The sequence below is a fragment of the Pseudomonas sp. SLFW genome (genome assembly GCF_009905615.1).
GTDB lineage: Bacteria > Pseudomonadota > Gammaproteobacteria > Pseudomonadales > Pseudomonadaceae > Aquipseudomonas > Aquipseudomonas bambusae.
Map to the genome: position 1 here is coordinate 453671 of NZ_JAAAKW010000002.1, position 57436 is coordinate 511106.

Genomic DNA, 57436 nt, shown 5'->3' on the forward strand with positions numbered 1-57436 from the left:
CACCCGACAAAATCGAGCTCATCGATCAGCTTTCTCTAGCCGGTTTCAGCCGCATCGAGGCCGGCTCTTTTGTTTCGCCCAAGGCCATTCCCGCGCTGCGTGATGGCGACGAGGTGTTTCGTGGAATCTTGCGCCACCCGGGCGTGATTTACGTGGCGCTGATCCCCAACCTCAAGGGGGCGCAGCGTGCGATAGACGCAGGTGCCAACGAGCTGAATCTGGTGATGTCCGCCAGCCAGACCCACAACCTGGCGAACATGCGCATGCGCTGCGAGCAGTCGCTCAGTGCGTTTGGCGACGTCGTTTCCTTCGCCGCTGGCCATCCCGTGAGTCTCAACGGCTCTATCGCCACGACGTTCGGTTGTCCATTCGAGGGCAAGATCGACGAAGACCGCGTGCTGCAGATCGTCGATGCCTACCTGGAACTGGGCATGCAGGGCATTTCGCTGGCGGACACAACAGGCATGGCCAACCCGCGTCAGGTGCATCGGCTGGTACAGCGCGTGCTGACCCGCATACCCGCGTCGGCACTGACGCTGCACTTCCATAACACCCGTGGGTTGGGGCTCAGCAATGTCCTCGCGGCCTACGAGGCAGGCGCTCGCCGTTTTGATGCGTCGTTGGGTGGCTTGGGCGGTTGCCCGTTCGCGCCTGGCGCATCAGGAAATATCTGCACTGAAGACCTTGTGAACATGTGCGAAGAAATGGGGATCGAGACCGGTGTCGACCTGCCGCATCTCCTGAAACTCTCGCGCGGCCTGCCTGCGCTGCTCGGGCATGAAATGCCGGGGCAAGTTGCCAAGGCAGGGCGCAACTGTGATTTGCATCCCGCGCCTGAACATCTGCCGGGCTGATTTATCGCGAGACATCTGTAGCCAAACGCTTTACCGAATACGAACGAATACGCCTCGCCGCGTATTCGTCCAGACAACAAAAACAATAGGGCTCCCTTTGGGAAGTCCAACTGGAGTGACCGCAATGACTATCTCCGTTCTAAACCCCCATAGCAGCGTCGTGGACGTTGTGAACGCCGAAAAAGCGTTGATCCGCAAAGTCGCGTGGCGGCTGATGCCGTTGATCATGGTCTGCTACCTGTTCGCATTCTTTGACCGCATCAACATCAGCTTCGCCAAGTTTCAGCTGCAAACCGACCTGAGCCTGAGCGACACCGCGTACGGCCTCGGCGCGAGCCTGTTCGTCATCGGTTACGTGCTGTTCGAAGTGCCGAGCAACATCATGCTCTACAAGGTGGGCGCCCGCCGCTGGATTGCCCGGATCATGATTTCCTGGGGCATCGCGACGGCGCTGATGGTGTTCGTCAACGCTGAATGGCAGTTCTACGTGCTGCGCTTCATCATCGGCGCCATGGAAGCCGGTTTCGCACCCGGCGTACTGTTTTATCTGACGCTGTGGTTCCCACAGACCTACCGTGGACGTATCACATCGATCCTGTTTCTCGCCTCGGCCTTCGCCGGTCTGCTCGGTGCGCCGATTTCCGGCCTGGTGCTGGGCCACATGGACGGCGTCATGCAAATGCGCGGCTGGCACTGGCTGTTCCTGCTGGGCGGCCTGCCTTGCATTGCACTTGGTATCGCTGTGCTCAAGATCCTCAAGGACCGTGTTTCAGACGCCCATTGGCTGACCGACGCCGAAAAAAACTATCTTTCCAGCCGCATCGCCCAGCATGAGCCTAATAAACATGGCTCGCTGCTGACCGCCCTGAAAATGCCCGGCTTCCTGATGCTTGGCCTGATCTACTTTCTGATTCAGGTTGCGTCCTACGGCCTCAACTTCTGGGCGCCTCAGCTGATTCGCAGCGCAGGTGTCGAAAGCCCGGTCGTGATCGGCCTACTCACCGCCATCCCTTACATCTGCGGCGCCATCAGCATGGTTGTGATCGGTCGCCTGTCAGACGCCAGCGGCGAGCGTCGCAAATTTGTCTGCGGTCTGGTCGTGCTGGGTGCCATCGGCTTCTTCAGCGCGGGGATTTTCGCTCAGCACACCAGCATGCTGATCCTCTCCCTGGCCATGCTCGGTGGCGGCATCGTTGCTTCCATCCCGGCATTCTGGACCCTGCCGCCGAAGCTGCTGGCCGGTGCAGGCGCAGGCGCGGCAGGCGGCATCGCGCTGATCAACACCCTTGGCCAGTTCGGCGGCATCGTCAGCCCGATCATGGTCGGCAGCATCAAGGACATGACAGGCAGCACCACGCCAGCGCTGTACGTGATTGGCGTCACCAGCGTGATTGCGGCAGGTTTGTTGTTGTGGGCGTTGCCCGAGAAGTTGCGGACGTTGGATAAGAATCACGACTGACGCCTGAAAGCTGCGCCTGACTTCAGGCGCAGCTTTTTGTGCAGGTATAAGGCCGCATCGTCTGGTTCGAGCGTTATCCCTGAGTCGCGTTGTTCAACACGGCTTTATGCAACTCGATGTTCTGCTCAGCGGTGCCCTCATAGGACGAAATCCCGACCTCCTCGGCCAACTTCTTCCGATTTTCCATGCTGCTGTCGAGCTTCAATGCCTTGAGCAAGTCCACGATGGACGACTGGGGATTCAGCCCTGGGTTGCCCTCCTTCAACTTCGTAATTTCGGCGCTGAGCTGATCAGGCGTAGGCTGGCTGCTCGCTCCAGGAGAAGACGACGCGCTCCCCGCCGTGGGCGCAGTCGGCGCATCTGGCGATGCCTGCGTGCTGGCGTTAGCCGTCCCAAACCCGAGTTTTTCAAGAATGCTGCTGATAATGCTCATGGTAAGTCCCTTTTTTCAGTGATCGAACTGTTCGAGAAACGGCCGACAGGCAATTGCCCGTCCGTACAGAATCGCCATCTCCGTCGTCGCGGCGACTGACATGTCTTCACAAAAGCCTGTGCGCACCAACACACGCGCCAAACACGCACCTGCGCTATGCGAATTCAGGCTATGGAGCGAATACATTCCCCGAGACGGTCAAAACGGCTTCCATTGCTGGAAATGGGATCGTCACTGCCATGTGCGTGGGTGCAGTCCATAAAACGTGTGGCAGATCAGTCAGGTTGCAGCGTAGCCGCTAATTACTGGAGTGGCGGGGGGAGGGTTCGGTTCCAGAGCGTTCTGGGTTGAGGTTGATATCGGACGAGTGGCGAAGGCGCGCCCCGTCCTCGATGCTCGTCGGGAGGGACGGGAGATAACGCGTAAGTACGCGTCTAGACTGGTGGTTATTTCGTTGGAGAGAGTGGGTCGTTGTAAGCGGCTCACTTCGGCATGTATTTAGACTGCCAACTTCGTGGAATCGCTGCCGATGCGATGCCGACCCCCAAAGTGATAACGCCGCTAATGACCATGGCCTTGAAAGAAAGTGTGTGCGCCATTGTGCCGCCTGCAATTGCACCAACAAGCATGCCGCTCCAAGGTACAAGCTGAACACGCCATCCGATCCGCTGTTGCCCTAAGATCGCGCGGCCCAGACCTCGTCCAAACCGTGATAATGCCCCGGTGACGTAGGTTAGCCCTATGGGCAAACCATTCACTTCCTCGACGACCGCGTTAATCATCCCCATGGCAAGTACCGCCAAAATAGGCGCTATCGTGTTTTCTCCGAGAAATCCGCCAACGCAGAGCAGCAGCCCAATGCAAAGAAGTAGGGGCCACGACCGGCGGCCACTGTAGGTTGCAGCTATCACCCCTAAGGCATTTCCTACGACGAACGTTGCTACGAGCAGGGCGATGTGGAGGGCCAAGACAAAGTTGCTCGTGCTTAGCGACGCCGCAAGGCGTGTAGTATTGCCGCTCATGAATGAGACAAAGTCGCCAGTGACCATAAAACTGATCGAGTCCGTCATACCGGCGATGAACGAAAGACTGGCAACGAAACAGAGACCTATCCGTCCACGAAACCGGAACATTTGCCTGGCTTTGGCACCAGAATATTTAGGCTCTGGAAGCACTACGACCTCGACGATGTACAGACCCGAGACAATCTGTCTCGCATTTGATGGGCAGGCAGGGGGCAGCATCCCGTTCTAATTCTCACGGCACGATGCCAAGACGCGTTCCCGCCTGTCCTCCTGTTCATAGAGTGTCAGAAGTTTCTGCGAATTTCGCTACTGCATCAATCAATGACCGTCAAGCAGCGCCCTGAATCTGAAGAATGGAGGTTTGCGCCTTTTGGGTCAGCCTCAACTCTTGTTCTGTCTGGTCCCGGCCACTGGTCAAATCCAAGAGCACTCCTTGCCAATATCCACGCGTTCCAACATAGCCGCATACGGCGACTCGATGTTCTGCACGTTTAGGGGGATCTGAAGATTTTAGATATTTGCTGCAGGCTGTAGCGAAGACGTCGAGACAAGGCAGGCGTCAAGGCGCTCGATGACAGGTCAATTTGCCATAGAAGTATAGGAAGAATGAGCGCGACTAGAGCAATCCCTGTAGTCCGCGAAAACTCCAGTCCTATTTCTTCCAAGCCACAGGCAACTCACTACAGGAAGCAACCATGCTGCTCCTTAGGCCGGATGATCTGACTTGGTACATGAGTTGTTACGCACGGGACAAAAACAAAAGGCCCACATTTCTGCGAGCCTTTGTTTTGTATGGTGCCGGCACCAGGAGTCGAACCCGGGACCTACTGATTACAAGTCAGTTGCTCTACCAACTGAGCTATACCGGCGTTGTGGGCGCTGATTATAGGGATTTGATCGGGCGAGTAAAGCCCTAATTCAAGTTTTTTTGCGAGGCTTATGACCTGTCGCAATTACCGTTATTCACAAGCGGTCCATCGAGCTCGTTGCAAAAGGCCGTTTTGTGGAACTCTTCTCATTCGTTCGCAAGCTACTGTTTTTTCGAAAATTTAACACATGATCAAAAAATGACCAATCGTGTAAATCGTTTGAGAATCAGGTTTTCTGTGTGTTCGTGGGATTTTCGTCAACAGAGTTATCCACAGGGCATCGTGCCTGCAGTGGGTCATTTCCGTTCCGCGAGGATGAGCAGGTTTCGAGGTGTGATGTGTGATGGGCAAAACGTACCGATCCGCACTTCGTAACTGCGTTGTTGCAGGTAGAGGGCGCGGTCGAGGGTGAGCCAGAGTTCGAGAGGGCGGCGGAAGAGGTTTCGGAGCAGTTCGAGGTTGCGGACTTCGGCCAATCGTTGCCAGCCGGTAGCTTCAAGGGCGGGCCAGTCTCGGTTGCCAGGCTCGGGCAGCTGTTTGAACACGGCGAGGTCGCGGCAGTAGTCGTTGAAGGGTTTGTCGAGCCAGGCGCTGGGGAGCGAGGGCGTTGGCAGGTAGTCGTCGATGCCGCGCAGTTGGCGTTGCAGCAGGTCGAATGCCAGCCTGCGGGCCATGGAGGTGTCGCGGTGGCGACGAACGCGGGCGCCTGCGGTGACGGTTTCGCTGAGCGGCAGGCCGAGGTCGTCGAGTGCCAAGTTGAGTGTTGACGCCTGACCTTCGTTTGACAGGGCTTGGTAGTGCTCGCTGGCGATGCGGTTGTAGCAGCAGGGGGCGATGGCTATCTGTTGGCACTCGGCGTCGCTGGCCAGTTGCATGAGGCGCACGTGGAGGTCGCCGCAGGCATGCAGGGCGACGGGGGTGTGGTGGGCTGCGAGTTGGTCGGCCGCCGTTTTGGCCATGACGTCTTGATGCAGATGCGCCGCCTGAATGCCGAGCTTATGGCTGAGTTGCCGGCCTGCTTCAACCAGCGTGGCATCGTATTCGAGGCAGGTTAGGGCTTGGCCATCGTGGGCGAGTCGTCTGCCGAGGTGGCCTTTGCCGGAGCACCAGTCGAGCCAGTGCGTAGGCGCCTCCCGAAAGCTCAGACTGCTGGTGAAGGCTTCGATCTGTTGCCATTTGCGACCGGGCACGTCGACGTTCATGCGTGAGGAGATGGCGTTGAGGGCGTGGGTCGGCAGGGCGTCGATTTCGCTAAGCGCTTTGGATTCTCTGGCGAGCTGCGCGAAGGGCTCTGGCGCGTCAAGGTTTTCTGGATGGTTGTGGGCCGCTTCGGCCTCTTCCAGCGAGCGCTGGCGCAGCCATGTGGATAACGCCGGGTGTTCGGCTTCCCATGGCAAATGGCGATGGGTGAAGGGTTTCGGCCGCCACAGGTGTTGATGCGCGAGCAGGAAGGCGTCGAGCGCGAGGAAGCGGGATTTCAGGTCGGTGGCGGACAAAGGCATGGTCGGAAAGCGCGGTGCTGGGCATGGGAAAAGCTTACGGGGTATTTGGGGAACGAGGTAGCTGAGGGTTGGCACTCACTCCCGTGGGAGCGAATTCATTCGCGAATCGTTGGTACATCCGATAGGGATGTACCGGATGCACCCTCGCATCGCGAATAAATTCGCTCCTACAGTTTTGGGCGGTGTGAACCAGAAACGTTGTCGAACCTCGCTTACCGTCCTTGGCTCGCATCCACCCGCAGATGACGCTCCAGCAGTTTAAAGCCCTGTACCAGAACGAACGACATCACCAGATAGATCACGCCCGCGATGAAGAGTGTCTGCTCTGGCATGTAGGTCCGTGCATTGATCGTGCGAGCCATCCCTGTGATGTCGAGCAGGGTCACCGTGCTGGCGAGGGCGCTGGCTTTGAGCATCAGAATGACTTCGTTGCTGTAAGCGGGCAGGCCGATGCGGGCGGCGCGAGGCAGGATGATATAGACCAGCGCCTTGCCCTTGGACATGCCCAGTGCGCGAGCAGCCTCGATTTCGCCGGGTGGCACGGCCTGGATCGCGCCGCGCAGGATCTCGGCAATGTATGCAGTGGTGTGCAGCGTCATGGTCAGCGCCGCGCAGAAAAACGGTTCACGCAGGTACGGCCACAGCACGCTTTGCGTCACGGCTTCGAACTGGGCGAGGCCGTAATAGACGAGAAACAGTTGGACGAGTAGCGGCGTGCCGCGAAAGAAGAAGATGTAGGCGTAGGGCACGGCGCGGACATACGCGTTTCGCGAGGCCCGAGCGATGCCCATCGGAATCGCCAGGATCAGCCCCGCCACAACGGCGATGGCGACCAATTCCAGTGTAAGCGTTGCCCCTTGCAGCAATTTGGGCAGCCACTTGAGGACGAATTCCCAACTCATGACGCGCTCCTCACAAAACCCACCGATGCGCGGCGTTCCAGCCATGCAAGGCCGATCATCGACATCGCTGTCATGCCCAGGTACATAAGCGCCGCGACCATATAGAAGGTGAACGGCTGTTTGGTAGTCGTGACGGCGATCTGCGCGTGTCGCATGACTTCTTCAAGCCCGATCACCGATACCAGCGCCGTATCCTTCATCAGGATCATGAAAAGGTTGCCCAAGCCTGGCAGTGCGATGCGCCACATCTGCGGCATGACCAGTTTGATGAAGATGCGCGACCGGGACATGCCCAACGCCAGCCCTGCTTCGCGATGCCCTTTCGGGATCGACAGCATGGCGCCGCGAAACACCTCAGTTGCGTATGCGCCGAAGCACAGGCCCAGAGCGATGACGCCTGCCGCGAAGGCGCTGAGCGACAGGTTGGGGATGCCGAACACATGCCCGATGGCGCGCATCGAACTCACGGTGCCGAAATAGATCAGCAGCACCCACAGCAGTTCGGGAATGCCGCGCACCAGCGTCGAATACATCCCGCCGATCCATTGCAGAATACGGTTGGGCGAGGTTTTGGCGAGGGCGCCGAGCAGTCCCAGGATGAGGCCCAGGCACAGGGCGGACAGCGCGAGTTGAATCGTCATCAGCATGCCAGCCGCCAGGGCCGGGCCGAATCCTTGGAGATCGAAGTTCATGGCTTTGCTTGGTTAACGGATCGGCACCGCCGCAGGTCGAGTGCGGCGATGCTGGTCAGGCGGGTCAGAGGATGCTGAACGGGAAATACTTGTCGTTGATCTTTTTGTAGGTGCCGTCTTCGATGATTTCTTTCAGGGCGGTGTTCAGCTTGTCGCGCAGCGGATCATCCTTGCGCACGGCAATACCGATCTTGTCTTCGCCAAACATCGGCTCGCCCTTGAATTCGAAGTTCTTGCCTGCGTCGCTCTTCAGCCACTCATAGCTGGCGTATTTGTCGCCCAGCAGGGCATCCACGCGACCGGAAGTGAGGTCGAGAAAGGCGTTTTCCTGCGAGTCGTAGAGCTTGACGGTCACGTCGTTGCCCCAGTTGTCTTCCAGCCAGGTGCCAGCCAAGGTCGCGCGCTGGGCGCCGATGGTCTTGCCTTTCAGGGCTTCCTTGATCGCCGCGGGGTCGCCGGTCAGGTTGGTGGCTTTTGGCGCGATGAATTGCAGTTTGTTCGAGTAGTACGGGTTCGTGAAGTCCACGGCCTGCTTGCGCTCTTCCGTGATCGACATCGACGAGATGATGAAATCGAATTTCTGAGCGTTCAGCGCCGGGATGATGCCATCCCAGTCGGAAGTGACGACCTCGCAGGTGACTTTCATCTTGGCGCACAGGGCGTTGCCGATTTCGACGTCGAAGCCCACGACCTGGCCGCTGGCATCCTTGTTATTGAACGGGGGGTAGGCGCCCTCGATGCCCATTTTCAGGGTGTCGGCAGCAACGGCGCTGGAGGCGACGACCAGAAGGGCGGCCACCAGAATGTTTTTCAGGGTCTGCATCGATGTTGCTCCGTTAGCGATTGCTGGACATGAATTGTTTGCAGCGAGCCGATTGCGGGTCATCGAAGACCTGCTGCGGCGATCCTTGTTCTTCCACGCGCCCCTGGTGCAGGAAGACCACTTCACTGGACACCTGCCGGGCGAAATTCATTTCGTGAGTCACCATCAACATGGTTCGGCCTTCTTCGGCCAGGCCACGAATCACACTGAGCACTTCCTGCACCATCTCGGGGTCAAGCGCAGAGGTCGGCTCGTCGAACAGAATCACTTTGGGTTGCATGGCCAGCGTACGGGCGATGGCTGCTCTTTGCTGCTGACCGCCCGACAGTTGCGCCGGGTACACATGACGTTTATCCGCGATGCCCACTTTGGCGAGCAACGCTTCTGCCACTTCGATCGCCTCGGCCTTCGTTTGCCCCAAAACCCGGCGCGGCGCCTCGATGATGTTATCGAGTACGGTCATGTGCGGCCACAGATTGAAGTTCTGAAACACGAAGCCAATCTCGCTGCGCAGGCGATTGATCTGACGAGTGTCGGCAGCGATCAGTTCACCCTTGCGCGAAGCTTTGAGTTTGAGGGCTTCGCCCGCGACGAGGATTTCACCCTTGTGCGGGTTTTCGAGCAGGTTGATGCAGCGCAGCAGCGTCGACTTGCCAGAACCGGACGAGCCCAGAATTGAAATCACGTCGCCGTCCCGTGCAGTCAGCGAGATGCCTTTGAGCACCTCAAGCTGATCGTAGCGTTTATGCAAATCGCGAATTTCCAGGGCGGGCATTGCCTGGGCCATGTTGAAACCTCGTGTATTCGGTACCGATGGCGCACGGCAAACGAACTGGCCCTGCGCAAAAAGGGCGCGATGGTGCCAGCTTTAAACGCCGTGGGGAAGGGTATTTCGGCCAGATGGAGTATCGGGAGCGGGTAGGATTGCGCCAATTTGGTGCTTTATGTCGCCAAGTGTGTATTTTCGGTGCGACAAAACGTCTCTATCCTGTTGCGGTTGGTAACGTTTCCTACAGAAATGGCAAAACGCTATTCGTCTCAGATACTTATCAAACGCCTTTGCAACGGGCATATCCGCGCACGACGTCGCTTTTGAAATATCTTGGCGTAATTCTTGCGTAAAAAATAAATAACAGTGCTGTTGTGATCTTTTTACGAAGGGTCGCAAATCGCTCTGATCCGTATAAAAATTCTTAAAGGTTGCTTACATGAGCAGTACCCCAAATTCTTCAAACCTCGATCAGGGGCTCAAACCGCGTCACATCACCATGCTCTCCATTGCAGGTGTGATCGGTGCGGGTCTCTTCGTCGGTTCTGGTCACGCCATTGCCGAAGCGGGTCCAGCGGTTCTGCTAGCCTACGCGGCAGCCGGTACGCTGGTGGTTCTCGTGATGCGCATGTTGGCCGAAATGGCAGTGGCTTCGCCGGACACCGGTTCGTTTTCGACCTACGCAGACCGTGCGATCGGTCACTGGGCGGGTTTCACCATCGGCTGGCTGTACTGGTGGTTCTGGGTGTTGGTGATTCCGTTGGAAGCCAACGCTGCGGCGACCATCCTTCACGCGTGGTTCCCGAACATCGCGATCTGGGCTTTCACCCTGGTCATTACGCTGGTGCTGACGGCGACCAACCTGTTCAGCGTCAAGAACTACGGTGAATTCGAGTTCTGGTTCGCGCTGATCAAGGTCTTGGCGATCATCGGCTTCGTGATTCTGGGCATTGCGGCCATGTTCGGCCTGCTGCCAAGCAGCCAGGTCAGCGGCGTCAGCCATCTGTGGGACACCAACGGTTTCCTGCCGAACGGCATGGGTGCCGTGTTGGCTGCCATGCTGACCACCATGTTCTCGTTCATGGGCACCGAAATCGTCACCATCGCGGCGGCGGAATCGAAGAACCCGGGCCAGCAGATCACCAAGGCCACCAACTCGGTGATCTGGCGGATTTGCCTGTTCTACCTCGTGTCGATTTTCCTGGTCGTCGCATTGGTGCCGTGGAATGACAGCCGTCTGGCCGAAGTCGGTTCCTACCAGACCGTCCTCGACCTGATGGGCATCCCGAACGCCAAGCTGATCGTAGACCTGGTCGTTCTGGTTGCCGTAACCAGTTGCCTCAACTCGGCGCTGTACACCGCTTCGCGCATGCTCTTCTCCCTGGGCAAGCGCGGCGATGCGCCAGCCGTTTCGCAACGCACCAGCAAAGCCGGCACCCCGTACTGGGCCGTGCTGCTGTCGACCGCTGCCGCTTTCGCTGCCGTGTTCGCCAACTACGTCGCACCGGCTGCTGTGTTCGACTTCCTGCTCGCCAGCTCCGGCGCCATCGCGCTGCTGGTGTACCTGGTGATCGCCGTCTCGCAACTGCGCATGCGCCGTAAGCGCGAAGCAGAAGGCCAGGCCATCGACTTCCGCATGTGGCTGTTCCCGGGCCTGACCTGGGCGGTGATCGTGTTCATCGTCGCAGTCCTGACCATCATGCTGTTCCAGGAAGGCCACCGCATGGAAATCATCGCCACCGGCCTGCTGAGTATTTTGGTCGTCGCAGCGGGTTTGATCGTGTCGAGCCGCCGCAAGGCGAGCAAGGCCGGGAAAGTTGTGCTGAATTGATGAGTGATTGAGCTGGCGTTGCCAGTGAGAAGAAACGGCTGCTTTCAGGGATGGGGGCGGCCGTTTTTTTTGCCCAAGCACATTCAAGCATTCGAAAGGGCATATCTATCTATGCTTTTTAACGTACGCTTCAGGGCATTATTCAGGTGCTGTTTATCGAGCAGCGATGAAGCGGCTTGGCAAGTGTTAAGCTTTTTATCGGTCGAGGCTCATCCTCCCCAACACCGACTTCCCCCGCATCTGATGCAGCACGACCGCCGTCAGATGCAACGCCACCAACCCCGCCAAAATCGCGCACAAGACGTGATGCAACTCGTGCAGTTCCAGCAACGCGATCTTTGAGTGAATAAGCTGTGGCAGCGTTACAACCGCCATGAGCGTGACCGGGTGGCTCATCATCAGCACGCCGGTGATCAGCGCGCCCGAAACGGCTGCGTAGATCGCCATGTGTGCCAACAAGACCAAGCGTTCGTGCGCTGAGGTGCGCGTGTAAGGGTGATCAGCCTTGATAGCTAGCCACAGACGCCAGGCGAAGAACGGGATGAACAGACTGGTGATCTGCGGATTGAACGATTCGACCCATTGGCGGAACGGATCATTCGTGTCCAGCAGCGCGACGCCGAAGCCACTGAATGTTGCCCAGAGAATGACAGCGGCGGACAGCCAGTGCAGGAAAATTCGGGGCTTGGTGTAAGGAGTTGCTTCTACCGCTGTCAGCACAGAAGAACGGGAGTGAGGGTGTTTCAAAACGGCAGCCTTATTGAGAAGAAGTTGCATTCTCGTGGAGGCGCGACGCTACCGTCTTGATCGGTGTCATGCAAATAAAAGCGCGTGTGTCAGCGGCGACCCGCGTCTCGCGAGTTCTTCATGGTCAAGATGTCCGACGCCTGGTTGTAGGCATCCTGGAAGGTATCGCTGCCCAGCCATTCAACAGTCACGTCTTCTTCTTCATCATGAAAGATGCCGCGATAGACGATCAGCAACGCCATGAGGAAGTCAGTGGCCGGATCTTCCTCTTCCTCCGCAATCACCAATTCCAGCACCGGGTATTGCAGGAACACAACGCACATCGCCAGCAGGCTGATCGACTCGGCGGCTTTCATGGCCTGGAACAGGTCATCGTAGTCGGCAGGCTCGAAGCCGTTTTCCATGATGTCCTTGAAGTCGAACGTGCTCAGGTCAATCGTCACATCATCGAATGGCTCGTTGACGATCGCGTGGTTCAGCACCGGATGAACCGGGCTCGGCTTACCTTTGCCCGAACGGTTCTGCTTGGCCTTGGCTTTGGCCCGTTGGGCGCGTTTTTGCTGTTTGTCTGGGGAGGCCATGGAGGCGATTTCCTTTATGCGGTACAGCCATTTTCATGGCCCGGAATGAGCGGGCGCACATTGTATTCAGTCTTGGCCGGCTTCGTCCTGTTTGCTGCCGCCTGTCGTGTATTGCTCAATGAGCGTCTGTTCTTCGATTTCGCTGTAGACATTGCACAATGCCTCGCGGAATTCATCGCTGTTGATGCGCGTGCGGACGGTTTCCTCATTCAGGCCGTGCGCCCACTGAAGATAGCTGCCGATAGTGCCTAGCAGGATGTCGTCGTACTTGTCGAAGTCGATGTTGTACAACGCGTGTGCAGCGACTGGGCCTCGTGCGAACGCAAGCAGGAGGGCGTGCAGGCCGTCCTGTTCAGCCAGCTTGAGCGCTTCGAAATGGTCTCGACGTTGTTTTTTAGTGGGCTCAGGTGCTGGGGTTTCGAAGACATCCAAAAGCAGCAACTCCTCCTCGGTGATTGTTACTTCCGAATCGTCTCTGAGCAGCGCGGCCATGGCTTCTCGCTCTTCGTCATCCATGCTCGCCAGAAGCTCAGGGTCAACGTAGGCCTCCAGAAGAACATCGTCGTCGATGTCTTCCTCGTAATATTCCTCAGGGAGGAGGTCGGGCATGAAATAGTCCGGAACGATTGGATCAGCCGCCTGAGGACTATGGCGTGCGACACGACCTTGTTTGGCTTTGTCCTTGGCGCGCTTGGCGCGTTTCTGCTGCTTTTGAGCGGATGGCACGATGGTTCTCCTTCGCTTGGCGTCAGGGTTGCCATGTTAGTAAATCGCACCCAATAAAAAACCCCTGAATCTTTCGATGCATGGGTTTTTCGGTATTGGTGGTGCCCCGAGACGGAATCGAACCGCCGACTCTTTGCATTGACATCCAAGTTCAATAAGCACGGGGCTTTCCGCCGAGTTAAGGTATTGCCTGTGTACTGAGTATGCGTACATAGGCTCTGGCGAGCACTCGAAAATGTGCTGCCGCATTCCCTAAGGCGGTTGGTGTTTCAGCGGTGCGTACGCCTGAAGCTAAATTTGCGTCCCCTCTCGGCGGTCAGCTGTCCGCCTCATTAGATTCTTTGGCGCCTATTCCGCAATTGTTTAACTTGCGTGCAGGGAGGTGTTATCGGAGCAGAATGATCAAGGCTAATGGTACTCGTAAATTGTATTCATCATAATTTATGGCGAGTAGCATCACGATTGCGCATGCTGCTCTGGTAAAATCTCGCATGGGTATGTAATGAAAATTAGGTCCTTATTAGGGAGGTTGCTTGCTGCTCAAGCATGGCAGACATTTGCCTTAACTGATCTCGTTGTGATGATACCTCGTTGCTCAGCCAGTCGTCCCAGTAAATTTCATGTGAGTACCCCGCAATAGCGAGTAATATGTATTCTAGCCAGAGGTGTACATGATCATTAGCAAGTGAGAGCGCCCCGGGGGCAAGTCTCATTACCTCGCGCCCGTGCGCGAGTTCATTACGTATCCAGTAGAGCGACTTCCCGCCTGTGTTGTCGAACAAAGGCCATAGGTCTAAGATGTGTGGGGTGTAGAGTTGCAGCATTGCGTCTGCTTTGCCTCTAAGCTTTAGTTTTCCTGCATCTAGAGGCGCCCATCTTTTCACTAACCCTTCGAACGCTGAAAATCTAGCAATATAGCTTGATTCTATCGTGGAGTCGGTTGAGGGGTTTATCGAAAAGATAGCCAGTCTTATTGCATCTTTCTTAATTGAATCTAAGCTGCTCCACCATTTCGACATGTGGATGAAATAATCTTCGATATTTTGCGGTGCTATCAAGGGGCCTGAGGCTTCCTCTTCAGTGGTAGCGCGTTGCCGTTGCAAAGGATTAGGCCAGTAGTTTGTAGTATTGCTGCGCCCTGATCTGGTGATAGTGTAAGGAAAAACACGGTGCCGAGCCGCCAATGTGAGAAGTAGACAAGTATCATCGGCTAGCTTTAGGAGTTCTTCGGATGTTAGGTCGGAGTGCCGCTCCGCCGCATTGCATAGTGACAGCACTGTATAGCTTGTAGCTGTGATCTTAGAGCGACTTGTCTTAGACCATTCCCAGTAGCGCTGTAAGCTCCATTCACAACTAACTTCATCAGAAATCTCCCTCATTGATAGCAGTTTTGGAGGTTCTAACTCCTCAATGGTCCTATTGCCTTGGGGCGTGAAAGTATCGAATACTTTTGAGATGCCGTAATTTATAGCGCTCAATTTAACAATCACCGAGTCTAACATGTCCGGGCTATTAGATTTTTTATCTTTTTTTGAGCGGAATTTTTCGATGGTCCAGCTGCTGATGTGGAGGAATTTTAACCTAGTCCCACCAGTCCTCCTTTTCTGGGCTATTGAACGACTGCTCCTGATGTACGCCCCTTTGGCCTCAAAATGTAAGCCTGCTGCATCAACCGCCTCTTCGCTAATTAGCGAAACGAGTCCTTGAAGCTCTTTAGAGTTACCCAGTTCACCTATTACAATAACCTCAATGCTTGCGTCTGACGCCGTTTCTTTAGGCAGCCAAAGTCGAATGTCGCATAGATATCTTTCGCCTTTCGTAGTGCACAGATATCCGTCAAATTCGTAATCAGGTACTTCGATCATTGCTGACGTCCTTTGTCGTGACGGTTATGGGGGGGCGAAGCTTTAGCTTTCTTGTTATATCTGGAGCAGAATAATTTTACAACTCATGATTTAGGTACTTTACGGGCTTAGCTATCTTCACCAGCCCATTCATGTTTTCATACCGCTAGCCTTCGCGGAGTATCATGTGTTTGTAAGTGTGACCTGGTTTTCCGCAAGAGCCAGACGCGATGCTCCTTTGTCCCTCACGTCAGTGGCATTCTTGGCTAGCTCGCTGAGGCGCAATACCGCTGCTGAGAACTTTATTCACATAACGGTTGCAATCTTTATTTCTAGTTTGAGCGGAGTTTCATTACCGCTTCAATCGAAACAGACTCAGAACGCAGTAAGCCGGTGGGTGGCCGTCAACCACATATGAACCTAGGTGCGCATAGCTTGAAGTATTCCTACGCATGCAGGAGCGTTGATCCCATCGCGGACCAGATTCACTGTGCGTGCTTAAGAGTGCCCTCAGAGCAGAAAAGTGGGCGATTTCCCCGTGGGGGAGTCGTGAGCGCACGAAGTCGGGGCACTGATGGCCCGATCATAATACGGCTGTGAGATGCCATGTTTACCGCCCTTGTGTACCAGTTAGGCGGGCTAGGTTTTTGCGGCACAAACAAAAAACCCCTGAATCCTTGCGGAATCAGGGGCTTAGATGTTTTGGTGCCCAGAGACGGAATCGAACCGCCGACACGGGGATTTTCAATCCCCTGCTCTACCGACTGAGCTATCTGGGCAACGGGGCGCATTAGACGTGTTTTTCAGGAGGTCGTCAAGCGTGTTGTCGAAAAAAATTTGAATTATTTCCTCCGCTTACGACGAACACCGTCTGCAAAGGGTTATTCGGACGGTGGAACGTAGCCTTCGGCCTTGGCGTACTCTTCGCCCGAGAGGTACTTGTCCATCTCGGTCTGGAGGAATTTGCGGTCTTCGGCGTTCATCATGTTCAAACGACGCTCGTTGATGAGCAGGGTCTGGTGTTTCTGCCAGTCGGCCCAGGCTTTCTGTGAGACGTGGTTGTAGATGTCCTCGCCTTTGGCACCGGGGTACGGGGGGCGCTCAAGGCCTGGCAGTTCTTCTTTGTATTTGCGGCACATTACGGTGCGGGTCATGACGACTCTCCTGCATTCAAAACGTCGGCTGCATGTTTCAGCAGCTTTTTCACCGGGGCGGCGAGGCCCAGGCGCGGCGGGGTGGCGAGGTTATACCAGAGCCAGTCGTCCTCGGCCACGTGATGGGCAGACTCCTCGACCCGGACCAGCCAGGGTTCGATGGTCAACTGAAAGTGACTGAAGGTGTGGACCAGTCCGGGCAGAGCCTGATGTTCGCCCATCTCCAGCGAATGTTGATCGGCCAGATGCTGCATGTCCTCGACCGCGTCCAGTTCCGGCAGGCTCCAGAGCCCTCCCCACAACCCGGTCGAGGGACGGCGATAGAGCAGAATCTCGCCTTCGCGGTTGGCGAAAATAGGCATCAAGGTGCGTTTCTGCGGAACGGTCTTACGCGGTTTGGGGATCGGGTACCGCGTTTCCTGTCCGAGCATGTGCGCTTCGCACCCGCGCTCCAGCGGGCAGAGCAGGCAGCTGGGTTTGCTGCGGGTGCAGAGGGTCGCGCCGAGATCCATCATCGCCTGAGTGTAGTGGTTGACGCGGCTATGGGGCGTGAAGCGCTCTGCGGTCGTCCACATCTGTTTGGCGACCTTGGGTTCGCCCGGATAGCCTTCCTGCGCCGTAAAGCGCGCCAGAACGCGTTTGACGTTGCCGTCGAGGATCGGCGCGCGCAGGCCCATGCTGATGCTGGCGATCGCGCCTGCGGTGGACAAACCGATGCCCGGCAGTTCGGTGAGCTGTTCAACGTCGCGGGGGAATTCGCCGCCATGCTGAGCGACGACGATTTTGGCGGCCTTCTGCAGATTGCGGGCGCGGGTGTAATAACCGAGTCCGGTCCACAGGTGCAGCACTTCGTCTTCCGGCGCGTCGGCCAAGGCCTGAACGGTGGGCAGCGCTTCCATGAACCGGTCGAAATAGCCGAGCACGGTACTGACTTGGGTCTGTTGCAGCATGATTTCCGACACCCAGACGCGGTAGGGGGTGATGTCGTGTTGCCAGGGAAGGTCGTGGCGGCCGTGACGGTCGTACCAGTCGAGGACGGCGGAGGAGAACTGCTCGGGTTGCATCGTGGTTCCGAATTGTCAGAGAGGACGTGTCTATGTGTAGGAGCCCTGAACTCTATGGGAGCGAATTCATTTGCGAGAGGGCAGTACATTCGACACATTTCTATCGTCTGTACCACCGCATCGTCGGGATGCCGCCCAGAACGAATTCGCTCCTACAGGGAAAAGCGGGGCTGCCAATTTACCGCTTGAACAATCCCTTGATGGCATCCTTGAGCTCGGGACTGACCTTGTCCCCCAGCTTTTCATCGATCTTGTCGCCGATCCGGTCTGTCGCCAGTTTGGCGGCGACTCTGCCCAGGCCATCGTTATCGAGGCGGCAGGCCTTGGCGCCCAGTTCCAGCGGACCCCGGCAGAGGATTGGCCATTCGATGCCGACAAAGCGCGGGTTCACTTCGCAGGCCGGGTCCGGCATGTCGCTCTTATCGCCTTCGATGATCACACCGACGCGGTAGTTCATGCCCAGCACGCGCAGGTCGATGTCGCCGTCGCCGTTGACCGTCAGGCCCGGCGTGCGGACTTTCAGGTCCGGGTTGCTGGCCACGCCGTTGCGGAACACCAGATTGCCGTTGAGCTGCTGGAACGGGGTGTCCTTGCCGCGCGGATCGCCGCTCAGCGTTTTGCGGTTCAGCACCGAAATTCCGCGACACAGCTGTTGCTCAAGGTTGGCGTTGACCAGCACACCGTCGTTCAGTGCGAAATTGGCCGTGCCGTTAAGGCTTTCGACCAGCGCTTTCTGGCTGTTGCCTTTGGCGGTGACGTCGCTGTTCAGCGTCAGCAAGCCACGCAGCGGCGGCGTGGTGCCTTGACTCTGGATGAAACGCTCGACCGGTACGCGGGCGATACGTGTCTGCACGCTGGCCAGCGGCACTTCCGGACGCACATCCAGATTGCCTTTGACCTCGAAATTGCCGTTGTAGAGATCGCCGCGCAGGCTGTCGAGCTTGACCACGCCGTCGAGTGCCGAGGTTTTCAACGCTGCATTTTGAATCGCCAGTTTCTCAACCGTCAGCTTGCCGAAGCTCAGGTCCGCATCGACGTCGAGCGTGCGCATGCGTTCAAGCGGCAGCAGTCGCGCATCGCTCCAGGCGCCTTGAGTTGGCTGGTTTGGCAGTGGCGACGTACCGGAAGCGACCAAGGCGTCAGCTTCGCCACTCTGGACTTCGGACTTGCGCGCAGCGCCGGCAGCCTTGGCCTGATCGCTTTGCGGCGGACGATAGCGGTCGGCGTCGAAGGTGTCGGCCTTGAGTTGCAGGCGCAGGGCTTGTTTGGCGAAATCGTCTACCGCGACGTGGCCGGTGAAGGTGCTGTCGTCAACCTTCAAGGTCAGATCATCCAGCGAAACGCTGGTCTGCGTCGCGGCGATGCGGCTGACCATTTCCAGCCGCGTCAGGCTATTTTCACCCAGTGTGGGCGCGGTCTGGCCGACGCTGTCGAGGAATTCGCGCAGGTTGAATTGAGCGATGGAAATGCCGCCGCTCAGCTGGGGCGCCTTGTCCAGGTCGCGCACGTGCAGTTCGCCGAGCGCTCGCAATTGGTTGGCCGACAGTTTGAGGTTGGTCCATTCGGCAACGTTGGCCGACATGTCAGCCAGCAGTTGGCCTTGAGCGGAGAACGTCAGCGTCTTGCCCTGCAACGGATCGCCCGCCGCTTCGCCCGAGAAACGCATGTCGTCGAGCTGGTAGCGCTTGAGGGCGCGGTCGAAACGGACTTTGCCGGTCAATTCGGTCTTGGTGCGCAAGACGGGCTGATTGGTGCTCAGGAACGCGGTCAGCTTGACCGGAATGTCGGTCGCATTGTGAATCGGGCCAGTGCTCAGTTGGATGCTCTCGGCGGTGAATTGCCGGGCCTTCTGCATGTCATTGAAATCGATGCGGGCGTTGTTCACGGTCAGGCTGTCGATGTCCAGCTTGAGCGGTTGCCAGGTTTTTTCCGACTGTGCGGGTGCCTGGGCGGGTTCGCTGGAAGGCTGGGTGGCCGCCGGGGGCTGAGCAGGATTCGCGGCCTTTGCAGGGGCCTTGCCAATGTCTTCCCAGTTGCCATGCCCGCTTTCGTCGCGGGTCAGCATCAGGTTCAGGCCTTCGACGCGCACGTCGCTCATCTGCACTTCCTTGCGCAGCAGCGGCAGCACGCGCACGGAAAGGCCGAGCATTTGCAGGTCGGCGAACGGTTTGGTCGGCTCGGTCAGCGTCGCGATGCTGGCGTCGTGCAGTTCAAGGCCAAGCCACGGGAAGAGGCTCCAGCCGATATCGCCATTGAGGGTCAGTTCGACATGGGCCCGGTCGCGAACCAGTTTACGAATCTCGTCTTTGTAATCGTTGGGATCAAACAGATGGGTCAAGGCAAAGCCGAGAGCCACGATGATCAGCAACAGCCCGAGAATGAAAAGTCCCAGGATTTTGCCGAACGCTTTCATGGGCGAGTCCTTGTAATCGAATCGTTCAAAATTTAGCCCGCGAGTATAGCGTTCTCACGCAGGTGCCGGGCTGCGATCGGCCTTGCACGCTACCCGGACAAATGTAAGCAGCACTGGGACAGCAAGAAGTCGTGCCCATTCGGGGACATTCTTCACAGTGTGCACGTCGCGTTCGCGCAGTGACAGACGGCATAAAAAAGGTAATAGCAGAATGCTTTATCTGATGCAGCAAATGTTAATCTCAGCGCGTTCGTGGCACATGCTGCGTCGAATTGCCACGTACTGAGACTTTCCACTTCTAAAACCCCCAATGCTTGCGTGCGTTAAGAGGGGTGGTGGAACGATGTCGCTGTTCTTGCGTGGCATAACTACAAAATAGGGGCAAAAAAATAATGACTACGAGTACTGCTCTGGGTGGCGTTGCCGCTCAGCCTGCGTTCTTGTCCAAAGAGCGCATTATCGCCAAGCGTGGCTTCAACCGTTGGCTGGTTCCGCCAGCTGCATTGGCCATTCACCTGTGTATCGGCATGGCATACGGGTTCTCCGTATTCTGGTTGCCGCTGTCCAAAGCCATCGGGATCAAGACCGCCGTGGCCTGCCCGGCAGACATGGGCTTCTTTCAGCAAATTTTCTCGTCCGCCTGTGACTGGCCGATCTCGATGCTCGGCTGGATCTACACCCTGTTCTTCATCTTCCTGGGCTGCTCGGCCGCCATCTGGGGTGGCTGGCTGGAGCACGCAGGTCCACGCAAGGCAGGTGTCGTTTCGGCCCTGTGCTGGTGTGGCGGTCTGTTGATCTCGGCGCTGGGTGTCTACACCCACCAGATCTGGCTGATGTGGATCGGTTCGGGTGTGATCGGCGGTATCGGTCTGGGCCTGGGCTACATTTCGCCGGTTTCAACGCTGATCAAGTGGTTCCCGGACAAACGCGGCATGGCCACCGGCATGGCGATCATGGGTTTCGGCGGCGGCGCGATGGTGGGTGCTCCACTGGCGACCGCGCTGATGAGCCACTTCGCGACGCCTGACAGTGTCGGCGTATGGCAAAGCTTCGTGGCCATGGCGGTGATTTACTTCATCTTCATGATCGGCGGTGCACTGTCCTATCGCGTCCCGCCAACCGGCTGGAAACCTGAAGGCTGGACCGCGCCAGCGAAGAAAACCAACAGCGCGATGATCACCAACCGTCACGTGCACGTCAGCGTGGCGTGGAAAACCCCGCAATTCCGTCTGGTATGGCTGGTGCTGTGCCTGAACGTTTCGGCGGGCATCGGCATCCTCGGCATGGCCTCGCCACTGCTGCAGGAAGTGTTCGGCGGCAAGCTGCTGGGCACCGATCAAGGCTTCTCGCAACTGGACGCTTCGCAACTGGCGGCCATCGCGGCCATCGCGGCGGGCTTCACCGGTCTGCTGAGCCTGTTCAACATCGGCGGTCGCTTCTTCTGGGCCTCGTTCTCCGACTACATCGGCCGTAAAGCCACCTACTTCGTGTTCTTCGCGCTGGGCTTCCTGCTTTACGCGTCGGTTCCGACCCTGGGTCACCTGGGCAGTGTTGCGCTGTTCGTGGCAGCGTTCTGCGTCGTGCTGTCGATGTACGGCGGCGGCTTTGCGACCGTTCCTGCTTACCTGGCCGACCTGTTCGGTACGCAAATGGTGGGTGCGATCCACGGTCGTCTGCTGACGGCCTGGGCTGCTGCTGGCGTGCTGGGGCCGGTGTTGGTGAACTACCTGCGTGAATATCAACTGAGCCACGGCGTTGCACGTGCCGATGCTTATGACATCACCCTGTACATCCTCGCCGGTCTGCTGGTGCTGGGTTTCATCTGCAACATGCTCGTGCGTCCGGTGGCCGACAAGTACTTCATGACTGAAGAAGAACTGAAGGCCGAGCAGGCGATTGGTCACGATGCAGGCGCCGACCACACCACTTCGCTGGAGTGGAAAGCGGACGCAGGCACCAAGCCTCTGGCGATTCTGGCCTGGCTGGCAGTCGGCATTCCGCTGGCGTGGGGCGTGTGGATCACCTTGCAGAAGACGGCGGTGTTGTTTCACTAAGCGTCTGTCGGGGTCAGCCTTGGGCCTCCCAGGCTGGCACCGAACCGGTCCGATTGTCATCAGGCTGGGGCTGTAACTGTAGGAGTGAGCTTGCTCGCGATAGCGTTCTGATAGTCGACAATGTTGTTGAGGACAAGAGTTCTATCGCGAGCAAGCTCACTCCTACAGGTAATTTGTACAGACATGTCTATCTGCGTCATCCCGTCTACCATCACACGTCTCGTGTTTCTGTTTCCCCGCCACACGCCTATAATGTCCGCCTTTTCGCCCAATGATTTTGCGGAGCTGGTGATGGCCGAACGTAAGGCGTTCGTCGAGCGCGACACCCTGGAAACACAGATCAAAGCCTCGATCAACCTGGATGGCACCGGAAAGGCCCGATTCGATATCGGCGTTCCTTTTCTTGAACACATGCTCGACCAGATCGCCCGTCACGGGTTGATCGATCTGGATATCGAAAGCAAGGGCGACCTGCATATCGACGACCACCACACCGTGGAAGACGTTGGTATCACCCTGGGTCAGGCCTTCAGCAAAGCCATTGGCGACAAAAAAGGCATCCGTCGCTACGGCCACGCCTATGTCCCGCTGGACGAAGCGCTGTCGCGCGTGGTCATCGACTTCTCGGGTCGTCCCGGCCTTCAGATGCACGTGCCGTACACCCGCGCAACGGTCGGCGGCTTCGACGTGGACCTGTTCCAGGAGTTCTTCCAGGGCTTCGTCAACCACGCCAACGTCACTCTGCACATCGACAACCTGCGTGGCCACAACACCCACCACCAGATCGAAACCGTGTTCAAGGCGTTCGGTCGCGCGCTGCGCATGGCTGTTGAGCTGGACGACCGTATGGCCGGGCAAATGCCTTCGACCAAGGGCGTGCTGTAATGCAGACCGTTGCTGTTATCGACTATGGCATGGGCAATCTGCACTCGGTGGCCAAGGCCCTCGAACACGTCGGCGCAGGCCGTGTGTTGATCACTAGCGACGCCGACGTCATTCGCGAAGCTGACCGCATCGTGTTCCCCGGTGTGGGCGCAATTCGCGACTGCATGGCTGAAATCCGTCGTCTGGGGTTCGACGCACTGGTGCGTGAAGTCAGCCAGGATCGTCCGTTTCTCGGCATCTGCGTCGGCATGCAGGCGTTGATGGATCGCAGTGAAGAGAACGACGGCGTGGACTGCATTGGCGTGTTCCCCGGCCAGGTGCGTTTCTTCGGCAAAGACCTTCACGAAGACGGCCAACACCTGAAAGTCCCGCACATGGGCTGGAACGAAGTCGCGCAGTCGGTGGATCACCCGCTGTGGCACAGCATTCCGGATATGGCGCGGTTTTATTTCGTGCACAGCTATTACATCGAGTCGCCGAACCCTCGGCAGATCGTCGGTCGCGGTCATTACGGTCACGACTTCGCTGCTGCGCTGGCAGACGGTTCGCGCTTCGCCGTGCAGTTCCACCCGGAGAAAAGCCACACCCATGGCCTGCAATTGCTGCAGAACTTCGCCGCGTGGGACGGTCGCTGGTAATGAGCAAAAAGAACAAGCCGCCGATCCTGACCCTCACTTCCGAGCAGGAGAGTGAGGCCTGTCACACGATCAAGCGGTTCATGGAAGACCGTTTCGAACTGGACCTGGGTTCGTTCGAAGCGGCTGAAATCCTTGAATTGTTCACCCGCGAAATTGCGCCGCACTATTACAACCGAGCGATCTTCGATGCTCAGACGCTGTTAAAAGAGCGCTTCGAGAGCCTTGAAAGCGACATTTGGTCGCTCGAAAAAAATTAAAGGCAGTGACAAGCGTCAAGCTTCAAGCTGCAAGACTGATTTATGCGCGCCTGATTGCGGCTAATAGCTCGCAACTCGCAGCGCTTTGACGAGGAAAAGCAGATGCTGATCATTCCCGCTATCGACCTCAAGGACGGCGCTTGTGTGCGCCTGCGCCAAGGCCGCATGGAAGATTCAACGGTGTTCTCCGATGACCCTGTCAGCATGGCTGCCAAGTGGGTCGACGGTGGCTGCCGCCGTCTGCATCTGGTCGACCTGAATGGCGCGTTCGAAGGCCAGCCGGTCAACGGCGAAGTAGTCACGGCCATCGCCAAGCGCTACCCGAACCTGCCGATCCAGATCGGCGGCGGTATTCGTTCGCTGGAAACCATCGAGCATTACGTCAAAGCGGGCGTGAGCTACGTGATCATCGGCACCAAGGCCGTTAAAGAGCCTGAATTCGTCGCCGAGGCTTGCCGCGCGTTTCCTGGCAAGGTCATCGTCGGTCTGGATGCCAAAGACGGCTTCGTCGCCACTGACGGCTGGGCTGAAGTCAGCACGGTGCAGGTGATCGACCTGGCCAAGCGTTTCGAAGCGGACGGCGTCTCGGCCATCGTTTATACCGACATCGCCAAAGACGGCATGATGCAGGGCTGCAACGTGCCGTTTACCGCAGCGTTGGCTGCGGCCACGAAAATCCCGGTCATCGCATCAGGCGGCATTCACAACCTGGGCGACATCAAGGCGCTGCTGGATGCGAAGGCGCCGGGCATCATCGGCGCCATCACAGGCCGCGCGATTTATGAGGGGACTCTGGATGTCGCAGAGGCTCAGGCATTGTGTGATGGCTACGCGGCCAGCTCCAAGTTGTAAGCGGCAAGCTGCAAGTTAGAAGCGTGACGCGATCTGCTCTTTCTTGCAGCTTGAAGCTTGAAGCTTCTTAATCGGAGATTAAGTCTTATGGCGTTAGCCAAGCGCATCATCCCTTGCCTGGACGTCGACAACGGTCGCGTGGTCAAGGGCGTGAAGTTCGAGAACATCCGCGACGCCGGTGACCCGGTGGAAATCGCTCGTCGTTACGATGAGCAGGGCGCCGACGAGATCACCTTTCTCGACATCACCGCCAGCGTCGATGGCCGCGACACCACACTGCATACCGTCGAGCGCATGGCCAGCCAAGTGTTTATCCCACTGACCGTCGGCGGCGGCGTGCGCACTGTGATGGACATTCGCAACCTGCTCAATGCCGGGGCTGACAAGGTCTCGATTAACACGGCGGCGGTGTTCAACCCTGAGTTCGTCGGCGAGGCTGCTGCGCGGTTCGGTTCGCAATGCATCGTGGTGGCGATCGACGCCAAGAAGGTGTCCGGTCCGGGTGAAACACCGCGCTGGGAAATCTTCACCCACGGCGGTCGCAAGCCGACCGGTCTGGACGCGGTCGAGTGGGCCAAGAAGATGGAAGGCCTGGGCGCTGGTGAAATTCTGCTGACCAGCATGGATCAGGACGGCATGAAAAACGGCTTCGATCTTGGCGTAACCCGCGCGATCAGCGATGCGCTGGGTATTCCGGTGATTGCGTCGGGTGGCGTGGGAAACCTTCAACACCTGGCTGATGGCGTGCTGGAAGGTCATGCCAGCGCGGTGCTGGCGGCGAGTATTTTTCACTTCGGCGAATACACCGTGCCCGAAGCCAAGGCGTTCATGGCGAAGCAAGGCATCGTCGTTCGCTGATTGCCCTCACGCTGAATGCACGCCCCAACCTGTGGGAGCGAATTCATTCGCGAAGCGATGGTACATCCGATGAAGATCCATCGGATGTAAGGGCTAATCGTCGGACTGCCGTCCAGAATGAATTCGCTCCCACCCGGTTTGGTGCGCCGTTAGGCGGTCATTGCCCACTCTCGGCCCCAGACGCTTCAAGCCACTTCTGTTCTGAAAGCGACCATCGCCCTCACTGAACTGGACAATGCCTATCGTTAACGGCACTCTCATGCCGTCGTCAGGATCGGGTGCCAGGGATATGTTCAAAGGTGTTTTTCTTGCGCTGATCAGCGCTGCGACGTTGCTCTCAGGCGTCGCTCGGGCAGACGATGCGCCGGCCTATTCGATGGTGCTCCTCACCGAGAATTTCCCGCCCTACAACATGGCCATCGACGGAAAAAACTTCGCCCAGGAAAGCAATATCAAGGGCATTGCCGTCGAGATCGTTCGCGAAACCTTCAAGCGTGCCGGTATCGGCTACAGCATGACCCTGCGTTTCCCATGGGACCGCATCTACAAACTGGCATTGGAAAAACCGGGCTACGGCGTGTTCGTGACCGCGCGTTTGCCTGAGCGCGAGACGTTGTTCAAGTGGGTCGGCCCGATCGGCCCGGACGACTGGATCATGCTGGCGAAGGCCGACAGCCCGCTTCAACTGAATTCCCTCGAAGATGCCAGGCAATACCGAATCGGCGCCTATAAAGGTGACGCCATTGCCGAAGAGTTGGGGCGTCAGGGCATGAACCCGATCACCGTGCTCAGCGACAAGGACAACGCTCGAAAGCTGGTCGAAGGGCAGATTGATTTGTGGGCGACAGGTGATCCGGCGGGGCGGTACCTGGCGCGTCAGGAAGGTGTGACAGGCCTGAAAACCGTGCTGCGCTTTAACAGCGCCGAATTGTTCCTGGCGCTGAACAAGGACACGCCGGACGAGGTGGTCAACAAGCTACAGACCGCGCTGGATCAACTGCGCAAAGAAGGGACAGTGGACAGCATTCTCGGGAAATACCTCTGACGCAACGCCACAATCCTCGCCTGAATGCGGCTCAACCTGTGGGAGCGAATTCATTCGCGAAAGGCCCTTACATTCGATAAATCTTCGTCGGACGTACCGCTGCCTCGCGAATGAATTCGCTCCCACAGGAAATCGCACTCCGCTCGATCTACCGATAAACCCCATTCTTCCCGTGCCCGCCCATGGCCTGATTGCCACGAATGCTGATCATATGGCGCAGTTCCACCCATTCGATGCCTTGGGCCTTGAGCTTGGGCAGTTCCCGCTCCAGCACGTCCATGGTCACCGGGTAGGGATGGCCGATCATGATTGCCGAGCCTTGCTTGTGCGCCAGTTTGATCGCGGTCTGTAGCTGCCCGTAGATCGCTTCGCTGGTGCGGGTGTCGTCGAGGAATACGTCCCGCGACACGCTCGCCAAACCAATCTTTTGTGCCTCAGCAGCGGCTACGGTCTTGGCGCTGGTGCGGCTGTCGACCAGAAACAGATGACGCCGCTGCAACTCGCCCACCAGCCAGGCCATGGCCACGGGCTCTGCGGTCATGCGGCTGCCTTCGTGGTTGTTGATGCCTGCGGCATACGGTACTTTCAGCAGCGCCGCGTTAAGGCGGGCTTCAAGCTCGGGCAGCGGCAGGTCGGGATGCCACGCGTACGGCCCGGTGGCAGGGTCCATCGGCATGTGCAGCATCACCGTTCGACCCGCCTTGTGGGCCTGACGCGCAAAATCCGTTGCATGCGGGGTGTCCGGCATGATCGCAACCGTCACGGGGCCGGGGAGGGCCAGCGCACGGCTGTCCTTCTCGGGGCTTTGTCCGAGATCGTCGATGATCAAGCTGAGGTAGGCGACCTTCGCTGGTTTGGCGTCGGTGCCGGAGGATTCGGCGGGTGCCGCACATGCAACACCCGTCACCACTGCAAGGGCCCAGACGAGCCCGGTCAACCAGAAGCGCATATCAATTGCCGCGTGTGACACTCAATCCCTTGAGCAGACTGAGGGCCTGGTTCATCTGGTAATCGTCGTCCTGCGGACGCGACTTGCCAGCCTTGGATTTGGTGGTCGGTTTGTCCGCGCCGCCATTGCCGTTGCCCAGGTGGCCGAGCAGGTCGGCCTCTTTGTAGTTCTCGCCATCGGCTTCGGTCGTGACCTTGGCGCGTTTGACTTCGATGTCCGGGTTGATGCCCTGGGCCTGAATCGAGCGGCCATTGGGCGTGAAATACAGCGCCGTGGTCAGCTTGAGCGCGCGGTCGTTGGCCAGTGGCAACACGGTTTGCACCGAGCCTTTGCCGAAGGTGTCCGTGCCCATCAGGATGCCGCGTTTCTGGTCTTGCAAGGCACCGGCGACGATTTCCGATGCCGAGGCGCTGCCGCCGTTGATCAGTACCACCAGTGGCGCGCCTTCGCTGGCGTCGGCCGGGTCTGCGGAGAAGCGCAGTTCGGAGTTGGCGATACGGCCCTTGGTGTAGACAATCAGCCCTTTGGTCAGGAAATGGTCCGCCACTTCGACCGCCGCCTGCAGCACGCCGCCCGGGTTGTTGCGCAGGTCGAGGATCAGGCCGTTCATCTTCTTGCCGTTGTCCTTGCGCAGCTTGGCCAGCGCCTTGCCGACCTCTTCGCCGGTCTTGACCTGGAACTGGGTGATGCGGATATAGCCATAACCCGGCTCCAGCATCTGCGATTTCACGCTCTTGACCTGAATGGTCGCGCGGGCGAGCGTCACGTCGAACGGGTTGCCGCCGTCGCGCACCAGCGTCAGGGTGATTTTCTCGCCCAGCTTGCCGCGCATCTTGTCGACGGCTTCCTGCATGGTCTGGCCTTGGGTCGGCGCGCCGTTGATCTTGACGATCAGGTCGCCTGCCTCGATGCCAGCCTTGGAAGCGGGTGTGTCGTCGATGGGCGAAACGACTTTGATGAAGCCGTCCTCGACGCCCACTTCGATGCCCAGACCGCCGAACTCCCCGCTGGTGCTTTCTTGCAGCTCCTGGAAATCTTCCGGGCCGAGGTAGGCAGAGTGCGGGTCGAGGTTGCTGAGCATGCCTTTGATGGCGTTTTCCAGCAGGGTCTTGTCATCTACAGGCTCGACATAAGCGGCTTTGATCCGGTCCATGACCTCGGCGAAGGTCCGCAGCTCGTCGAGCGGCAGTGGCGCCTTGATGTTCGCGGCGTTGGCGGGCGCGGCAGCAGCAGGCGCAGCAGCCGGTGCGGCACCTGCGGCCAATGCATGCGGAGCGCCGATAGCCACGGCGATAGTCAGGGCCAGCGAGGTGAGGCGGGACGAAAACAGCATGTCTTACGAACTCCTGAGTGAGGTGTCGACTTATCCTTGAGTGCGACACCATTGGGCCGGATCACTAGGGCGACCCTGCTGACGAATAGCGAAATACAGCGCCGGAGTGTCCTGACCACCACCACTGTTGCCTACAGTGGCGATCGCTTCCCCGGCTTTTACAACGTCCCCAGCTTCCTTCAACAGGCTCTGGTTGTGACCGTACAGACTCAAATAGCCGTTGCCGTGATCGAGAATGACCAGAAGGCCAGCCCCGCGCAACCAGTCGGCGAAGACCACGCGACCCCCATGCACAGCGCGTACCTGACTGCCTGCGGCAGCGCTGATCATCACGCCGTCCCACTTGGTTCGCTCGTCATCGCCGCGGGTTTCACCGAAACGCGCCAACAATCGACCATCGACAGGCCAAGGAAGTTTTCCTTTTGCTTGTTCAAAAGGCCCACCGTAGGACTGACCCGCGCTGGAAACCATCGCGCCGGGGGCTTTCACCGGCTTGCGAGGCGGCTCATCGCTTTCATCTTTGCTACGGTTTTTGGCCAGTGCTTCCTGCTGCTCACGCTGACGCTTCTCGGCTTCCTGCTGGGCCAAGAGCGCTTTCTGACGCGCCTCTTCGGCTTCACGCGCCTGACGGGCGAGGGTTTCTTCGATGGTCTTCAGGACTTTAGTCAGGTCTGCCTGATCCTGCTGGCGAGCCTGTAGCTTTTGATCGCGGGCCTTGTAGTCCTGATTCAGCTTGGCCAGTGCAACCTGGCGCTCCTGGCGAACGGTGTCGAGCTGAGACTTCTGGTCATCCAGCGAGCTTTTCTGCACCAGCAACTGGGCCTGTTGCAGGTCGATGTCTTTCTGGACCTCGGCCAGTTGGCGCAGCGTTTCGTTGAAGGCGTGCAGTTGTTTGAGTCGGGCCTGACTCACGTAATCGTAATAGGTGAGCGTGCGGGCGAATTTTTCGGGGTTCTGCTGGTTGAGCAGCAGTTTGAGGTATTCCTGACGGCCACTTTGATAAGCGGCGCGGGCTTGAATCGCGATCAGTCGTTGCTGTTCAACGCGTGCGCTTTGGAGTTTTTTTTTCTCTTCATCGAGCCGTTGGAGCTCGGCTTCGCTCTTTTTTAGTTCTTTTTGCAGGGCCTCCACCTGCTTTTCCAGCTGACCCATTTGGGTTTCGGTTGTGCGGAGGTCTTTTTGTACGCCGGATTTCTCGTCCTGGATTTGACTCAGGGTCTTCTTCAGCTCAGCAATGTCCTGACGCGTGGCATCCAGCTGTTTTTGGGTTTGTGCGCGGTCATCGTCGGCAAAGGCCGGAGTGAGCAAGCACATCAAAGCAAGGACGATCAGGGCGCGGAGCATGGAGTTGGGCGATACCAGGAGTGAAGACGGGCTTAGTATGCCCGCCGAAGGCTGCAAAAAAAACGCTCATCGGGCGCGGCTTTCAGACATTTCATACAAAAACCGGCGTGTTTGGGATGAACACGCCGGTTTAGGGGCTTACCTGGCGACCAGAATCGACGTGCCGGTCATTTCTTTCGGGATTTCCAGACCCAGCAAAGTCAGCATGGTCGGCGCCACGTCTGCCAGCACGCCGCCTTCGCGCACTTTCAGGTCACGCTTGCCGACGTAGACGAACGGCACCGGCTCAGAGGTGTGCGCGGTGTGCGGCTGATGCGTTTTCTCGTCGGTCATTTGCTCGACGTTGCCGTGGTCGGCCGTGATCAGCGCTTCGCCACCGACTTTTTCTAGCGCCTCGGTGATGCGACCGATGCACACGTCCAGGCATTCAACCGCCTTGACCGCTGCTTCCATGATGCCGCTGTGGCCCACCATGTCGCCGTTGGCGTAGTTGACGATAATCACGTCAAAACGTTGATTTTCGATGGCATCGACGATCTTGTCGGTGACTTCCGGCGCGCTCATTTCAGGCTGCAGGTCATAGGTCGCGACTTTCGGCGAGGGAATCAGGATGCGCTGTTCGCCTTCGAACGGCTCTTCACGGCCTCCGGAGAAGAAAAACGTCACGTGGGCGTATTTCTCGGTTTCGGCGATGCGCAGCTGAGTCTTGCCGTTTTTGGCCAGGTATTCGCCGAGCACGTTGTCCAGGCTGCCTTTGGTGAACGCGGCGGGTGCGTGAATGGACGCGGCGTATTGGGTCAGCATGACGAAGGCAGCCAGTTTTGGCTGGCGGGCACGTGCGAAGTCCTTGAAATCGTCTTCGACGAACACACGCGTCAGTTCGCGGGCGCGGTCAGCGCGGAAGTTCATGAAGACAACAGCGTCGCCGTCTTCGACCTTGACCTGATCGCCAATGCGCGTGGCTTTGACGAACTCGTCGTTTTCGTCACGGGCGTAGGCGGCGTCCAGTCCTGCCTTCGCAGTGTCGGCCTGGAATTCGGATTTGCCGTCGACGATCAGGTTGTAGGCTGATTCAACGCGGTCCCAGCGATTGTCGCGATCCATGGCGAAATAACGGCCAATGATCGTGGCAGTACGACCTTTGCCCAGCCGGCCATAGGCCGCTTCCATGGTGTCGAGGTATTGATGCGCGCTGCGTGGCGGTGTGTCGCGACCGTCGAGGAACGCGTGCAGGTAGATCTTCTCGGCGCCACGTTTGGCGGCCAGTTCGACCATGGCGACCAAATGATCTTCATGACTGTGTACGCCGCCATCGGAGAGCAGACCCAGGACGTGCACGGCCTTGCCGTCACCCACGGCTTGATCCACGGCCTTGCAGATGGCTTCGTTCTCGAAGAACTCGCCGTCCTTGATCGCCTTGGTCACCCGAGTGAAATCCTGATACACCACGCGTCCGGCGCCGAGGTTCATGTGGCCCACTTCAGAGTTGCCCATCTGACCGTCTGGCAGACCGACATCCATCCCGGAACCGGAGATCAGGCCGTTGGGCATGGTCTTGTACAGGCGATCGAAGGTCGGCGTTTTTTTGCTGGCGGTCGCCTCGTAGACCGCGTTGCCGTCGTGGCTGTCGCTGTGACCGAAGCCGTCCAGGATGATCAGAACCAATGGTTTAGGCGTGGTAGTCATGAATCCCACTCTTGGCTAATAGGTGAAGTAGAAAAAAGATCAGCAGTTTAGGACGAAGTTCCGACGGCGTCACTGCCGTACGGGCTTTGGCCCACCTTGGGGGCTGTGTATACTGGCCGACATTTTAACGCCCTGGAACCTGATGATGGTTGATCACCTGCTTGCATTTGCCACGAACCACTATTTGATCACTGGCGCTTTTGTCATTCTGCTGGCGCTGCTGATCGCGACAGAGCTGAACAAGGGCGGCAAGAGCTTGAGCACGGGTGAGCTGACCGCGCTGGTCAACCGTGATGAGGCGGTGGTCATCGACGTGCGTCCCAAGAAGGACTACGCCACTGGCCATATCGTGGGCGCCCTGAACTTCCCTCAGGACAAGGTCATGTCCCGTACCTCGGAACTTGAGAAGTACAAATCCAAGACCCTGATCATCGTCGATGCCGCCGGTCAGCACGCGGGTCACGTGGCCAGCGAGCTGCTCAAGGCCGGTTTCACTGCGGCCAAGCTGTCTGGCGGCGTCTCGTCGTGGCGCGGCGACAACCTGCCACTGGTGAAGTGACATGGCTGAAGTCGTCGTCTACTCCAGCGATTATTGCCCTTACTGCTCGCGAGCCAAGTACCTGCTCGAAAGCAAGAACGTCGATTTCGAGGAAATCAAAGTCGACGGCAAGCCGCAGATTCGCGCTGAAATGACAAAAAAGGCCGGACGCACGTCGGTCCCGCAGATCTGGATCGGTTCGGTCCACGTCGGCGGCTGCGACGATCTGTTCGCATTGGAACGTGCCGGTAAGCTCGACACACTGTTGAGCGCCTGAATTCGAACCCTACAAGACCCAAGAGTAAGAAGGATCTGAGATGAGCGATCAAACGAATAACGGCGCTACTTCCAACGAAGAAGAAGCTCCACAATTTTCCCTGCAACGCATCTACGTGCGTGACCTGTCGTTCGAAGCGCCGAAAAGCCCGGCGATCTTCCGTCAGGAGTGGACCCCGAGCGTCAGCCTGGACCTGAACACTCGCCAGAAGCAGCTGGAAAATGACTTCTACGAAGTCGTGCTGACCCTGTCGGTCGAAGTGAAGAACGGCGAGGAAATCGCCTTCATCGCTGAAGTCCAGCAAGCCGGTATCTTCCTGATCAAGGGGCTGGATGCATCGTCGATGAGCCACACCCTCGGCGCGTTCTGCCCGAACATCCTGTTCCCGTACGCGCGCGAAACCATCGACAGCCTGGTGGTTCGCGGTTCTTTCCCGGCGCTGATGCTGGCCCCGGTGAACTTCGACGCCCTGTACGCGCAAGAGCTGCAGCGCATGCAGGAATCGGGCGAGACCCCGACCGTTCAGTAAGCCTTGCGGCCTGACCGAATGAAAAAAGCGCCTGTGATGGGCGCTTTTTTGTTGGATATCGGATAAGCGACGCAGGCTCCCACAGGGTGCTCTGCGTAACCGCGGATTACTTGAACCCCAACTGACGCCAACCCTCGTACACCGCGATGGCCACGGTGTTGGACAGGTTCAGACTGCGGCTATCGGGACGCATCGGCAGGCGCAGGCGTTGCTCGGTGGTCAACGGGTCCAGCACTTCTGGCGGTAATCCCCGGCTTTCCGGGCCGAACAGGAATGCATCGCCTTCCTGAAACGCCACGTCGTGGAAAGGCCGCGAGCCCTTTGTGGTAAAAGCGAACAGGCGCGGCTGGCCGATACTTTCAAGGCAACTGGCCAAGTCGGCGTGACGGTGCAGCGTGGCGTACTCGTGGTAATCGAGGCCCGCGCGGCGCAGGCGCTTGTCGTCCAGCTCGAAGCCCAACGGCTCGATCAAATGCAGGTTGCAGCCACTGTTGGCGCACAGCCTGATGACGTTGCCGGTATTCGGCGGAATTTCTGGTTGAAAAAGGATCACGTGAAACATGCACGGCTCCGAACAAAAGGACGGGATGCATTCTACCCCCGAAGAAGACCCGAGACCGAAGCTATGGCGGCGGTTTTTGGGGTCTATCGCGATATTTGGCGTGATGGTCGGGTTGATGATCGGTCGCGTGACCACGCCAGACCCGATTGAGCTGCAACGTATCGAGGTGCTGTCCGGTGGCGTGGCGGTGTGGTTCAACCGCGAGCCGCAGTTGCATGGCGAGATCATCGACGGCGCCGTGGCCTTGCTCTTCAACGCCAAAGGCGATGCGCAACGGGGCGAGTTGAAGCTCAACGGGCGTGATGTGCGTTGGAGAGTTCAGAAGAGTGACAAGGGGTTGTTGCTGAACCTGCTGGCGGCCCGTCCGTTGCGCGGTGAGTGGCACGGCGCAACTCAGGACGGGCGCTGGAGACTGGAGGTCAGTCTCCGAGAGGAATAAAAGAGGGGAATCCCCGGCCTGCCTGTACCAAGGTCCCCAAAACTGGTGATGCTTAACCTATTGCAGAGCGCGTGCCAGTTTTGAGAAAAGCCTGTAGGAAATTTCGAAATAACCATAGAAGCCCCGTTTTCAGGCCTTTCGACCAACGTCGGAAATGGCCGGTACGGTTCGCACGCGATTTGAACAGCGTTCGAGATTGATTATTTCTTGATCATTTTTGCACGCTATTCGCGCATTTTCGAAGGTCAGAGAGCCAAAGTGATGCACGTCGCGGCAACTGCCGCGCCATCGATGCACCCAATTGTGGGAAATCTGCAATAGGTAGTATTTAAAGCTGCTATCCATTCCAAATGTGCCGTGAAGCCCCCTGATTGCTATCAGATTTTTGAGCTTTTTATGGACGCTTTTCTGAATACGCTCAGAAATTCCATATAAGTTTCAGGGCTTTAACGATGTCTCAGCAGTTGAACACCATCCGAAGCAAAATACCCGACTGGTTGGCGAGCGCCCCATCGGACCTTCACAGCACATTGCGCAAGGCGGGCGCCACGCGACTCACCTGGTTTGAACAGGCCCGCCAATCCATGCCTGAAGTCGTCAAGGCATTGCGGGATGACTACGTGCTGCACCGCTCAAGAGAAGCAGAACTCAACGAGGTGTTGAAAGACTTTCCTTCCCTTGAGGCATTTGCCGAACCCTTGCTCGTTACCGCGCTTAAAGAGCGATTCGGGTTGGAGGTGGACGTCCGCACAACCTGGCTGTTTCACGCACGCAGGATTCGTATCGACGATTCATTTGCAGCCGTGTCCAGAGATCCGCTGGTCGAATACCAGAAATCACTTAAGGCAGCGACGCAGACGTTGCTGCATGCCGCGTTGCAAAACTTCGAGGCCTGGGAAACTGAACCGGGTGGAATGGACCTCGATGCGCGACAGAAGGCGGCGGTTTACGACCGCTACCCGGTCGATGGGCTGGCATTGCCGACAACCCCACTGGCGATTGCGCCTGAAGCCTTCGCGGCCCTGTCCCGGGAGCTGGATCTCGGCGGGCAGTATCAGCAAAAAATCAGCGCGTTCCTGAACCCTGTTTCCGAGCCCGGCGATGCTTCCGATGCCGCCACGTTCAATCGACGGGGCTTGCTCAAGCGTGTGGCAGAGTCGGCCCTTCGCATTCAGGTCCACCTGGCCTTGATGCAGGGGCATATCAGCCAACGTCTTTACGCTCCTTTATTAGAGGTGGCCGCAAACGTCACGCAAGCCACGCTCGAAGGCGAGCCGATGACCTGCAGCTTCCTGCGCCTGTGGGACGTCGAGTTGACAGGCATCGTGACGATCAGCAAACCCCGCGACAGCGCAGACACCGTGCAGAGTGTCGTGGTCTACATCCCGAATGATCCGGTCTGCCCGCTCAAGGAATACCCATCCAGCGCTGTGTTCACCGCTGCGCTGCGCGACAGATTGTTGATGGAAGGCTATTCGGCGTTTTTCCAGCGTTTCGTTCCCGCCCGTCACCAGGCAGAACTGTTCGCAAAGCTGGAGTCATGCCTGCGGCCTGTGGTGTGGAACAACGACAGAAACTGGTACGAGCCGCAGGTCGACGTGAACGCGAAGCTCCATCTGCGGGAGCATGAGTTCAAGGTCGGGCTGCTGACGGCTGTCACTGAGCAAAATGCCGCGATCCTCAAGGACGACGCGCTGTTTCATGGAGTGCCTACGGCGGATGAAGACCAGAAAACCTTCGAGCAACGTGTTCACTATTTTGAAAACATCGCGCTACAGACGCTGAACGCGGTGGGGTTCGTCGTCCCGCCGGTCGGCGCCGTGATGATGGCCGTCGCGGCCGCGCAGTTGGGGGTCGAGGTTTTCGAAGGCGTGGACAGTTGGACGCGCGGCGAGTGGGAACAGGGCTGGCGTTGCCTCATGGACGTGGCGGAAAACGTAGCACTCATGGCCGCACTGGGGGCTGCTCATGGCAGCGGCACTCCGGCGGTAGAAACCCTCACGGTCGAGACGCCTTCATTCATCGAGGAACTGGAAGAGGTCGAATTGCCCAATGGTGAAACCCGATTGTGGAAACCCGATATCAGACCTTTTGCCCATGACACAGTGCTGCCCGCTGGGCTGAAGCCTGACGTTTACGGGGTCTATCACTACCAGAACAAAACCTGGGTTTCTCTCGAGGGTAAGGTGCACTCGGTAAAAAGGTCGTCCGCGAATGAGCCGTTGCGGATCGAGCATCCTACCAAAGCCATCAGCTATGAACCCCCGCTGCGCAGCAATGGCGCAGGCGCCTGGATGCACCCGGCAGATCGCCCTCTGGAGTGGGAGGGTCTGAAACTGTTTCGCCGATTGGGTCATACCGCCGACGCGTTTTCCGACGTGACGGCGCAACGCATTTTGCAGATCAGCGACACCCACGAAACCGTGCTGCGCAGAGCGTTGGCAGAGGGGCAACGCCCTCCGGCCTTGCTTGAGGACACAATGCGCCGTTTCCAGTTGGATGAGGACATGTCGCGCGAGCAGCGGGGCGAGAGTGCCGGGATCAACCAGGCGGCAGCCTTTGCATCACGTTATCGTGCGCTGTCTTCCGCGCAGGAAGCCGAAGGGGGCTTGATCACCCGCCGCTACCCCGACCTGCCAGGTCCCATCGTGGATGAAGTGGTCCGCGCTGCGTCGGCCGCTGAGCGTGCAGCGTTGGCCAACGGGCAGGTGCCCGTGCGCGTTGCCGAAGAGATTCGTGTCTATCAGCAGCAGGTCAGATTGGCGCGCGCTTACGAAGGGCTTTACCTCGAATCGGTGCGCAACCCCGACAGCGACGTCTTGATTCTTCACTCACTGGAGACGTTGCCTGGCTGGTCCGCGGAGTTGCGTCTTGAGCTGCACGACCGTCGATTCGCTGGTCCGCTGATTGACGCCATTGGCCCTGTGGAATCGACGCTGCGCAAGGTTCTGGTTCGGCATGCCGACGGCTTTGAAGCCTATGACGAGCGAGGACTGGAGCTGCATGGGCGCGATGATTTTTACGCGGCAGTTCTGCACGCGCTACCCGATGCACCGCGCGCCGCGTTGGGATTTCCCGGCACTTGGGATGGCCCGAAACTCAAACTCGCTGTTCAGAACGGTCCGTTGCTCCCCCGGCCTGCGCTGCGCACGCTATTGAACATGCAGCCCGCCACGCCGGGCCGACCCTCGCCGATGCGGCTGGCGGACGGGCGCTTGGGTTATCCCTTGAGTGGCAGAGGGGCCCTGCAAGGGTTTATCGCGCGGGACACCTTGCTGGACCTCATTCGATCCACCGGCGCGTCGAACGGCGACGCCTCTGCCGAGCACATTTTGGCTGCGTTAGAGGCCGCAGGCCTGGATCGTCAGCAGATTCACCAGCGGCTGATTGAGGTGCTTGACGAGCGTCTTGCGCTGGACGTCAGTTTGAACGCCTGGGGCGACAGCTCAGTGTCCGCGCCCGAAGCGCCCGAGCGGCAGGCGAATCGAACGCGCATTCATGATGCCATCTGGCGGCATTGGGCCGAAACAGCCTTGCCCGAGGTCACGTCCAACGGCGCGACATTGCGTTTGCAAAACGTGGTGCTGAGCGACTTCCCGCCAGCGCTCCCTGACTTTTTCAGTCAACGCGTGACTCGCATGGACCTGATCGAGATCGCCATCAATCGACCGGTATCAACGGTGTCACCGCCAATTGCCCGATGGGTGGATCAGCGTCTTGCCCTGGAAGCGTTTTTCGTGCGATTCCCGGGCGTCACAGCGCTGGAAATCAGCCGTTCGACGATGGCGAACGACCCGCTGGTCTTTCAGCTGCCGTACCTGGTCGCTCAGTCGTTTCCGGCCTTGCGCAGCTTGCGGCTGGTCAATCAGAGCCTGTCGATCAGTCTGCTGGAAGTGCAGTCTCTCAGTCGGCTCGAACATCTGGAAACGCTGGACCTGAGCGGTAACACCATCAGCGTTATCGAGCCGACCACGCTCACTGGCTTGCATTTGCGCACACTGAGGCTGGACAACGTGGGGCTCGAGCGTTGGCCTGCGTGGCTAGACGGGCTGGCGTCCTCGTCGATCACCGAGCTGTCGTTGCGCACTAACCGCATCATGGAAGTGCCGTGGGACATGTCCAGCCTGCAAGCCTCGACCGATCGATCGACCACGGTTTCGCTGCAAGGCAACCCACTTTCCCGCCTGACGATGACCCGCATTCGGCTCAACGAAGGAGTGAATAACCGGTTTCGGTTCCAGCTCGACGTACCCCCTCATCTGGCCGCTCATATCTATCAGATGAGGCAGGAGCGCACCCAATTGCGAGAGGCCATCGACAGCTGGACCCAGGCTTCTACCTCGACCCGGCCATTGACTGAAGAAGCGGTAGAGGTTCGGCGCGCCATCGGCGAAACCCTGCTGGAGTACTCGCGCCTCTACGGCGAAGGCCAGACGCAGACGGTTTTGACTGTCCAGGGCATTGCGCTGGCGGACTTTCCTGCGCAACTGCCAGCGTTCTTTGACGTGCGCGTGCGCAGCCTGCAATTGATCCGGGTCGGGGCCAGCGAGGCTGAGCTGAATCGATTTCTGACGCGCTTTCCACAACTGACGAATCTGGAGTTGACCGGGGCCGTGGAGCCTCTGCCGGCGCTGCCGTCCGCATTGTCGCGCCTGCCGCAACTGAACACCTTGAGCATCCGGGATCAGGGCCGTCTTATCGATCAGCAGGTCATGACGTTTCTCGCGAGGCTACCTCATCTCAATGCACTGGATCTGAGCGGAAACGTACTGGGCGCGATCTCCGATGTTTCCGCGATGCGAGGCCGTCTGACCTGGCTTTCTCTCGACAACTCGGGGCTGACGCAGTGGCCTGACTGGGTGGACGTCCTGCTCCCCATGGAAGGACTGACGCTGGACAACAATCAACTGACCGAGCTGCCCGAGCGCGTTTTGCGGAACCCGCGCAATGACATCGGGCAGACCGAAATCGCCTTGCGCGGCAATCCGCTGACCCATGAAACGATGCGCAGGGCGCACGTTTCTGAGCGCTATCGCGGGTCTTATACCTTTGCGATGGACTTTCCCGACGACATTCTTGAGCTGTCACCGGAGCGCCATGACTCGGATTCCGACACCTACGAATCAGACTCCGATTCTTCCGGCGGTCTGTACAGCCCAGAGCCTCCACCCCCTGAGGAAGTGCCTGACGTCGAGCAATGGCTCCTCGGGTCGGTCGACGAAAACCAGGCCCATCAGGCATTGTGGCAGCGCATCGAGGAAGGAGGCGATGCGCCAAACCTGATGGCGCTGATCGGGCGCCTTACGCAATCAGCGCCTTATCGTAATGCGCAGACACGTGTCGAGTTTGCAGAGCGGGTGTGGCGCGTGCTCGATGCGGCGGACCGGAATCTCGAAAACCGGCTGCTGTACAACGGCATCGCCGAAGAGGCCCTCGTGCAGCCTGAAACGGGCTTTCAAACCTGCTCCGACGGCGCGTGGCTGGTGTTTAATCAGATCGAGATTCAGATGTTCATCGAGCAGTCGCTGAGCAACGTGCCAGCCGAACTGCGCGGGCAATCACTGTACCGACTGACCCGGCGCCTGTACCGACTGCACGAGCTCGACGCCGTTGCCCGTGAGCAGGCTGCCGGTCGCGACGAGGCCGAAGTGCGTCTGGCCTATCGCCTGCGTTGGGCCTCGGAGCTGGACCTGCCATTGCCGCCGAGCAACATGTTGTATCAGGTGCACGCCAGCATTCGTCCCGGTGAACTGGACGCTGCGCTGGCCCGTGTACAGCAAGGGGAATACGGCGAGCCATTCATGGCCTATGCCGCCCAGCGCGACTTTTGGGTGGATTACCTACGCGGGGCCTATGCCGAGCGCTTCCAGACGCTGAAGGACGATTACCTGGCGCGGGTCTTGGCCGTTCCGGACCGCTTTCCCGGCCAGGCAATCGAGGAGCTGGGCGCAGAATACGCGGCGTTGAAGGCCGCGTATGAGGCACAGGAAATGGCGCTGATTCGTGAGCTGACGTACCGCGTGGGATTCGAAGAGGGCTGATGAGCTAGAACGGCGCGTCGCCCAGAATCGTGGCGCGATGCATTACCCGGCGCTGTGGGCGGTAATCGTCCACGGCGTAGTGCTGTGTCACGCGGTTGTCCCACATGGCGATGTCGTTTTCCTGCCAGCGCCAGCGAAGGGTGAACTCGGGGCGGGTGGTGTGGGCGAACAGCAGTTTCAGAATCGCCTCGCTTTCCGCCGCTTCCAGCTCGTTGATGCGCGTGGTGAACCCGTCGTTGACGAACAGCGCCTTGCGCCCGCTCACCGGGTGCGTGCGGATCACCGGGTGCGACAGTGGCGGGTTCTTACGGCGGGTTTCTTCCCAGCGGGCGAGGTCTTCGGCCGTGCTGCCGAAGCGTTCCACAGGAAAGGATCGGGTGAAGTCGTGAGTAGCCGTCAGCCCATCGAGCAACGTTTGCAGCGGCTTGGACAGCGCTTCAAACGCTGCAATGCCACTGGCCCACAGCGTGTCACCGCCGTAGGCGGGCAATTGCTTCGCGCTCAGGACAGCACCGAGGGCGGGCGTCGGCAAGAAGGTCACGTCGGTGTGCCAGATGGCGTTGTCGCGTACATCCGTCAGCGCCGTGTCGAGCACCATGATTTCCGGCTGCTCAGCCACGTTAGGGTAAATCGGGTGCACATGCAGATCACCGAACAAGGAAGCGAAGCGCACTTGCTGTTGAGGCGTGATCGGCTGCTCGCGAAAAAACAGCACCTGATGGTCGAGCAGCGCTTGCTCGATGGCATTACGTTGATCGGCGGTCAGGTCCCGGCTCAGGTCGACGCCGCTGATCTGCGCGCCCAATGCCGAACTGATAGGGGTGATGTGAAGGCTCATGCGGGTTCTCACAATGTGCGCCGAAGTGTCGGCGTAGTCAGTGTCTGTTCTTGTCAGTAATCAATGATTCTCGCCTTGCCACGGCACGAGTTTGCGTTGCAGCGCGCGCAAGCCCATTTCCAGAGCGAATGCGATGAACGCGATCACCAGAATCCCCAGTACCACGACATCCGTGACCAGAAATTGCGCAGCGGACTGGACCATGAAACCCAGGCCGCTGGTGGCCGCGATCAGCTCGGCGGCGACCAGCGTTGACCAACCCACCCCCAGCCCGATGCGCACGCCGGTGAGGATGTCGGGCAGGGCGCTGGGCAAAATCACATGCCGAATCAGCTGCCAGCGCGTGGCACCCAGCGACTGCGCGGCACGCAGTTTGGCGCTGTCCACGGTGCGCACGCCGGTGGCCGTGGCGATGGCAATCGGCGCGAAGATCGCCAGGTAAATCAGCAGCACTTTGGAGAACTCGCCGATGCCGCACCAGATCACGATCAGCGGCAAATACGCCAGCGGCGGGATCGGGCGGTAGAACTCGATCAGCGGGTCGAAAATGCCCTGCGCGATACGGTTATGGCCGATGGCAATGCCGACCGGAATGGCCGTCAGCACTGCGAACACCAGACCCAGCCCGATGCGTTGCAAGCTGGCGCCGAGGTGCTGCCAGAGGGTGGACTCCATGTAACCCTTGGTCATCAGCAACCAGGCTTTTTCCAGCACCGCAGAGGGCGGCGGCAGGAACAACGGCTCGACCCATTCGAATGCCGTGACCACCCACCAGGCGGCGAGCAGTGCGACCAGTGTCAGGACGCTGATGGCGCGTGTGCTGATGTAAAGGCGCCGCGCTCCGGCTTTCGCAGGAAGCGACGTCGGTGTAAGAGCATCGGCCAGCGGCGGGGATTGGTATCTGCTCATGCCCGTTGCTCCTGAATGGCCTGACGTTGAGAAAACACCCGAGCCAACACGTGTTCGCGGGTTTCGATAAAACGGGGATCGGACTTGATCGCCCGTGCCGATTCGCCTGCGCTGTAGCGCTGGCCGAAGTCGAGCGCGAGGTGCTCGACGATTTGCCCCGGATTCGGCGCCAACAGGATCAGGTCGGTGGCGAGGAACACGGCTTCCTCGATGTCGTGGGTGATCAGAAACACCGGTTTGGCGCTGCGCTGCCAGACTTGCAGCAACAGCTCTTGCATCTGTTCACGGGTGAACGCATCCAGCGCACCGAACGGCTCGTCCATCAGCAAAACCCGTGGGTCGGCGGCCAAGGCGCGGGCCAGGCCTACGCGCTGTTTTTGGCCGCCCGACAGTTGCCAGATACGGCGATTTTCGAACCCGGCGAGATCGACCAGCGCCAGCATGTCACGGGCCTTGGCTTCACGTTGCGCGCGAGGGACGCCAGCAAGCTCCAAGCCGAACGCGACGTTGGCGAGTACGTCCTGCCACGGCAGCAAGGCATCGTCCTGAAACACCACGCCACGTTCCGCGCTGGGGCCTTTGACCGGAACGTTGTCGAGGGTGATGCGACCGGCGCTTGGCTCGACGAAGCCTGCGATCAGGTTCAACAACGAAGTCTTGCCGCTGCCGGAAGGGCCGAGGGCCACCAGCAGCTGTTGCGGGCCGAGGCTCAGGGAAATGTCGGACAGTACCGGCTCGGCCGCACCGGGATACTGTGCGCAGATGCGCTCCAGCTTTAACAAGGCCATGGCGATGACTCCGCTTCTATATGAGGAACTGACACGTCCTCTGTAGGAGCGTGGCTTGTCCCGCGACCGGCTGCGAAGCAGTCGTAAACCCTCCAAATGCAACACGCCTGAGGCACCGCATTTAGTCGATTTACTGCCGCTTCGCGGCAGGTCGCGGGACAAGCCGCGCTCCTACAGTCAGTTGCGTGGCGTTATTGGGTAACAAACTTCGCGCTGACATACGGCGTGTAATCCGCCAGCACCGCATCGACTTTGCCTTGCTCTTTCAGGAAGGCAGCGGTCTTGCCGATGGCTTCGGTGGTCGGTGCGCCCAGCTCTTTCGCCTGATCCGCCGCCAGCGGGTAGACGTTGCCTTCCAGCAGGCCCGGGATGTCAGTGGCTTTGGCGCCGGACAGCTTCACCAGCTTGTCGACGTTGCTGGCGTTGGCGACCCAGGCCGCCGGGTCTTTGCGGTAATCGGCGTAGGCGTCGAGAGTGGTCTTGGCGAAGGCTTTGACGATTTCAGGATGCTTGTCGGCGAAGTCCTTGCGCACGATCCAAGCGTCGAAGGTCGGTGCGCCAATTTTGGCCAGTTCGCCGGAGGTGATCAGCACTTTGCCGGTTTCCTTGGCGACGCCCAGCGCCGGGTCCCATACGTACGTGGCGTCGATGTCACCGCGTTTCCAGGCGGCGGCGATGGCCGGTGGCGCAAGGTTCAGGATGGTCACTTTCGTTGGGTCGATGTTCCAGTGCTTCAGCGCTGCCAACAGGCTGTAGTGCCCGGTGGACACGAATGGGACGGCGATCTTCTTCCCGACCAGATCCTGCGGGCTGTTGATGCCTGCGCCATTGCGCGCCACCAGCGCTTCGGCGGCGCCGATCTGGGTGGCAATCAGGAAGGTTTCCACCGGAACTTTGCGCGTCGCCGCTGCCGTCAGCGGGCTGGAGCCGAGGTAGCCAATCTGCACGTCACCCGAAGCAATGGCCGTGATCACGTCGGCGCCGTTATCGAATTTGCGCCAGGAAATGTTTGAGCCCGTGGCTTTCTCATACGCGCCATCGGCCTGGGCAACCTTGGCCGGGTCCACGGTGGTCTGGTAAGCAACGGTGAAATCCGCAGCCTGGGCGAGCAGGGCAGAACCGGCCAGCGACAGGGCCGCCAACAAGCGAAGGGGTTTGAGCAGTTTCATGGTGAGGCTCCGGATCAAGTCAGACCGAGGGACTGAATGAGGCGAAGCGTAAATGATCTAAGAAACGCCAAGTAAATAACCTTTTGGCATGAGCTTAGAGAGGAAAGTAGAGCTTGGACCGACCCCTGACAGCGAAATTCGGAAAAGATGCGGATACACTTTGACCGTTCATCGAAATGTCACATTCTGTAAATACGATCTGCCCGCTCGTCTGAAGGAAGCTGCTGAGCGCTTGCCTGCATCCGGCTGAAACCTGAGGGAAGGGCTATCAGTGATCTTGTAGCGCGCCAGGTGGCAGGTGTGCCTGTTAACTGACGAGTCAGCGACGCAATATTATAAAAAATAGACAGACAGCACGGTGACAACTGTAACAATTGCGTCTACGTGGTTATCAAGGTCTTTATTTTCAACGGGTTATCTACCTTATTCTCATCCTGTTTCGCACGGCGACCATGACTGGGCAGTCGAGTTCCGGTCGTACGATGTGCAGAAACCAATCGATCTGACGAACGGGATGTAAATATTTTTTGGGAATTAGGTAAAGACGCCGATACACTCCGCAACGGACGGCTGAAACGACTTGTGACATATAACTGCGCGGCATAAAAGCAGGTCTACAAAGTCTTTTTAGGTTTAAAGGATTTCCCTTACCTTGCAGCCAGCTGTTAACGCGGTCTAGTCAATTAGTCTTGGGGCCATTGACTCGCCGAGTCAGGTCCAGCGCTAATCGCGCATCCGCGGTCTTGAGCCTTCGGTCTCGATACCAAGGAACTACAAAAATTAGATTCAAGAGGAGCGATACACAATGAAGAAGTCCACCCTGGCCTTGGCCGTATCCGTAGGTGTGATGGCCACTCAGGCTGGTGCAGCTGGTTTTTTTGAAGACAGCAAAGCCACAGTCAGTTCCCGCACCATGTATTTCGAAAACGACAACCGCGAGCAGTTCGGCGCCGCCAAGGCATCCGACCAGCGTGAAACTGCGGAAGGTCTGATCTTCAGCTTCATCTCTGGCTACACCCCAGGCACTGTTGGTTTCGGTCTGGATGTACAGAGCCTGGTCGGTATTCACTTGGGTGGTGGTATCACTCACCACGGCACTGGCACCTCGAACACCTTCTTCCCGACTGACACCGATGGTTCGTCGGTTGATGACTGGTCGCGTACTGGCGCCAACTTCAAGGCCAAGATCTCCAAAACCGAGTTGAAAGTAGGTACTGCTCTGCAGCCTAACTTGCCAATTCTGGTGGCGAACGACGGTCGTCTGCTGCCGCAGACCTTCCAGGGTGGCATCATCCAGTCGAAGGACATCGACAACTTCACGCTGACCGCCGGTAAGATCACCCAAGGCGCAAGCCGTGCATCCAGCAACTACGCCGGTCTGGCGACTGCAGGCGGCACCAAGGGCTCCAACAGCTTCACCTTCGCCGGTGTCGACTACAAAGTCACCAAAGACCTGACCTTGCAGGCTTACCACTCCGAGCTGGAAGACTACTACAAGCAGAACTTCTTCGGTCTGGTGCACATTCTGCCAATCGCTGACGACCAGTCCTTCAAGACTGACCTGCGTTACTTCGACAGCAGCTCCGACGGCAAGAACGGCGAAACCGGTTATGTCTTCAACAACAACGGCGGCTATGCCAAGCACGCTGGCGAAGTTGACAACAAAACCTGGTCTGCCATGTTCACGTACACCCTCGGTGGCCACTCTCTGATGCTCGGTCACCAAGACGTGGGCGACGACGGCGGCTTCGTATGGATGAGCAACGGTAACGTGGCTGACGGCCGTGGCCGTCCAGACGGTGAAGGCGGTTCCAGCTTCTACCTGTTCACTGACTCGATGATCAACCAGTTCGCACGTGCCGGTGAGACCACTAACTTCGGTCAATACTCCTACGACTTCGCACGTCTGGGCGTTCCAGGTCTGAAAGCGGCATTCGCTTACCTGAAAGGTACCAACATCAAGTCGCAGCGCGGCAACTTGGGCGACAGCTCCGAGTGGGAACGCGACATGCGTATCGACTACGTGTTCCAGGAAGGTCCACTCAAAGGCTTCGGCGCTACCCTGCGTCGTGCTAACTACCGTGGCGACTTCTCGGGCACCAACGCGCAGAACAGCCACATTGCTGACCAAGACCAGACTCGTCTGATCTTCAACTACACCTACGCTTTCAAATAAGCCGGGTCAGTTAAAAAGAGCCCCGCTTCGGCGGGGCTTTTTTATGCCTGTAATAAAGGGTTTTTGCTTATTTATATAGCCAAACAATCGTACGACATGACCACTCGGTCTTTCAGTTTCCGTGAATTCACAGGCAGAGTATCTCCAGAACACACACAACAAAGGAGCTGACTGCATGAGCCTCAAACTTGGCGACATCGCCCCCGACTTCGAACAGGATTCCAGTGAAGGCCGCATCAAGTTTCACGAGTGGCTGGGTGACAAGTGGGGTGTGTTGTTCTCCCACCCTGCCGACTTCACGCCCGTATGCACCACTGAGCTGGGCTTCACCGCGAAACTCAAAGACGAGTTCGAGAAGCGCAATGTGAAGGCGATTGCGCTCTCCGTTGACTCGGCCGAATCCCACGTGAAATGGATCGACGACATCAACACGACCCAGAACACGATCGTGAACTTCCCCATCCTGGCCGACGCCGACCGCAAGGTGTCTGACCTGTACGACCTGATTCACCCCAACGCCAGTGAAACGCTGACCGTGCGCTCCCTGTTCGTGATCGACCCGAACAAGAAAGTGCGCCTGACCATCACGTATCCGGCCAGCACCGGGCGCAATTTCAATGAAATCCTGCGGGTGATCGATTCGCTGCAATTGACCGACAGCCACAAAGTCGCGACGCCTGCGAACTGGGTGGATGGCGACGACGTCGTCATCGTGCCGTCGATCAAGGATGAAGAAGAGATCAAGCAACGCTTTCCAAAAGGCTATAAGGCCGTCACGCCATACCTGCGCCTGACCCCACAGCCCAACCGCTGAAATTCTGTTTCAACCACGACATTCGGGCCGATTTATCGGCCCTTTTTTTTAAGGCCTCGAATCCATTCCTCTGGATGAAATGATGGACCTGGGGGAGCGAATTCATTCGCGAATGGCCAGTCCCGTCGATACACATTTTTCGCCAGGGACATTGCATCGCGAGTGAATTCGCTCCTACAGACAGTACGCGTCGTCCGGAAGATTCTTTATATTCAATTTGGTGCTAACCAAATGAAGAAATATGATTTTAGAGAATAAACAACCCCTGTTATGGTTTCACCGTCCTGGCGAAATCGCTGGCAATGAATCCCATCCACACCTTACTTGCCCGCCATCGGACAAGCAGGTGCCACCTAAAAGCTACAAGCAAAGGAGCGTGCCATGCGCACTGTCATTTTGCGTCGAGGCCTGGTCGCTCTGTTTGCTGCGGCGGTGTCCTTCGGCGTTTTAACTCAAGCTCAAGCCGATACCTTGCGCATCGGCTATCAGAAGTACGGCACGCTGGTCCTGCTCAAAGCCAAAGGCTCGCTGGAAAAGAAACTGGCTGAGCAGGGCGTCCAAGTGCAATGGACTGAATTCCCGGGTGGCCCTCAGTTGCTGGAAGGTCTCAACGTCGGCTCCATCGACTTCGGCGTGACCGGCGAAACCCCGCCGGTGTTCGCACAGGCCGCAGGCGCCGATCTGCTGTACGTGGCCTCCGAGCCGCCTGCGCCGACCAGCGAAGCGCTGCTGGTGCCCAAGGATTCCCCGATCAAATCGGTGGCAGACCTCAAGGGCAAAAAAGTCGCGTTGAACAAAGGCTCTAACGTGCATTACCTGCTGGTGCGCGCGCTGGAGGAGGCGGGTCTGAAATACAGCGATATCCAGACCGTCTACCTGCCACCGGCTGACGCCCGTGCCGCTTTCGAGCGTGGCGCGGTCGATGCCTGGGTCATCTGGGACCCGTACCAGGCCGCCGCCGAACAACAGCTTCAGGCACGCACCCTGCGCAATGGCACTGGCATCGTCGACAACAACCAGTTCTATCTGGCGACCAAGCCTTACGCACAGCAGCATCCGAAAGTGATTCAAACGCTGGTCGAAGAAGTCCGTGCGGTGGGCGAGTGGTCCAAGGCCAACCCCGATGACGTGACCAAACAAGTCGCGCCGCTGCTCGGCCTGCCAGAAGACATCACCAAAATCTCGGTGAAACGCCAAGGTTACGGGGCGCTGTTCATCACCCCTGAAACCGTCGCAGCCCAGCAGAAAATCGCCGACACCTTCTATCAACTGAAGTTGATCCCTAAACCGCTCAGCATCGCCGATGTGATCTGGACGCCACCTGCTGCTGTCGCGAAAGCGCAGTAAGCCTCGGCATTAAGAGGAGACAACTCCATGAGCGTGGAAAGAATCACTCACAGACTGGCGCCCTGGTTGCTACCGGTCTTGTTGCTGGCGATCTGGCAACTGGCGGTCAGCGCCGGTTGGCTCTCCACCCGAATCCTGCCTGCGCCAAGCGCGGTCATCGAAGCGGGTGTGACGCTGGTGCGCAGTGGCGAAATCTGGACCCACCTGGCGATCAGTGGCTGGCGTGCGGGCATCGGCTTCGCCATCGGCGGCAGCATCGGCCTGACGCTGGGCTTCATCACCGGCCTGTCGAAATGGGGCGAACGCCTGCTCGACAGCTCGGTGCAGATGATTCGTAACGTGCCGCACCTGGCGCTGATCCCGTTGGTGATCCTGTGGTTCGGCATCGACGAAAGCGCGAAGATTTTTCTGGTCGCACTCGGCACCTTGTTCCCGATTTACCTGAACACCTACCACGGCATTCGCAATATCGACCCGGCGCTGGTGGAGATGTCCCGCAGCTACGGCCTGTCAGGTTTCGGCTTGTTCCGTCACGTGATCCTGCCGGGGGCGATGCCTTCGATTCTGGTGGGCGTGCGATTCGCATTGGGCTTCATGTGGCTGACGCTGATCGTGGCCGAAACCATCTCGGCCAGCTCCGGCATCGGTTACCTGGCGATGAACGCCCGCGAGTTTTTGCAGACAGATGTAGTGGTGCTGGCGATCGTGCTGTACGCGGTGCTCGGCAAATTGGCAGACCTCGCGGCGCGCGGTCTGGAGCGGGTCTGCCTGCGTTGGCACCCGGCGTATCAAGTGGCAAAAGGTGGCGCACGATGAGCAATCTCCAACAACCGGCAAACCTGTTGCGCGGGATTCCCCTGCAAGTGCGCAAGCTGAAGAAAACCTTCGGCTCGCGTGAAGTCTTGAAAGACATCGATTTGCACATCCCGGCCGGGCAATTCGTGGCCGTGGTCGGTCGCAGCGGTTGCGGCAAAAGCACCTTGCTGCGCCTGCTTGCAGGGCTTGATCAGCCCACCAGCGGCCAATTGCTCGCCGGAAACGCCTCGCTGGCCGATGCGCGGGAAGACACCCGCCTGATGTTTCAGGAAGCGCGTTTGCTGCCGTGGAAGCGCATCATCGACAACGTTGGGCTTGGTCTGAGCGGCGACTGGCGTGACAAGGCATTGGAAGCCTTGGCCGCCGTGGGCCTGGCCGAGCGTGCCAATGAATGGCCAGCGGCGTTGTCCGGTGGTCAGAAGCAACGTGTGGCCTTGGCTCGCGCTTTGATTCACCAGCCTCGCCTGTTGTTGCTGGACGAACCGCTGGGCGCGCTGGATGCCCTGACCCGGATCGAGATGCAGCAACTGATCGAAGACCTCTGGCAAAAGCATGGCTTCACCGTACTGTTGGTGACCCACGACGTCAGCGAGGCGGTTGCCATCGCCGATCGCGTGTTGCTGATCGAAGAAGGCCGCATTGGCCTTGATCTGCAAGTGGACCTCGCTCGGCCGCGCGCCCGTGGCTCGTATCGACTGGCAGCCCTGGAAACCGAAGTGCTCAACCGCGTCCTGTCGCTGCCTGGCAGCCCGCCCGAACCCGAACCGACTTCACCGCTGCCCACGCAACTGCGTTGGGCCAACTAATCCGGATGCAATACTGCACTCGGCACTGATCTCACAAAGGAAGACCTATCATGACTATCAAAGCCATCAACGTTCGTAACCAATTCAAAGGCACCATCAAGGAAATCGTCACCGGCGACGTCCTGTCCGAAATCGACGTACAAACCGCTTCCGGCATCGTCACTTCCGTGATCACCACCCGCTCGGTCAAAGAGCTGGAACTGGTCGTCGGCAGCGAAGTGATCGCCTTCGTAAAATCCACCGAGGTGTCGATCGCCAAGTTGTGATCGATGCGTTGTGAACAACCCCGACGGGCGCGAGCCCTTCGGGGTTTTTTGCTTCTCAGCAAACCGTTTTCAAGACACGTCGGGCTTTTTGTTGAGGTGCTGGCCCCACGCCTCCTGTCATTTCTGCCAGCTAGGCAGCGCTGCGAATACCTCATAGCCTGACTGCGTCTGACGGATGTATCGCCGTGGTGAAAGAGGCCTGATGCGCCTTTGCGAATTGATCGGACTCAAGGGGACTTGGCCTCATGGCATGGACGGAGAACGATCATGAACAAAGGTAAAAAAGCAGCTGTCTCGAAGGTTTTCGAGGTTCCATTCGATGTGTCATCGAACAAGAAGCATGAAACGATCACAGCGTTAAACGCGACCAGGGACAAGCTGTACGTGACAGATAGCAGTTACGACCTGCCATCAGTATTCGTGGCGCGACTCGGGCTAGACGGGTCAGCAGACAATGGGTTTGGCGGCCCGGATGGATGGCGGAGCGAGGAGCTGCCCGGTAGTTGGACATACCCATTCAAACCCGCCGGGCTCGTCCCGCGAGGTTCAAATACCGACGAAGGTGTCATCGCCGGGCTGCAACTGGAGGGCGCGCTGGGACTGGTTTGTTTCAATGCTGATGGAACGCTGAATACAGGTTTTGGCACCGGCGGCAAAGTTGTGCATAGGGTTCGCCCGCCCATCGTAGGCGAGCGCAAAGCCCCCACAGACGCCGCCCACCGCAATAGCGAGGTTCAGACCACTGGCAGCGCAGGTGTACTGGCTGGAGCTGAAGACGGCAGGCTTTACGGTTTGATTGGTCAACGGTTTGGCAGCTCGGGCACCTTGATGCGCATCATGGAGAATGGGCAGTTGGATAGCGCATTTGGTGAAGGCGGGATGGTGGTCGTCAAATACCAAGACAAAGCTACGGGGCCGGTCGGAATGGTCTGGGACGGGAGGGGCCGAGGAGTGACAGTGATCGGAACCATCGGCAATAGGCTGTCGGGATTTGAGCTGTTCCTCGCCCGCTATTCATTTAATGGCCAACTGGATGAAAGTTTCGGCAATGAAGGCTTTGTGTTGTTCCGTCCTGCCGATCTAGGCCTGCCTGGTAACCCATTTCAGATGGAGTTCAACTACGTCGTGCGTCACCAGGACGGTGGATACTTTGTGGGCGGTAATGTCATGGATAACGGCGTGTCGGGTCTCGTCGTGCGGGTAGACGTCAACGGCCAGAAGGTCGAGAGATTCAACGATGGTAAGCCTGTACTGTTTCGGGTGCCTAACCCCGCAGTGCCCGGAGCCTATCTGGATACCGACTTCATCTACGGCGGCGCAAGTGTTCAATTCAACGGCAAGCTTGTGATCGGTGGTGGCGTCGAGGACAGGTCTTCAGGTTATGCCCGCGCAATGCTCGTTGTGCGTTTCACAGATGAAGGCAAAGTCGATACGTCCTTCGCGCCAGACGGATGGCTGACGTTCAACCCCGATATTCCATCCGGAGGGGAGGCCAAGGTTTCGTTCATGCGCAATCTGCTCATTCACTCTTCAACCGACGAAACGATTTACGCATCGGGAGACGGAGGGCCGGACGATAATCTGAGCTCGCTAAGAGGGTTCATCGCAGAGATCAAGTAACCGTACTTGACTTCGGCAAAAACGGCGGCAAATAAAGCCCCAAATAAGCATCGAATACCCGCTGGCCTTCTTCGGCCATGCGCGGGGTGATGCTGTCGTGCAGTTGGACTGAGCGGGCGTAGACGCGGTCGGCCAATTCCAGTGCCAGAGCAAACACGTCGACGTCGTCAGGCAGTGCCGGGAGCTGAAAGTGCTTGGCGAACAGCGCGTGCATGAGGTTGCCAAGCTCGATGTCGTGCTGGCGGTCGGCCTGGGTAACTTCGGTCAGGCCGTGCTGCGCGAGGATGAGCTGGCGAGCGGCAGCGTCTTCGCTGTAGATGTTGAGCATGCGCGTTTCGACCAGTCGAGACAGGTCATGCCAGGTGTAGAGCAGAGCGTGATCGATGGGCTGTTGCAGGCTGTCGCGGAAGGCGCTGTGGATGTCTGCCGTCAGACCTTCCAACAGAGCAGGCACGCTGGCGAAGAAGTGGTAAACCGACGACGGAGGAATCCCCGCGCGCTCGGCCACGCTGTAGATCGACAGGCTCGCCACGCCATCGGACGCGAGCAGCGTACGGGCGGCATCAAGGATCGAATCGATCCGGGCCTGGCTACGTGCGCGGGGTTTACGAGGTGTGGCGGGGCGGGTCATCGAAGCGTCTCGGCGTTGAGGTCCGGGGCATTGTACGCGAGGCATGGATTCGTGGCGCCCGGGTGACCGCCTTCGCGAATAAATTCGCTCCCACAGATCGTGCAACGCCGTGATATTTCAGAAATACACATGATCCCTCTATGCGCCGCGATATTTCAGAAATACACAGAACCCTTGTGGGAGCGAATTCATTCGCGAAAACTGGCACAGATGGCCTATCCATCCAGACCTTGTTTCTGCCGTCTAAAATAAAAAACGCCCCTGACCTTGCGGTTCAGGGGCGTTCTTTTTATTTCACACAGCCGTCACACGGTGTGCAGATACCAGTTGTACTCAAGGTCGGAGATGGAGTGCTCGAACTCCTCCAGCTCACTTTCCTTGCACGCAACGAAGATATCGATGTACTTCGGATCGATGTACTTGGCCATGACTTCGCTGTCGTCCAGCTCACGCAAGGCATCGCGCAAGTTGTTCGGCAGGCTCTGCTCATGCTGCTCGTACGAGTTGCCTTCGACAGGCGCACCGGGCTCGACCTTGTTGGTCAGGCCGTGGTGGATGCCCGCCAGAACAGAAGCCATCAGCAGATACGGGTTGGCATCGGCACCGGCCACGCGGTGTTCGATACGCACGGCATCGGCTGTACCGGTCGGCACACGAACCGCGACCGTCCGGTTATCCAGCCCCCAGGTTGGCGAGTTGGGCACGTAGAACTGAGCACCGAACCGGCGATACGAATTGACGTTCGGGCAAAGGAACGCCATCTGCGCCGGTAGGGTCTCGAGCACACCGCCGATCGCATGACGTAATGCGGCGTTCTGCTCGGGATCCTCGCTGGTGAAGATGTTCTTGCCATCGCGATCCAGGATCGAGATGTGGACGTGCAGACCGTTGCCCGCCTGACCTGGGTAAGGCTTGGCCATGAAGGTGGTGTCCATCTCATGGTCGTAGGCGATGTTCTTGATCAGACGCTTGAGCAGTACCGCGTAGTCGCAGGCTTTCAGTGCGTCGGCAGTGTGGTGCAGGTTCACTTCGAACTGCGCCGGGGCACTTTCCTTGACGATGGCGTCGGCCGGGATGCCTTGCTCTTTCGCACCTTCCAGAATGTCCTGGAGGCAATCGACGTATTCGTCGAGGTCGTCGATCAGGTAGACCTGTGTCGAGTGCGGGCGTTTGCCGGAAATCGGCGAGCGTGGCGGTTGTGGACGACCGTTCACGTTCTCCTGATCGATCAGGTAGAACTCCAGCTCGAACGCCGCGCAGATGGTCAGGCCCATTTCATCGAACTTGGCCACCACCTGACGCAACACTTCACGTGGATCAGCGAAAAACGGCTCGCCTTCCAGTTCGTGCATGGTCATCAAGAGTTGTGCGGTAGGACGCTTCTGCCAGGGCTCATTGCAGAGAGTGTCGGGGATGGGATAACAGATTCGGTCAGCGTCACCGATGTCCAGACCCAGGCCGGTGCTTTCCACCGTCGAGCCGTTGATATCCAGTGCGAAAAGAGAAGCTGGGAGGTTGATGCCTTTTTCGTAAACCTTATGGAGGCTGGTGCGTTCGATGCGCTTGCCGCGCACCACTCCATTCATATCTGCAATCAGAAGGTCAACGTATAGAACCTCAGGATGTTCCTTAAGGAACGCGTTCGCTTCGTTGAGCTGAACGGCACGCGGGGGTACCGACATGATGCAACACCTTTGTTGTTGAAAATATCAATCATCGAGCATTACGGGGTTCAGTCAATCCGAAAGCCCTGATGAAGTCAAGAGAGCCCTGTTTTGCCCTAAAAGGGCGCCGTGAGGCCATTTTTGCCGCACTTTAGGGCGGTTTTTAACCGTTGGAATCGATAGGAGCTACGACCTTGAGCGGGGCGTGTTTTATTTTTTACGGGGTTGTTGTGTAAAAAAATGAACAAGGCTAAGCTCGGTCGCAACCCATAACAGCAATAACACCGGGGGTCACATGTCTCGCCTTCCGCTGATCGGCATCACTGCCTGTACTCAGCAAATTGGCTCGCATGCCTATCACATCAGTGGTGATAAATACGTCCGGGCAGTCGCCGTCGCTGCCAAGGGCCTGCCGCTGATTCTGCCGTCTCTGGCAGAGCTCCTCGACCCGGCCGATATCCTCTCGGTGGTCGATGGTTTGCTCTTCACCGGTTCTCCCTCCAACGTCGAACCCCATCACTATAGTGGGCCCGCCAGCGCGCCGGGTACTGCTCATGATCCTGAACGCGATCGCACCACCTTACCTCTTATTCGTGCTGCTGTGGCCGCTGGCGTGCCTGTATTGGGCATTTGCCGCGGGTTTCAGGAGATGAACGTGGCATTTGGCGGTAGTCTGCATCAAAAGGTTCACGAGACTGGAACGTTCATGGATCATCGTGAACCTGAGAACGAACCCGTTGAAATTCAATACGCTCCGAGCCACCCGATGCACATCGCACAGGGCGGAATTCTCGCCGGATTGGGACTTGCGAAAGAAATTCGTGTCAATTCAATTCACGGGCAGGGCATCGAACGTCTTGCGCCGGGTCTGCGCGTCGAAGCCACGGCCCCGGATGGCTTGATCGAAGCCATTTCCGTACCGCCGGGCGCGCCTTTTGCTTCATCTGACGTGTTTGCATTGGGCGTTCAATGGCATCCGGAGTGGCAGGTCACGCAGAACCCCGACTATCTTTCAATTCTTCAGGCATTTGGCGATGCCTGTCGAAAGCGGGCAACACAACGCGACGCGTAAGCGTCCAAAGCGCCTGGCGATCATGATGGTCGCCAGAGTAATGAACCCCTGAGGTATTTATGAGTACCAACCTCGACCAGCTCACCGATTGGTTGAAAGAACACAGGATTACCGAAGTCGAGTGCATGATCGCCGACCTCACCGGTATCACGCGCGGCAAAATCTCCCCGACCAACAAGTTCATTGCCGAGAAGGGCATGCGCTTGCCGGAAAGCGTATTGCTGCAGACCGTGACCGGGGACTACGTCGAAGACGACATTTATTACGAATTGCTGGATGCCGCAGACATCGACATGTTCTGCCGTCCTGACCAGAATGCGGTGTTTCTGGTGCCTTGGGCCATCGAGCCTACCGCGCAGGTGATTCACGACACCTACGACAAGCAGGGCAACCCGATTGAGCTTTCCCCGCGCAACGTCTTGAAGAAGGTTCTCAAGCTCTATGCCGATCAAGGCTGGCAGCCCATCGTGGCGCCTGAGATGGAGTTCTACCTGACCAAACGCAGCGACGACCCCGATTACCCGTTGCAGCCGCCGGTGGGCCGCTCGGGTCGTCCGGAAACCGGTCGTCAGTCGTTTTCCATCGAAGCCGCCAACGAATTCGACCCGTTGTTCGAAGACGTCTACGACTGGTGCGAGCTGCAGAACCTCGACCTGGACACGCTGATTCACGAAGACGGCACCGCGCAGATGGAAATCAATTTCCGTCACGGTGACGCGCTGCATCTCGCCGACCAGATTCTGGTGTTCAAACGCACCATGCGTGAAGCCGCGCTCAAACATGACGTGGCCGCGACCTTCATGGCCAAGCCCATGACCGGCGAGCCTGGCAGCGCGATGCACCTGCACCAGAGCATCATCGATATCGAGACCGGTAAGAGCATCTTCTCTAACGAAGACGGCACGATGAGTGAGCTGTTCCTGCAGCACATCGGCGGTCTGCAAAAGCTGATCCCCGAGCTACTGCCGCTGTTCGCGCCTAACGTCAATTCGTTCCGCCGCTTCCTGCCCGACACCTCGGCGCCCGTGAACGTGGAATGGGGCGAGGAGAACCGCACCGTCGGCCTGCGCGTACCGGATGCGACCCCGCAAAACCGCCGCGTTGAAAACCGCCTGCCCGGCGCTGACGCCAACCCGTATCTGGCGATTGCCGCGAGCCTGCTGTGCGGCTTCATTGGCATGGTCGAAGGCCTCAATCCGAGTGCGCCAGTGGTGGGCCGCGGTTACGAGCGCCGCAACTTGCGCCTGCCGTTGACCATCGAAGACGCGCTGGAGCGGATGGAAAACAGCAAGACGGTCGAGAAATACCTCGGCAAGACCTTCGTGACCGGCTACGTCGCCGTAAAGCGCGCCGAGCACGAAAACTTCAAGCGTGTGATCAGCTCGTGGGAGCGGGAATTCCTGCTCTTCGCCGTCTGAAGATCACGGGCGCCATCGAGCCTGAGAAGGCCGATGGCGCCACACGCGATACGCAGCTAATGGAGTGGTTTCATGAGTTCCAACAACCCGCAAACCCGCGAATGGCAAGCCCTCAGCAGTGATCATCACCTGGCGCCGTTCAGCGACTTCAAACAGCTTAAAGAGAAAGGCCCGCGCATCATCACCAACGCCAAGGGCGTTTACCTGTGGGACAGCGAAGGCAACAAGATCCTCGACGGCATGGCCGGTCTGTGGTGCGTAGCGGTCGGCTACGGTTGTGAAGAACTGGCCGAAGCCGCCAGCAAACAGATGCGCGAGCTGCCGTATTACAACCTGTTCTTCCAGACCGCTCACCCGCCCGCATTGCAACTGGCCAAGGCGATTTCCGACATCGCTCCGCAAGGCATGAACCATGTGTTCTTCACAGGTTCCGGCTCCGAAGGCAACGACACCGTGCTGCGTCTGGTTCGCCACTACTGGGCGATCAAGGGCAAGCCGAGCAAGAAAGTCATCATCAGCCGCATGAACGGCTACCACGGCTCTACCGTGGCAGGCGCGAGCCTGGGCGGCATGACCTACATGCATGAGCAGGGCGACCTGCCGATTCCGGGCATCGTCCACATCCCGCAGCCGTACTGGTTCGGTGAAGGCGGCGACATGACCCCGGACGAATTCGGCATCTGGGCGGCTGAGCAACTGGAAAAGAAAATCCTCGAACTCGGCGTGGACAACGTCGGTGCGTTCATCGCCGAGCCGATTCAAGGCGCAGGCGGTGTGATCGTTCCGCCTGACACCTACTGGCCGAAGATCAAAGAGATACTTGCCAAGTACGACATCCTGTTCGTGGCCGATGAAGTGATCTGTGGCTTTGGTCGCACCGGCGAGTGGTTCGGCAGCGATTTCTACGACCTCAAACCTGATCTGATGACCATCGCCAAGGGCCTGACCTCGGGCTACATCCCCATGGGCGGTGTGATCGTGCGCGACGAAGTGGTGAAGGTGCTGAACGAGGGCGGTGATTTCAACCACGGCTTCACTTATTCAGGTCATCCGGTGGCTGCGGCAGTGGGGCTGGAAAACATCCGCATCCTGCGCGAAGAAAAGATTGTCGAGCGCGTGAAGTCGGA

The 57436-nt window shown here is 58.4% G+C and carries 51 protein-coding genes and 3 tRNA genes (2 of these 54 cut by a window edge); 26 read left to right on the forward strand and 28 right to left on the reverse strand.

Going from position 1 to position 57436, the window contains the following annotated elements; genetic code table 11:
• Both GVN17_RS05460 and GVN17_RS05465 read left to right on the forward strand, forming a co-directional pair.
• Positions 1-854 carry the 3' portion of a hydroxymethylglutaryl-CoA lyase gene (locus GVN17_RS05460; RefSeq protein ID WP_166594201.1) on the forward strand. 85 nt of this gene lie to the left of the window's left edge, so 854 of the gene's 939 nt are visible here — the last part of the coding sequence; the start codon falls outside the window, past its left edge; its stop codon occupies positions 852-854.
• A gap of 124 nt (positions 855-978) precedes the next feature.
• On the forward strand, positions 979-2313 hold the full coding sequence (locus GVN17_RS05465) for an MFS transporter (protein ID WP_166594202.1): 1335 nt from the start codon (positions 979-981) through the stop codon (positions 2311-2313).
• A gap of 73 nt (positions 2314-2386) precedes the next feature.
• On the opposite strand, the gene GVN17_RS05470 is transcribed toward GVN17_RS05465, so the two are convergent.
• The 8 genes from GVN17_RS05470 to GVN17_RS05505 all read right to left on the reverse strand — a co-directional run bounded on the left by GVN17_RS05470 (position 2387) and on the right by GVN17_RS05505 (position 9346).
• Positions 2387-2746, reverse strand: a complete 360-nt coding sequence (locus GVN17_RS05470) for a DUF3597 family protein (protein WP_166594203.1) — start codon at positions 2744-2746, stop codon at positions 2387-2389.
• A 482-nt stretch (positions 2747-3228) separates the two neighbouring features.
• Complete coding sequence (locus tag GVN17_RS05475; protein ID WP_371928484.1) at positions 3229-3921, reverse strand: YoaK family protein; 693 nt, start codon at positions 3919-3921, stop codon at positions 3229-3231.
• A 643-nt stretch (positions 3922-4564) separates the two neighbouring features.
• Positions 4565-4640 (reverse strand) — tRNA-Thr (locus GVN17_RS05480).
• A gap of 296 nt (positions 4641-4936) precedes the next feature.
• Positions 4937-6142, reverse strand: coding sequence for a methyltransferase (locus GVN17_RS05485; RefSeq protein WP_166594204.1), 1206 nt, complete (start codon positions 6140-6142; stop codon positions 4937-4939).
• A gap of 212 nt (positions 6143-6354) precedes the next feature.
• The gene (locus GVN17_RS05490; protein ID WP_166594205.1) at positions 6355-7044 is read right to left on the reverse strand and encodes an ABC transporter permease; all 690 of its coding nucleotides are present in this window, start codon (positions 7042-7044) and stop codon (positions 6355-6357) included.
• Positions 7041-7736, reverse strand: coding sequence for an ABC transporter permease (locus GVN17_RS05495; protein ID WP_166594206.1), 696 nt, complete (start codon positions 7734-7736; stop codon positions 7041-7043). The genes GVN17_RS05490 and GVN17_RS05495 overlap by 4 nt, the downstream gene beginning before the upstream one ends.
• Before the next feature lie 64 nt (positions 7737-7800).
• Positions 7801-8559, reverse strand: a complete 759-nt coding sequence (locus GVN17_RS05500) for an ABC transporter substrate-binding protein (RefSeq protein ID WP_166594207.1) — start codon at positions 8557-8559, stop codon at positions 7801-7803.
• 13 nt (positions 8560-8572) lie between these two features.
• Positions 8573-9346, reverse strand: a complete 774-nt coding sequence (locus GVN17_RS05505) for an ABC transporter ATP-binding protein (protein ID WP_166594208.1) — start codon at positions 9344-9346, stop codon at positions 8573-8575.
• An 11-nt stretch (positions 9347-9357) separates the two neighbouring features.
• On the opposite strand from GVN17_RS05505, the gene GVN17_RS05510 reads away from it, so the two are divergent.
• The gene (locus tag GVN17_RS05510) at positions 9358-9681 is read left to right on the forward strand and encodes a hypothetical protein (protein WP_166594209.1); all 324 of its coding nucleotides are present in this window, start codon (positions 9358-9360) and stop codon (positions 9679-9681) included.
• 86 nt (positions 9682-9767) lie between these two features.
• Positions 9768-11159, forward strand: a complete 1392-nt coding sequence (gene gabP, locus GVN17_RS05515) for a GABA permease (RefSeq protein ID WP_166594210.1) — start codon at positions 9768-9770, stop codon at positions 11157-11159.
• A 195-nt stretch (positions 11160-11354) separates the two neighbouring features.
• On the opposite strand, the gene GVN17_RS05520 is transcribed toward gabP, so the two are convergent.
• The 9 genes from GVN17_RS05520 to GVN17_RS05560 form a co-directional block, all read right to left on the reverse strand.
• Positions 11355-11936, reverse strand: coding sequence for a cytochrome b (locus GVN17_RS05520; protein ID WP_166594211.1), 582 nt, complete (start codon positions 11934-11936; stop codon positions 11355-11357).
• A gap of 59 nt (positions 11937-11995) precedes the next feature.
• Positions 11996-12487 carry a hypothetical protein gene (locus GVN17_RS05525; RefSeq protein WP_166594212.1) on the reverse strand — a complete coding sequence of 164 codons (492 nt, stop codon included), beginning with the start codon at positions 12485-12487 and terminating at the stop codon, positions 11996-11998.
• Positions 12488-12553: 66 nt separating this feature from the next.
• Complete coding sequence (locus GVN17_RS05530) at positions 12554-13213, reverse strand: hypothetical protein (protein ID WP_166594213.1); 660 nt, start codon at positions 13211-13213, stop codon at positions 12554-12556.
• A 99-nt stretch (positions 13214-13312) separates the two neighbouring features.
• Positions 13313-13380 (reverse strand) — tRNA-OTHER (locus GVN17_RS05535).
• A 342-nt stretch (positions 13381-13722) separates the two neighbouring features.
• The gene (locus tag GVN17_RS05540; RefSeq protein ID WP_166594214.1) at positions 13723-15078 is read right to left on the reverse strand and encodes a hypothetical protein; all 1356 of its coding nucleotides are present in this window, start codon (positions 15076-15078) and stop codon (positions 13723-13725) included.
• Between the two features lie 682 nt (positions 15079-15760).
• Positions 15761-15836, reverse strand: a tRNA-Phe gene (locus tag GVN17_RS05545).
• A 102-nt stretch (positions 15837-15938) separates the two neighbouring features.
• Positions 15939-16211, reverse strand: coding sequence for an oxidative damage protection protein (locus tag GVN17_RS05550; protein WP_166594215.1), 273 nt, complete (start codon positions 16209-16211; stop codon positions 15939-15941).
• Positions 16208-17275 (reverse strand): A/G-specific adenine glycosylase, encoded by a 1068-nt coding sequence (mutY, locus tag GVN17_RS05555; RefSeq protein ID WP_166594216.1) that lies wholly within the window; start codon positions 17273-17275, stop codon positions 16208-16210. Before mutY ends, GVN17_RS05550 begins: the two co-directional genes overlap by 4 nt.
• A 178-nt stretch (positions 17276-17453) precedes the next feature.
• The gene (locus GVN17_RS05560; RefSeq protein WP_166594217.1) at positions 17454-19688 is read right to left on the reverse strand and encodes an AsmA family protein; all 2235 of its coding nucleotides are present in this window, start codon (positions 19686-19688) and stop codon (positions 17454-17456) included.
• Between the two features lie 392 nt (positions 19689-20080).
• Between GVN17_RS05560 and GVN17_RS05565 the strand changes: the two genes are divergently transcribed.
• The 7 genes from GVN17_RS05565 to GVN17_RS05595 all read left to right on the forward strand — a co-directional run bounded on the left by GVN17_RS05565 (position 20081) and on the right by GVN17_RS05595 (position 26277).
• Entirely contained in the window at positions 20081-21742 is a 1662-nt protein-coding gene (locus GVN17_RS05565) for an OFA family MFS transporter (RefSeq protein WP_166594218.1), read from the forward strand.
• Positions 21743-22033: 291 nt separating this feature from the next.
• Entirely contained in the window at positions 22034-22627 is a 594-nt protein-coding gene (hisB, locus tag GVN17_RS05570) for an imidazoleglycerol-phosphate dehydratase HisB (protein WP_062379429.1), read from the forward strand.
• Positions 22627-23265, forward strand: coding sequence for an imidazole glycerol phosphate synthase subunit HisH (hisH, locus tag GVN17_RS05575; protein ID WP_166594219.1), 639 nt, complete (start codon positions 22627-22629; stop codon positions 23263-23265). The genes hisB and hisH overlap by 1 nt, the downstream gene beginning before the upstream one ends.
• Entirely contained in the window at positions 23265-23522 is a 258-nt protein-coding gene (locus tag GVN17_RS05580) for a DUF2164 domain-containing protein (protein WP_166594220.1), read from the forward strand. Before hisH ends, GVN17_RS05580 begins: the two co-directional genes overlap by 1 nt.
• 102 nt (positions 23523-23624) lie before the next feature.
• Positions 23625-24374 (forward strand): 1-(5-phosphoribosyl)-5-[(5-phosphoribosylamino)methylideneamino]imidazole-4-carboxamide isomerase, encoded by a 750-nt coding sequence (hisA, locus tag GVN17_RS05585; RefSeq protein WP_166594221.1) that lies wholly within the window; start codon positions 23625-23627, stop codon positions 24372-24374.
• Between the two features lie 87 nt (positions 24375-24461).
• A complete protein-coding gene (gene hisF, locus GVN17_RS05590; RefSeq protein ID WP_166594222.1) occupies positions 24462-25232 on the forward strand; it encodes an imidazole glycerol phosphate synthase subunit HisF in 771 nt (256 codons plus the stop codon).
• Positions 25233-25521: 289 nt separating this feature from the next.
• The gene (locus tag GVN17_RS05595) at positions 25522-26277 is read left to right on the forward strand and encodes an ABC transporter substrate-binding protein (RefSeq protein WP_166594223.1); all 756 of its coding nucleotides are present in this window, start codon (positions 25522-25524) and stop codon (positions 26275-26277) included.
• A 148-nt stretch (positions 26278-26425) separates the two neighbouring features.
• On the opposite strand, the gene GVN17_RS05600 is transcribed toward GVN17_RS05595, so the two are convergent.
• From GVN17_RS05600 to gpmI, 4 genes are all read right to left on the reverse strand, one after another.
• Positions 26426-27226, reverse strand: coding sequence for a divergent polysaccharide deacetylase family protein (locus GVN17_RS05600; RefSeq protein WP_166594224.1), 801 nt, complete (start codon positions 27224-27226; stop codon positions 26426-26428).
• Between the two features lies 1 nt (position 27227).
• A complete protein-coding gene (locus GVN17_RS05605) occupies positions 27228-28559 on the reverse strand; it encodes a S41 family peptidase (protein ID WP_166594225.1) in 1332 nt (443 codons plus the stop codon).
• Between the two features lie 30 nt (positions 28560-28589).
• Positions 28590-29903 carry a murein hydrolase activator EnvC gene (locus GVN17_RS05610; RefSeq protein ID WP_166594226.1) on the reverse strand — a complete coding sequence of 438 codons (1314 nt, stop codon included), beginning with the start codon at positions 29901-29903 and terminating at the stop codon, positions 28590-28592.
• A 138-nt stretch (positions 29904-30041) separates the two neighbouring features.
• A complete protein-coding gene (gene gpmI / locus GVN17_RS05615) occupies positions 30042-31589 on the reverse strand; it encodes a 2,3-bisphosphoglycerate-independent phosphoglycerate mutase (RefSeq protein WP_166594227.1) in 1548 nt (515 codons plus the stop codon).
• 145 nt (positions 31590-31734) lie between these two features.
• Here gpmI and GVN17_RS05620 point away from each other — a divergent pair, with 145 nt between their 5' ends.
• From GVN17_RS05620 to secB, 3 genes are read left to right on the forward strand one after another with little or no spacing between them, the layout of a single operon-like run.
• The gene (locus GVN17_RS05620; RefSeq protein ID WP_166594289.1) at positions 31735-32148 is read left to right on the forward strand and encodes a rhodanese-like domain-containing protein; all 414 of its coding nucleotides are present in this window, start codon (positions 31735-31737) and stop codon (positions 32146-32148) included.
• Between the two features lies 1 nt (position 32149).
• On the forward strand, positions 32150-32404 hold the full coding sequence (grxC, locus tag GVN17_RS05625; RefSeq protein WP_166594228.1) for a glutaredoxin 3: 255 nt from the start codon (positions 32150-32152) through the stop codon (positions 32402-32404).
• Positions 32405-32444: 40 nt separating this feature from the next.
• Positions 32445-32933: a protein-export chaperone SecB gene (gene secB / locus GVN17_RS05630; protein ID WP_166594229.1), complete on the forward strand. Its 489-nt coding sequence runs from the start codon at positions 32445-32447 to the stop codon at positions 32931-32933.
• 106 nt (positions 32934-33039) lie between these two features.
• On the opposite strand, the gene trmL is transcribed toward secB, so the two are convergent.
• A complete protein-coding gene (gene trmL / locus GVN17_RS05635; protein ID WP_166594230.1) occupies positions 33040-33495 on the reverse strand; it encodes a tRNA (uridine(34)/cytosine(34)/5-carboxymethylaminomethyluridine(34)-2'-O)-methyltransferase TrmL in 456 nt (151 codons plus the stop codon).
• On the opposite strand from trmL, the gene GVN17_RS05640 reads away from it, so the two are divergent.
• Both GVN17_RS05640 and GVN17_RS05645 read left to right on the forward strand, forming a co-directional pair.
• A complete protein-coding gene (locus tag GVN17_RS05640) occupies positions 33494-33934 on the forward strand; it encodes a hypothetical protein (protein WP_166594231.1) in 441 nt (146 codons plus the stop codon). The two genes, trmL and GVN17_RS05640, sit on opposite strands and share 2 nt — an antisense overlap.
• 452 nt (positions 33935-34386) lie before the next feature.
• The gene (locus tag GVN17_RS05645; RefSeq protein WP_166594232.1) at positions 34387-39975 is read left to right on the forward strand and encodes a dermonecrotic toxin domain-containing protein; all 5589 of its coding nucleotides are present in this window, start codon (positions 34387-34389) and stop codon (positions 39973-39975) included.
• Between the two features lie 4 nt (positions 39976-39979).
• On the opposite strand, the gene tauD is transcribed toward GVN17_RS05645, so the two are convergent.
• The 4 genes from tauD to tauA form a co-directional block, all read right to left on the reverse strand.
• Positions 39980-40813 (reverse strand): taurine dioxygenase, encoded by an 834-nt coding sequence (gene tauD, locus GVN17_RS05650; protein ID WP_166594233.1) that lies wholly within the window; start codon positions 40811-40813, stop codon positions 39980-39982.
• Positions 40814-40873: 60 nt separating this feature from the next.
• The gene (gene tauC / locus GVN17_RS05655; protein WP_166594234.1) at positions 40874-41722 is read right to left on the reverse strand and encodes a taurine ABC transporter permease TauC; all 849 of its coding nucleotides are present in this window, start codon (positions 41720-41722) and stop codon (positions 40874-40876) included.
• On the reverse strand, positions 41719-42510 hold the full coding sequence (gene tauB / locus GVN17_RS05660) for a taurine ABC transporter ATP-binding subunit (protein WP_166594235.1): 792 nt from the start codon (positions 42508-42510) through the stop codon (positions 41719-41721). The genes tauC and tauB overlap by 4 nt, the downstream gene beginning before the upstream one ends.
• Positions 42511-42701: 191 nt before the next feature.
• Complete coding sequence (gene tauA / locus GVN17_RS05665; protein ID WP_166594236.1) at positions 42702-43679, reverse strand: taurine ABC transporter substrate-binding protein; 978 nt, start codon at positions 43677-43679, stop codon at positions 42702-42704.
• 805 nt (positions 43680-44484) lie between these two features.
• On the opposite strand from tauA, the gene GVN17_RS05670 reads away from it, so the two are divergent.
• The 7 genes from GVN17_RS05670 to GVN17_RS05700 all read left to right on the forward strand — a co-directional run bounded on the left by GVN17_RS05670 (position 44485) and on the right by GVN17_RS05700 (position 51524).
• Positions 44485-45855, forward strand: a complete 1371-nt coding sequence (locus GVN17_RS05670; protein WP_166594237.1) for an OprD family outer membrane porin — start codon at positions 44485-44487, stop codon at positions 45853-45855.
• A 175-nt stretch (positions 45856-46030) separates the two neighbouring features.
• Positions 46031-46669, forward strand: coding sequence for a peroxiredoxin (locus tag GVN17_RS05675; protein ID WP_166594238.1), 639 nt, complete (start codon positions 46031-46033; stop codon positions 46667-46669).
• A gap of 381 nt (positions 46670-47050) precedes the next feature.
• Positions 47051-48016, forward strand: coding sequence for a sulfonate ABC transporter substrate-binding protein (locus tag GVN17_RS05680; protein ID WP_166594239.1), 966 nt, complete (start codon positions 47051-47053; stop codon positions 48014-48016).
• A 27-nt stretch (positions 48017-48043) separates the two neighbouring features.
• The gene (gene ssuC / locus GVN17_RS05685; RefSeq protein WP_166594240.1) at positions 48044-48832 is read left to right on the forward strand and encodes an aliphatic sulfonate ABC transporter permease SsuC; all 789 of its coding nucleotides are present in this window, start codon (positions 48044-48046) and stop codon (positions 48830-48832) included.
• Positions 48829-49638, forward strand: coding sequence for an aliphatic sulfonates ABC transporter ATP-binding protein (gene ssuB / locus GVN17_RS05690; RefSeq protein WP_166594241.1), 810 nt, complete (start codon positions 48829-48831; stop codon positions 49636-49638). The genes ssuC and ssuB overlap by 4 nt, the downstream gene beginning before the upstream one ends.
• 50 nt (positions 49639-49688) lie before the next feature.
• A complete protein-coding gene (locus tag GVN17_RS05695; RefSeq protein ID WP_062379390.1) occupies positions 49689-49904 on the forward strand; it encodes a molybdopterin-binding protein in 216 nt (71 codons plus the stop codon).
• A gap of 267 nt (positions 49905-50171) precedes the next feature.
• Positions 50172-51524, forward strand: a complete 1353-nt coding sequence (locus GVN17_RS05700; RefSeq protein ID WP_166594242.1) for a hypothetical protein — start codon at positions 50172-50174, stop codon at positions 51522-51524.
• Here GVN17_RS05700 and GVN17_RS05705 read toward each other — a convergent pair.
• Together GVN17_RS05705 and GVN17_RS05710 are read right to left on the reverse strand one after the other, a co-directional pair.
• A complete protein-coding gene (locus GVN17_RS05705; protein WP_166594243.1) occupies positions 51517-52155 on the reverse strand; it encodes a TetR/AcrR family transcriptional regulator in 639 nt (212 codons plus the stop codon). The genes GVN17_RS05700 and GVN17_RS05705 overlap by 8 nt on opposite strands.
• A 305-nt stretch (positions 52156-52460) precedes the next feature.
• Positions 52461-53837 carry a glutamine synthetase family protein gene (locus GVN17_RS05710; RefSeq protein WP_166594244.1) on the reverse strand — a complete coding sequence of 459 codons (1377 nt, stop codon included), beginning with the start codon at positions 53835-53837 and terminating at the stop codon, positions 52461-52463.
• 277 nt (positions 53838-54114) lie between these two features.
• Between GVN17_RS05710 and GVN17_RS05715 the strand changes: the two genes are divergently transcribed.
• The 3 genes from GVN17_RS05715 to GVN17_RS05725 all read left to right on the forward strand — a co-directional run.
• Complete coding sequence (locus GVN17_RS05715) at positions 54115-54891, forward strand: gamma-glutamyl-gamma-aminobutyrate hydrolase family protein (RefSeq protein WP_166594245.1); 777 nt, start codon at positions 54115-54117, stop codon at positions 54889-54891.
• Between the two features lie 59 nt (positions 54892-54950).
• Positions 54951-56309, forward strand: a complete 1359-nt coding sequence (locus GVN17_RS05720; protein ID WP_166594246.1) for a glutamine synthetase family protein — start codon at positions 54951-54953, stop codon at positions 56307-56309.
• A gap of 72 nt (positions 56310-56381) precedes the next feature.
• Positions 56382-57436: the 5' portion of an aspartate aminotransferase family protein gene (locus GVN17_RS05725; protein ID WP_166594247.1), read on the forward strand. It continues 313 nt past the right edge of the window; only the first 1055 of its 1368 coding nucleotides appear in the window; its start codon is at positions 56382-56384; the stop codon falls past the right edge of the window.

Coding starts and splice junctions, on each gene's coding strand:
- GVN17_RS05670 (WP_166594237.1), top strand. CDS start 44,485: ATGAAGAAGTCCACCCTGGCCTTGGCCGTATCCGTAGGTGTGATGGCC.
- ssuB (WP_166594241.1), top strand. CDS start 48,829: ATGAGCAATCTCCAACAACCGGCAAACCTGTTGCGCGGGATTCCCCTG.
- GVN17_RS05675 (WP_166594238.1), top strand. CDS start 46,031: ATGAGCCTCAAACTTGGCGACATCGCCCCCGACTTCGAACAGGATTCC.
- secB (WP_166594229.1), top strand. CDS start 32,445: ATGAGCGATCAAACGAATAACGGCGCTACTTCCAACGAAGAAGAAGCT.
- GVN17_RS05540 (WP_166594214.1), bottom strand. CDS start 15,078: ATGATCGAAGTACCTGATTACGAATTTGACGGATATCTGTGCACTACG.
- tauA (WP_166594236.1), bottom strand. CDS start 43,679: ATGAAACTGCTCAAACCCCTTCGCTTGTTGGCGGCCCTGTCGCTGGCC.
- GVN17_RS05600 (WP_166594224.1), bottom strand. CDS start 27,226: ATGCGCTTCTGGTTGACCGGGCTCGTCTGGGCCCTTGCAGTGGTGACG.
- GVN17_RS05645 (WP_166594232.1), top strand. CDS start 34,387: ATGTCTCAGCAGTTGAACACCATCCGAAGCAAAATACCCGACTGGTTG.
- GVN17_RS05720 (WP_166594246.1), top strand. CDS start 54,951: ATGAGTACCAACCTCGACCAGCTCACCGATTGGTTGAAAGAACACAGG.
- GVN17_RS05485 (WP_166594204.1), bottom strand. CDS start 6,142: ATGCCTTTGTCCGCCACCGACCTGAAATCCCGCTTCCTCGCGCTCGAC.
- tauB (WP_166594235.1), bottom strand. CDS start 42,510: ATGGCCTTGTTAAAGCTGGAGCGCATCTGCGCACAGTATCCCGGTGCG.
- tauC (WP_166594234.1), bottom strand. CDS start 41,722: ATGAGCAGATACCAATCCCCGCCGCTGGCCGATGCTCTTACACCGACG.
- GVN17_RS05580 (WP_166594220.1), top strand. CDS start 23,265: ATGAGCAAAAAGAACAAGCCGCCGATCCTGACCCTCACTTCCGAGCAG.
- GVN17_RS05705 (WP_166594243.1), bottom strand. CDS start 52,155: ATGACCCGCCCCGCCACACCTCGTAAACCCCGCGCACGTAGCCAGGCC.
- GVN17_RS05640 (WP_166594231.1), top strand. CDS start 33,494: ATGCACGGCTCCGAACAAAAGGACGGGATGCATTCTACCCCCGAAGAA.
- GVN17_RS05470 (WP_166594203.1), bottom strand. CDS start 2,746: ATGAGCATTATCAGCAGCATTCTTGAAAAACTCGGGTTTGGGACGGCT.
- GVN17_RS05565 (WP_166594218.1), top strand. CDS start 20,081: ATGACTACGAGTACTGCTCTGGGTGGCGTTGCCGCTCAGCCTGCGTTC.
- GVN17_RS05680 (WP_166594239.1), top strand. CDS start 47,051: ATGCGCACTGTCATTTTGCGTCGAGGCCTGGTCGCTCTGTTTGCTGCG.
- GVN17_RS05620 (WP_166594289.1), top strand. CDS start 31,735: ATGGTTGATCACCTGCTTGCATTTGCCACGAACCACTATTTGATCACT.
- hisA (WP_166594221.1), top strand. CDS start 23,625: ATGCTGATCATTCCCGCTATCGACCTCAAGGACGGCGCTTGTGTGCGC.
- tauD (WP_166594233.1), bottom strand. CDS start 40,813: ATGAGCCTTCACATCACCCCTATCAGTTCGGCATTGGGCGCGCAGATC.
- GVN17_RS05525 (WP_166594212.1), bottom strand. CDS start 12,487: ATGGCCTCCCCAGACAAACAGCAAAAACGCGCCCAACGGGCCAAAGCC.
- GVN17_RS05500 (WP_166594207.1), bottom strand. CDS start 8,559: ATGCAGACCCTGAAAAACATTCTGGTGGCCGCCCTTCTGGTCGTCGCC.
- mutY (WP_166594216.1), bottom strand. CDS start 17,275: ATGCAACCCGAGCAGTTCTCCTCCGCCGTCCTCGACTGGTACGACCGT.
- GVN17_RS05560 (WP_166594217.1), bottom strand. CDS start 19,688: ATGAAAGCGTTCGGCAAAATCCTGGGACTTTTCATTCTCGGGCTGTTG.
- grxC (WP_166594228.1), top strand. CDS start 32,150: ATGGCTGAAGTCGTCGTCTACTCCAGCGATTATTGCCCTTACTGCTCG.
- GVN17_RS05490 (WP_166594205.1), bottom strand. CDS start 7,044: ATGAGTTGGGAATTCGTCCTCAAGTGGCTGCCCAAATTGCTGCAAGGG.
- trmL (WP_166594230.1), bottom strand. CDS start 33,495: ATGTTTCACGTGATCCTTTTTCAACCAGAAATTCCGCCGAATACCGGC.
- gpmI (WP_166594227.1), bottom strand. CDS start 31,589: ATGACTACCACGCCTAAACCATTGGTTCTGATCATCCTGGACGGCTTC.
- hisH (WP_166594219.1), top strand. CDS start 22,627: ATGCAGACCGTTGCTGTTATCGACTATGGCATGGGCAATCTGCACTCG.
- hisF (WP_166594222.1), top strand. CDS start 24,462: ATGGCGTTAGCCAAGCGCATCATCCCTTGCCTGGACGTCGACAACGGT.
- GVN17_RS05465 (WP_166594202.1), top strand. CDS start 979: ATGACTATCTCCGTTCTAAACCCCCATAGCAGCGTCGTGGACGTTGTG.
- GVN17_RS05595 (WP_166594223.1), top strand. CDS start 25,522: ATGTTCAAAGGTGTTTTTCTTGCGCTGATCAGCGCTGCGACGTTGCTC.
- GVN17_RS05520 (WP_166594211.1), bottom strand. CDS start 11,936: ATGCAACTTCTTCTCAATAAGGCTGCCGTTTTGAAACACCCTCACTCC.
- gabP (WP_166594210.1), top strand. CDS start 9,768: ATGAGCAGTACCCCAAATTCTTCAAACCTCGATCAGGGGCTCAAACCG.
- GVN17_RS05605 (WP_166594225.1), bottom strand. CDS start 28,559: ATGCTGTTTTCGTCCCGCCTCACCTCGCTGGCCCTGACTATCGCCGTG.
- hisB (WP_062379429.1), top strand. CDS start 22,034: ATGGCCGAACGTAAGGCGTTCGTCGAGCGCGACACCCTGGAAACACAG.
- GVN17_RS05715 (WP_166594245.1), top strand. CDS start 54,115: ATGTCTCGCCTTCCGCTGATCGGCATCACTGCCTGTACTCAGCAAATT.
- GVN17_RS05610 (WP_166594226.1), bottom strand. CDS start 29,903: ATGCTCCGCGCCCTGATCGTCCTTGCTTTGATGTGCTTGCTCACTCCG.
- GVN17_RS05550 (WP_166594215.1), bottom strand. CDS start 16,211: ATGACCCGCACCGTAATGTGCCGCAAATACAAAGAAGAACTGCCAGGC.
- GVN17_RS05700 (WP_166594242.1), top strand. CDS start 50,172: ATGAACAAAGGTAAAAAAGCAGCTGTCTCGAAGGTTTTCGAGGTTCCA.
- GVN17_RS05710 (WP_166594244.1), bottom strand. CDS start 53,837: ATGTCGGTACCCCCGCGTGCCGTTCAGCTCAACGAAGCGAACGCGTTC.
- GVN17_RS05495 (WP_166594206.1), bottom strand. CDS start 7,736: ATGAACTTCGATCTCCAAGGATTCGGCCCGGCCCTGGCGGCTGGCATG.
- GVN17_RS05695 (WP_062379390.1), top strand. CDS start 49,689: ATGACTATCAAAGCCATCAACGTTCGTAACCAATTCAAAGGCACCATC.
- GVN17_RS05505 (WP_166594208.1), bottom strand. CDS start 9,346: ATGGCCCAGGCAATGCCCGCCCTGGAAATTCGCGATTTGCATAAACGC.
- ssuC (WP_166594240.1), top strand. CDS start 48,044: ATGAGCGTGGAAAGAATCACTCACAGACTGGCGCCCTGGTTGCTACCG.